Annotated in this window: 22 protein-coding genes and 9 pseudogenes; 18 read left to right on the top strand and 13 right to left on the bottom strand. The window is 60.0% G+C overall.

The features are described 5' to 3' along the window. Nucleotides 1-207, top strand: a pseudogene (locus tag YUU_RS61705) (IS701 family transposase); the annotation flags it as partial. Nucleotides 208-249: 42 nt separating this feature from the next. Here YUU_RS61705 and YUU_RS53215 read toward each other — a convergent pair. Beyond that, nucleotides 250-747 (bottom strand): annotated as a pseudogene (locus YUU_RS53215) (DDE-type integrase/transposase/recombinase); the annotation flags it as partial. A 515-nt stretch (nucleotides 748-1,262) separates the two neighbouring features. On the opposite strand from YUU_RS53215, the pseudogene YUU_RS53210 reads away from it, so the two are divergent. Continuing rightward, nucleotides 1,263-1,703 (top strand): annotated as a pseudogene (locus YUU_RS53210) (diaminopimelate epimerase); the annotation flags it as partial. Nucleotides 1,704-2,636: 933 nt separating this feature from the next. Beyond that, nucleotides 2,637-2,747, top strand: a pseudogene (locus tag YUU_RS61700) (hypothetical protein); the annotation flags it as partial. A gap of 70 nt (nucleotides 2,748-2,817) precedes the next feature. On the opposite strand, the pseudogene YUU_RS57290 reads toward YUU_RS61700, so the two are convergent. From YUU_RS57290 to YUU_RS0138610, 3 genes and pseudogenes are all read right to left on the bottom strand, one after another. Then, a pseudogene (locus tag YUU_RS57290) lies at nucleotides 2,818-3,171 on the bottom strand (transposase); the annotation flags it as partial. Nucleotides 3,172-3,200: 29 nt separating this feature from the next. Continuing rightward, the gene (locus tag YUU_RS53200) at nucleotides 3,201-3,929 is read right to left on the bottom strand and encodes a hypothetical protein (RefSeq protein WP_156944761.1); all 729 of its coding nucleotides are present in this window, start codon (nucleotides 3,927-3,929) and stop codon (nucleotides 3,201-3,203) included. Then, nucleotides 3,902-4,369 carry a DUF4365 domain-containing protein gene (locus YUU_RS0138610; protein ID WP_027527094.1) on the bottom strand — a complete coding sequence of 156 codons (468 nt, stop codon included), beginning with the start codon at nucleotides 4,367-4,369 and terminating at the stop codon, nucleotides 3,902-3,904. The genes YUU_RS53200 and YUU_RS0138610 overlap by 28 nt, the downstream gene beginning before the upstream one ends. Before the next feature lie 328 nt (nucleotides 4,370-4,697). Here YUU_RS0138610 and YUU_RS0138605 point away from each other — a divergent pair, with 328 nt between their 5' ends. Beyond that, nucleotides 4,698-5,471 carry a nodulate formation efficiency C protein gene (locus YUU_RS0138605; protein ID WP_245288235.1) on the top strand — a complete coding sequence of 258 codons (774 nt, stop codon included), beginning with the start codon at nucleotides 4,698-4,700 and terminating at the stop codon, nucleotides 5,469-5,471. 787 nt (nucleotides 5,472-6,258) lie between these two features. Here the strand turns inward: YUU_RS0138605 and YUU_RS53195 are convergent. Next, a pseudogene (locus YUU_RS53195) lies at nucleotides 6,259-7,668 on the bottom strand (trehalose-6-phosphate synthase); the annotation flags it as partial. A 988-nt stretch (nucleotides 7,669-8,656) separates the two neighbouring features. On the opposite strand from YUU_RS53195, the gene YUU_RS0138595 reads away from it, so the two are divergent. Both YUU_RS0138595 and YUU_RS59360 read left to right on the top strand, forming a co-directional pair. Further along, nucleotides 8,657-9,163, top strand: a complete 507-nt coding sequence (locus YUU_RS0138595) for an avidin/streptavidin family protein (protein WP_051390126.1) — start codon at nucleotides 8,657-8,659, stop codon at nucleotides 9,161-9,163. A gap of 441 nt (nucleotides 9,164-9,604) precedes the next feature. Next, nucleotides 9,605-9,904, top strand: a complete 300-nt coding sequence (locus tag YUU_RS59360; protein ID WP_156944760.1) for a hypothetical protein — start codon at nucleotides 9,605-9,607, stop codon at nucleotides 9,902-9,904. 248 nt (nucleotides 9,905-10,152) lie between these two features. Here YUU_RS59360 and YUU_RS53190 read toward each other — a convergent pair whose 3' ends face one another. After that, complete coding sequence (locus YUU_RS53190; RefSeq protein WP_051390121.1) at nucleotides 10,153-11,583, bottom strand: methyl-accepting chemotaxis protein; 1,431 nt, start codon at nucleotides 11,581-11,583, stop codon at nucleotides 10,153-10,155. Nucleotides 11,584-12,476: 893 nt separating this feature from the next. Here YUU_RS53190 and YUU_RS53185 point away from each other — a divergent pair. Next, a complete protein-coding gene (locus YUU_RS53185; protein WP_156944758.1) occupies nucleotides 12,477-12,791 on the top strand; it encodes a hypothetical protein in 315 nt (104 codons plus the stop codon). Nucleotides 12,792-13,184: 393 nt separating this feature from the next. On the opposite strand, the pseudogene YUU_RS57285 reads toward YUU_RS53185, so the two are convergent. Together YUU_RS57285 and xopAD (YUU_RS53175) are read right to left on the bottom strand one after the other, a co-directional pair. Next, nucleotides 13,185-14,114, bottom strand: a pseudogene (locus YUU_RS57285) (ISAzo13 family transposase); the annotation flags it as partial. A 331-nt stretch (nucleotides 14,115-14,445) separates the two neighbouring features. Beyond that, nucleotides 14,446-20,097, bottom strand: coding sequence for a XopAD/skwp family type III secretion system effector (xopAD, locus tag YUU_RS53175; protein WP_371260558.1), 5,652 nt, complete (start codon nucleotides 20,095-20,097; stop codon nucleotides 14,446-14,448). A gap of 2,157 nt (nucleotides 20,098-22,254) precedes the next feature. Between xopAD (YUU_RS53175) and YUU_RS53170 the strand changes: the two genes are divergently transcribed. Then, on the top strand, nucleotides 22,255-22,785 hold the full coding sequence (locus YUU_RS53170) for an inner membrane-spanning protein YciB (RefSeq protein WP_063621803.1): 531 nt from the start codon (nucleotides 22,255-22,257) through the stop codon (nucleotides 22,783-22,785). 1,120 nt (nucleotides 22,786-23,905) lie between these two features. Further along, nucleotides 23,906-30,283 carry a XopAD/skwp family type III secretion system effector gene (gene xopAD / locus YUU_RS0138540; RefSeq protein ID WP_084801755.1) on the top strand — a complete coding sequence of 2,126 codons (6,378 nt, stop codon included), beginning with the start codon at nucleotides 23,906-23,908 and terminating at the stop codon, nucleotides 30,281-30,283. Nucleotides 30,284-30,643: 360 nt separating this feature from the next. Here xopAD (YUU_RS0138540) and YUU_RS57280 read toward each other — a convergent pair. Together YUU_RS57280 and YUU_RS0138535 are read right to left on the bottom strand one after the other, a co-directional pair. After that, a pseudogene (locus tag YUU_RS57280) lies at nucleotides 30,644-30,909 on the bottom strand (ISNCY family transposase); the annotation flags it as partial. 119 nt (nucleotides 30,910-31,028) lie between these two features. Then, nucleotides 31,029-31,715, bottom strand: coding sequence for a hypothetical protein (locus YUU_RS0138535; RefSeq protein WP_156944756.1), 687 nt, complete (start codon nucleotides 31,713-31,715; stop codon nucleotides 31,029-31,031). Nucleotides 31,716-32,543: 828 nt separating this feature from the next. On the opposite strand from YUU_RS0138535, the gene YUU_RS0138530 reads away from it, so the two are divergent. Genes YUU_RS0138530 through YUU_RS0138515 form a run of 4 tightly spaced genes read left to right on the top strand, consistent with a single transcriptional unit; the run spans nucleotide 32,544 to nucleotide 40,709 of the window. Further along, nucleotides 32,544-34,064 (top strand): TIGR02677 family protein, encoded by a 1,521-nt coding sequence (locus tag YUU_RS0138530; protein WP_027527084.1) that lies wholly within the window; start codon nucleotides 32,544-32,546, stop codon nucleotides 34,062-34,064. Next, the gene (locus tag YUU_RS0138525; protein ID WP_084801754.1) at nucleotides 34,061-35,368 is read left to right on the top strand and encodes a TIGR02678 family protein; all 1,308 of its coding nucleotides are present in this window, start codon (nucleotides 34,061-34,063) and stop codon (nucleotides 35,366-35,368) included. The genes YUU_RS0138530 and YUU_RS0138525 overlap by 4 nt, the downstream gene beginning before the upstream one ends. Next, a complete protein-coding gene (locus tag YUU_RS53165) occupies nucleotides 35,365-39,495 on the top strand; it encodes a TIGR02680 family protein (RefSeq protein WP_051390118.1) in 4,131 nt (1,376 codons plus the stop codon). The genes YUU_RS0138525 and YUU_RS53165 overlap by 4 nt, the downstream gene beginning before the upstream one ends. After that, the gene (locus YUU_RS0138515) at nucleotides 39,492-40,709 is read left to right on the top strand and encodes a TIGR02679 family protein (protein ID WP_027527082.1); all 1,218 of its coding nucleotides are present in this window, start codon (nucleotides 39,492-39,494) and stop codon (nucleotides 40,707-40,709) included. Before YUU_RS53165 ends, YUU_RS0138515 begins: the two co-directional genes overlap by 4 nt. Nucleotides 40,710-40,845: 136 nt before the next feature. Here YUU_RS0138515 and YUU_RS59350 read toward each other — a convergent pair whose 3' ends face one another. Both YUU_RS59350 and YUU_RS60560 read right to left on the bottom strand, forming a co-directional pair. Further along, complete coding sequence (locus YUU_RS59350; RefSeq protein WP_305728045.1) at nucleotides 40,846-41,298, bottom strand: tyrosine-type recombinase/integrase; 453 nt, start codon at nucleotides 41,296-41,298, stop codon at nucleotides 40,846-40,848. Further along, nucleotides 41,264-41,575 carry a hypothetical protein gene (locus YUU_RS60560; RefSeq protein ID WP_198031907.1) on the bottom strand — a complete coding sequence of 104 codons (312 nt, stop codon included), beginning with the start codon at nucleotides 41,573-41,575 and terminating at the stop codon, nucleotides 41,264-41,266. Before YUU_RS60560 ends, YUU_RS59350 begins: the two co-directional genes overlap by 35 nt. Nucleotides 41,576-42,273: 698 nt before the next feature. Between YUU_RS60560 and YUU_RS0138505 the strand changes: the two genes are divergently transcribed. From YUU_RS0138505 to YUU_RS59335, 3 genes are all read left to right on the top strand, one after another. Continuing rightward, nucleotides 42,274-42,936, top strand: coding sequence for a hypothetical protein (locus YUU_RS0138505; protein ID WP_027527081.1), 663 nt, complete (start codon nucleotides 42,274-42,276; stop codon nucleotides 42,934-42,936). Between the two features lie 91 nt (nucleotides 42,937-43,027). Continuing rightward, complete coding sequence (locus tag YUU_RS0138500; RefSeq protein ID WP_198031906.1) at nucleotides 43,028-44,824, top strand: DUF4236 domain-containing protein; 1,797 nt, start codon at nucleotides 43,028-43,030, stop codon at nucleotides 44,822-44,824. A gap of 71 nt (nucleotides 44,825-44,895) precedes the next feature. Then, on the top strand, nucleotides 44,896-45,159 hold the full coding sequence (locus tag YUU_RS59335; protein ID WP_156944753.1) for an HNH endonuclease: 264 nt from the start codon (nucleotides 44,896-44,898) through the stop codon (nucleotides 45,157-45,159). A 94-nt stretch (nucleotides 45,160-45,253) separates the two neighbouring features. Here YUU_RS59335 and YUU_RS0138495 read toward each other — a convergent pair whose 3' ends face one another. Then, entirely contained in the window at nucleotides 45,254-45,463 is a 210-nt protein-coding gene (locus YUU_RS0138495; protein WP_027527079.1) for a hypothetical protein, read from the bottom strand. Nucleotides 45,464-46,160: 697 nt separating this feature from the next. Here YUU_RS0138495 and YUU_RS53155 point away from each other — a divergent pair. Next, nucleotides 46,161-46,355: a hypothetical protein gene (locus tag YUU_RS53155; protein ID WP_035664551.1), complete on the top strand. Its 195-nt coding sequence runs from the start codon at nucleotides 46,161-46,163 to the stop codon at nucleotides 46,353-46,355. Between the two features lie 979 nt (nucleotides 46,356-47,334). Beyond that, a pseudogene (locus tag YUU_RS61695) lies at nucleotides 47,335-47,437 on the top strand (integrase); the annotation flags it as partial.

Here is a 47,437-nt window from a genome sequence, read left to right as displayed (position 1 = left end):
TTCGAAGGGAGATCCTGGACGGGCTTACACCGACACGCCTTGATGACCATGATCGCCTACGCCTTCCTCCAATCCCGCCGCCTTAAAGCAGCGGGACGAAAAAAAAAGAATCGCGGGACCACCGCCACAGCCGAGCATGCCGGCCGTCAGGCAAGCCATCCTCGAGCTCTTCGCTCAGCCTCCACCCCGGCGATGCCCGCACTGTGAGAAACTCCTCGTCGACCCAGGCAAAACTAAACTGCCAGAGTAGTGGTAGTATCTGCGCCAAGTCTCCACTTTTTCCTGTGCATCCGCAAGGCTGAGGAACCAATGGGCGTTGAGGCATTCGGCCCGGAAGCGCCCATTGAAGGCTTCGATGAACGCGTTGTCGGTTGGCCTGCCGGGCCGTGAGAAGTCCAGTGTGACGCCGCGCTGATAGGCCCAAAGGTCAAGATCGCGCGACACAAACTCGCTGCCTTGATCGACGCGGATCGTCGCCGGGAATCCCACTTCATTGCAAACCCTTTCCAATACCGCCACGACGTCGGTGCCGCGGAAGGTGAACCGCGGCACCAGCGCCGGCGAGAAGCGGGAGAAGATGTCAATGACCGTGAGAACCCGGAGCTTGCCGCCGGTCGCTAGCTGATCATGCACAAAGTCCATCGCCCAGGTCTCGTTCGATCGCGTCGCCGGCCTGCGATCATCGCGCAGCTTGGCCTTGACCCGGCGCTTGGGCGATTTGTTGCGCAATTGCAGGCCCAATTCGCGCTAGATCCGACGGGTCTTGTTCTGGCCGTGCAGGCCTCCCGGCCCGCGGAATGCGATCGCCTTTCCTAAGAGGACGGCGATTTTTACTTTTCAATCTCGTCCCGCATCAGTTCGAACAGGTTCCGCACGTCGCTTAGCCCCATCTTCTTGTCGCCCTACCGGAAGTACGAATTAAACCCAACTGGTCCGAAGCAATTTCGTCGCGCTTCCGTTCGGAGGTCGCCCGAAAGTAGGCCCGCATGTCCGCCAGAAACGCGCGTGGCACTTCGAGGGGCTTGCGGGCGATCATCATGGTCGAGTCCAATGGTGATCGAATTCTGCTGACCAAGTTCATCAAAGATACCGCCCTTGATCTGATGACTGCGCTACAATTTCACCTAGATATCGCAGATTTCTCTCTCGCTCACCCACGCAAATGAGCGCTTTACGTGGGAAGAACCTGCTAACTGGGATCCGCCGGTGAAAGCGCGGCCAATAGGGAGTTCTCCATGGCAGGTGGGAAAACGGGTACTGCTATGAGCATGCTCGCCAATCGCGCATTTGCCAAGATGAACGGCATCGGCAACGAGATTGTTGTCATCGACATGCGCGATTCCGCTGCCCCGCTGACGTCCGACGATGTGCGCCTGGTGGGGTCTGTGTGCGGCGTTCCCTACGACCAGCTGATGGTGCTTCACAAACCGCGGTTGGCGGGCACCGAAGCCTTCGTCCGCATCTACAATAATGACGGCTCTGAAGCCGGCGCTTGCGGCAACGGCATGCGTTGCGTGGTGCGGCGCATCTTCGAGGAGACCAGCCAGACCGCGGCGACGTTCGAGACGCGCGCCGGCCTCCTCTATTGCTGGCAGGGCCCGGCAACGGATCTCTACACCGTCGACATGGGTACGCCAAAATTCGGCTGGCAGGACATTCCGCTGGCGGAAGAGTTCCGCGACACCCGCCACATCGAATTGCAACAGCTCGTGGTCAAGCGCTTTGAAATTGTCTTATGCAACGTCGTGAAGGTCGCCGAGGGACAATGGATTCCAGCCCCGTGAGATTTGACCGCCCCGCCGAATTTATAAGAACCGGCGGAAAACGCATGTTGCGTAGTGGCGCGCTGTTCGCGGTAGCGTGGCTCCCAGCCTTGTGGGGCGGGGCTTCTAGGGCGTTAGAGGCACACATGTCGTTATCGTGGCCAAGCAGAAATCCTCCGTTCGCTCAGAGCATTGCCGTTCGTGAGCCAATGCAGACATTCGGCGAGCGCGCGGTGCGGAAATTCGCCTGGGTTGTGTCTGTCTCCTCGAACGGCATGGAGATGCTGCGGGCGCGGCTGGATCGCCATCACAAGCAAATGTCTCGATGCTCGGTCGTGCTGCTGTCGAAATGGCATATCGCCCGTCAATGTTTCGAAACGAAGAATGAGACCTTCTGGCTCGTTGCCCCTGGTATCGGGGTCACCATGTTAATGGCCACGATAGTATTTCTGATTGGGAGGTAAGGTCACTTATCTCGGTCCTTTCTGCCGGCGTTGCTTGTGGCACTGCTCTCATCCGCGCCCCGGGAATCATGAGGGCGCGGTCTGATCTGATCGCTTCGGCCCAAAATGCGCTCCGAGCGTTGGATGCAGCTGATCGCGGATCAACGGCGAAGCTGGTAGCGCGCCGCCCACTGCAAACATCTGTGGAAAACCGGGCGACAGGCATCAAAGCGTAAAACCCCATTCGAACTCCGACGTTGAGCGATCGCTCGTGCATCCCGCCCGAGCTATCAGTTTGAAGAGCTGCTATGCGCAAAGTTGTGAAGCTTCCCGCTGCAACGACATCGTCGTTCAACACCACTCGTCCCCCACAAACGTCAAGGGCGCTTCCTCTTTTTCATCACCTCACACAGCGCCTCAAGACGAGCCGATGGCGGCCATCACGGCTCCTGAGCGGACAGCAGCGCAGCACCAGTCGTTGTTGCATTTTGTCGGTCAAGGCGACTGGTCGGACCAGCAAGTGTTGGCCAAGGTCCGTGAGTTAGTGCTGCCGAGCATCGAACGCCACGGAGAGATCGAAGCTTGGATCATCGATAAAACTTGGGGGCAAGGTCATCCGGGGCAATCGCGACGTCGATATGCGGCAGACGGGCCCGAAGCGCACCACGGCTGGCCCGACGCCGTTCAGCGCGCTGGCGTGCGCCTACCGTGTCCTTCCGGTCCTGAGCCGCCTCGTCGCTGGCAATGGCCTGCTCGATGTCTTCGATCGCCAGCTGCAGCTGCTCAGGATCGAGCTTCTCCGAGCGGCGACCGAACTGCGCGCGTTGCAGCTGGCGCAAGAGATTCTGAAGGCGATCCATTTGCGACAGCGCCTGGTCGCGTTCGACGATCGCAGCGTCGCACTTTGCGATCGCCGCGTCGCGCTCCGCGCGTGCCGCCGCAACCAGCGCCTGCAGCGCCTCGATATCGGTCTGAAGCTAATCCGTAGTCTCGCTCACGCCCGATACTCAAGCCGATCTGGTAGGGGCAGTTGCCGGTCCGTCCGCTCATCGATGTATTGCTTGTAGGTGGGGTGATCGAAGAGGTGGAACACAAAAGTATGGTCCTGCCACTGCTCTGGTGCGCCAAAATTCCAAGACAGACCGTTTATCTTTGCGATTTTCCGCGCTGCGTGAGCATCGTTAAACTCCCGGATTGCCAGAAGTTCCCCAACCCATTCGCAGTGTATTTCATCAAGACCACTGGCGATATCGTCAAAGTGGCAGAACGTCCGTGGTAGAAAGTGGGATGCAGCCGAGTTGAAAAGGTTTAGTGCCAGTTTAGTACTTGTATAGAGGTCGAGGTCGAAAGATACAAAGCCGATAACAGGTGGCGAATAGCGTTCGATAAACGTCAGAACCGTCTCGCCGACGTTGCCAATTATAAGGGTAGCGCGTTTTAATTGAGGCTCCAATTTAGCCCTATCCATTTTGTAAAAACCGGCGCGCCAGACGTATGGCAGATCTCGGTAATCGTCAGAGGGTGGCAAGCCAGTTTCCAGATCGAAGCCGTAGAGTCGGAAGCGAACTCCCGTTTCAGCCTCAAGACTCTCGGCGACTTGTTCCATCAGCAGCAGTCCCTTACCGCCAGCGACGCCAAACTCGATAGCGGCGATTTCGGGAATTTGGAGTGCCTTTGCTTGCCTCGCGGCTTGCCTCATTCCGAAAAGATAATTCTGACGCATGTGTAGTCCTCGCCTCTGGGCATGTGCGGTCTTTGTGGCGGCTTCATCCTGCCACCCTGCCACCAAGCACCGTTTCTATTGTACTCAGATCGCCCCATCGGGAGACCTCTTAGTGTTGGTAGGTTCGCCTCCTCGAAGACGACACTGCGCGGATCCGCAAACCACTCCTTGAGCGATTTCCAGTAGGCCTTCCGCGTCTTCAGAGCCACGACGATCAGCAGGACAGGGGCCTTGCCTTTGGTCCAGTATTCGATGTCAGCGTCGGCGCACGCGAATTCGAACGTTTTCTCGATCTCCACCTGCAGGCGTTCGCGCTCGGTGGCCTTGTCCTGGACCTGCTGGAGCAGGTTGCCGACCTCGCCCGTCCCGTCGTCACGCAACTCGATGAAGCCGTCGATCCCGCTTCGACGCCGCCGGTCGGATAGAACATGAAAGTACATGGCAACGATCCGAAATACTTTTGCACTTCGCGTACTTCGTGACCGAGTCTTAATCAAAGCCCAATTAGGCCAAAATCAGTCCGGTGACTGAATCTCCCTCTTCGTCCAAAACTTCGCACTCGCCTGCACTGAACGATTCGGAATATGCGCCCAACCATTCCTGGTAGGTGGCATCGCGGATCTTTTCGGGAATACAGATTGATCCAATGGTGGCCGGAATCGCTCCGGTCGCAGGCTAAACTACGCTGCATTCGGTTTGGCGGGTTCGAGCTGCAGCAGAAGACGAGCTTGACATCGAACTGACGAAGATTAGGGCCAAGGCGCGATGATGAAGAAAAAGACTGAAAGGCGCGTGCTTTGGTTCTGTCTCTGTCTAGTGCTGGCGTACCTGGGGGAACTGGCCGTCACGAGCGGCAGTGCCTGTGCGGACAAGATCACACTTATCGACAACGTCAAGTCAACTTGGCGAGCGCAGGACGGCGAGACTGTCGAGCAAATCATCGCCAATGTCTCGAAGGTGGCGCATTTCGTTCCGAGGAGATGGGGAGTCGCTCAAGCGAATGACGGCAGCGAGTACGTGTTCTTTTCGTGGGTCAAATGTCGGAACCAAAAGGCAGCCGAATATGCCATTACCTGGAAAGTTGCCTCCGATGGAACGCTCAAGGTTGAATCGCCCTATGCAAAGCCGATAGAATTGGGTTGGAAGGCATTCGCACTCTCGCTGATCGCCACCGAAGTCGCAGAAGGCGAACGCGCGGTGAACCTCCGCTTTCTGCATGATCCCGTCAACTTCAACTTTGTGATGACCGCTCAAGGCAGGTTGGGCGATCTTCTGCGGCACGGCCGGTGCACTATCAGCGATCCGGTCGGGCTCGACTACCTGCAAAAGACCGATGACAAAGATGCCGCAAAAAGCAATCTGTGGCGCATTCTGATCATGGTGAACTGCAATATTCCAGGGCCTATCTATCTGACCCGTGGCGGAGTCATCGTTTTCGAGAAGAGCGAAGGACAAACCTGGGAGCCGCGGTCGTTTTTTGCCAAGCGGATCGCCGCCTATCCTCCAGGCTCTTGGTTTGATCATGCGGACCCGGAAGATTAGGAAGCGCTAAAGGGGCCAAGGATATCTTGCAAGATGAACGCACGGACTAGCTTCGCCAGCGCGGGCCCTTGCGGGGGCGCTGATTTAAAATCGCAACCTATCCTGGTGGTGCCTCGCTGGTCCGTCGAGAGCATTGATCCAAGCTCCGATCACGGGGACGCGGCCGAGCCCGAGCGGATGATTGCCGGCTGCCTGCCGGTCCATCGCGCCCCTGGGGTCGCGCCGATGAAGAACTATTTCCGAGCGACCTTCGGTTGCCGTTGGCTGCAGCTGGCGCGACGGCTATCTCGTCACCGCAATGGAGTTAACGAGTCCTCGCGAAGAAGATGCTCAGCAAGAAATCACAACCGATTCCTTCGGCTCGAGATTTGGCCTACCCGTCGACCAGCCAGAGTGCTTAAGCTACGGCCGTTAAACCCATAGGGACGGTTTGCGGTCCAGGCGCCGTTCAGCCGCCCTTAAATCGAGGTATGAGGATAACGTTGATACCCCGCGGATTGTTAGGGGTCATCTCCCTCATCCCTCCAACCAACTGCGCCATGTAGGGATGACCGTGGATGTAAAAATCTGTCGTCGGCAGGACCGGCGTCGGGAAAGCGTCCACTCTATTCAGCACGCCGAGCAGGACATCCGGAGCCGGTTGAGGACGGTGATTCCAGCCCAAGCCGACGATGTGCGTGAAGTCATAATCTAGCCTCCTGGCGCGCACACCGAACGCCGGACGTGACAAATGCGGCGGGTCCAAATGGCTCGCACCGCCGGGTAGTTGAAATTCGGCCTTCCGTTTCGAACCGCTGAGCTGCCGCACATCGCGCGGGCTCTGTCCCCCAAGCTTCTCGGTCCGAATTTTCTCCAGCTCCGCAATGAAGTCCGCGGTCCATTGCGTGATGGGATAGGCTCGAAGCTTCGCCATCATGTCTTGCCAGCGCCAGATGCGGTCGGGCTGCGGCATCTTGATCGCCTTCGAAATCGTCTCGGACATACCTTCGACGTCGTTGGGATCGACGAGCAGTGCGGCATCGAGTTCCTTGGCCGCGCCAGCAAATTTCGACAGAACCAGCACGCCGGGATCGCGGGGATCCTGCGCGGCGACATATTCTTTCGCCACCAGATTCATCCCGTCACGCAGCGGCGTCACCACCCCAACACGTGAGGCGCGGTAGAGACCCGCGAGTACGGCCTGGCTGGCCGGCGTCGTCTCGTAGCGGATCGGTTTCCATCCGTCCGCGCCATGGCGCGCATTGACGTCTTCGACAAGAGACATAACATCGTTCTGATAGTCTCTGTAGCTCGGGATGCTGGATCGTGAGGAAGTGGCGATCTGCAACAGCGAGACACTGCGCGGCTCTTTTCCTAAAAGGCACCCGAAAGCCCGTACGCGATTGTCGAGACCCTTGGTGTAGTCGAGCCGGTCGACACCGACGGCAAGCTTCTCGCGATCGAGACCGTCCAATAGCGACGCGACATCGGCATTCGCGTCCGCGTCTGCAGCGTGCTGTGCAAATTTGTCTGTATCTATGCCTATCGGGAACACTTGGCACCTCGTCACGCCTCGACCAGGTGAGGTTACGACGCCATCTTCGCTGGGCGTGAGCTGGAGATCGGCAAGGACACAGGCAAGGAAATTCTGCCGGTCCTCGTCGGTCTGGAAGCCGATCACATCGTACGCAAGCATCAACTCGGTCAGTTCGCGATGATGCGGCACCAGCTGCACGTTGGGCGCCGGCCATGGCGTGTGCAGGAAGAAGCCGATTGGCCGGTCGACGCTCCGATCACGCAGCTCAGCGCCAAGCGAGAGAAAATGATAATCGTGCACCCAGAACGCGTCGCGGTCCCTGTAGTCGAACAGCGCGTCCGCCATGAAGGCGTTAATTTTGCGATAGCTCTCATAATCGCGATCCGAGAAGGAGATCTTGTCTGTCAGCGAATGTAATGCCGGCCATAGTGCCGAGTTGGCAAAGCCCTCATAATAGCGTCGATAATCCTCAGCAGGCAGATCGACCCTCACGAGCCTACCTCCGCCGAGTTCCGTGACGGACGGATTCTTATTTCGGCCAACCTCCGATAAGCGCGAGGGCCCTACCCAAATTGCTCCGGATTGTTGCACCATGGGAAGTAGCGCCGTCTCAAGCCCTCCTGTCTTGGGTTCATTGGCGTCGCCAGAGGCAACCCGATTAGACACGACAACGAGATTCACAAGTCATCCTTCCCCGTCTGATCTGCGGTTTACCCCGGGCCTTCGATCAACTTGAAGGTGATCGCCGATGTACGGCCTGACAACCCGACTGGACTCGACGGTGTCACGCGTGCGCCGCGGGGCGGTACCAAACACGGCGTGCAGGCTCGAACAACGACGCGCCACCGAGGCCCGCCCTGACCGGCAAGATAAATGTGCTCATTCCGCCGCTCGGTGCACCGACAGCTTCGTTTCGAGAGGGCAGCTTCCAAGGCCAACGAAGCACTGGTTTTTGGAAGACAGAATGGCTTGTACTTTTCGGCGGTAGCCGCACCCACCAAACTTGGTATGTGACACAAAGACGCGTTCGCATAGTGAGACTGAAAGTCCGTCACGCTTGAGAAATATTCGCAGAACGAAATTCGTTTCTCGGCAGGTTTCACGCCCGTTGTTATAAGGCCGCGCACGTTGGGGCTTTTGACCAAATGACGAGAACTCGGAGACGATCAGCCCACCATCTAAGGTTTCTAAGAAGGCCTGCCGGGCCCGCGCCTCGGTCCAAGATGCGCTTCGCTTCCTGTCCGCCTATGTAGAAGTCGATACAGGCGGCCGGGTTGCCGATTGCGCCGGCATAGGTGTGGGCAGGATTGCGTCTCCTTTTGGCGAGCGGCACGTGCATCTCTGCGAGCTTCGCTGGCACACGGCCAGAGAGCTCGGCATTGCCGGACCACAATGGATGATCCTCATGGCCTGGGAGGATCTCGAAGGCGATGGCATCCGGTCCATTGATGGCACGGCAGCTGCAAGAGCACGGCAACACCGGTGCGGCGATGCGGTCTCTCGCTGTTCCGGTTACCGCGGGTCCCCTCCTTCATCGAACTGAGGTCTAAGAGAGCGGCCGTTCACAGCTCTATCTATTAGAGCAATCTAAATATAATACTCGTTTAAATTGCGGGTGGTCACGTTTATAAGCAGCCAGCTCCGCTTCTGGAGCGATATGGAGTCGGCAATGTCTCAAGCAAACTGGAAATTGGCGAAATGGATCGGCGCGGCTTGCCTCGGGCTGCTACTGGCGGGACCGGCGAAGGCGCAACCCCTCTGGACCTGGACCAACCAATACGGCTCGACCCTAGCGGTCAACAGCTACAACCAGAGCACAGGCGCGATTTCCGGCACCTATACCAACAACGCGAGCAATAGCTGCGATGAAGGCGCGCCCCAGGCCATGACAGGCTGGCTCGCCCAGACCAATAACGGCATGGCGATCAGCTTTTCAGTCAACTTCGTAGGCTGCGGCTCGACTACCGTGTGGACCGGACAGCTCAATGCTGCGTCGGGCTTTCAGGGCCTTTGGCTGCTTTCGCTCGCCGAGCCGGTGGTATGGAATGGCATCAGTGCCGGGGCCGACACCTTCACTTTCGCTAGCGGCGACAAGTCGAAATTGTCGTCAGCTGGTGGCGAGGCGGCCAAGGGCGGCGCAGGCGAGAAGCTCTCGAACACGAAGAATCGTAAATGACATAACTAAACTGCGTGACGACGTTTCGAACAACGTCGTCACGCAGTCCATCTTTATTGCATGGCAAAGAGGCCCAGTGCAGTGCGCAACCTTACGGCGCCTCCGAAACCCCCGGCTCTCCATTTCGTCGGCTGCTGGCACACACGTCCCGAAGACGTCGCATCACCGTAGCAAGTCGATACGCGAAACGCCTTGGATTGCGTCCGGCGTTCGCGGCACGCCCTGGCCGGATTCGTCACGGTCATCGTGGACCTGCGTCTCTGCCCGGCTGGATGTTGCCGACCAGGTTCTGGCGGATGACATCTTGACGCCGTATGACCACAAGCATGCGGTGACCTATCTGGCGCATTCTTCACGGGAACGCGCAAGACCTGGGTGCATGCTTGATGGCCGTAGGCTCGCGGCCAGGGACGAAGTGAAGAAGCTGCGCAATGCGAACAGGTGGCCGTTGCGATTAGTGAGGGGAAGCCTTATCGAAGCAGCACGGGAGGCCCCGAAGCTCGGTCACCGATCGGACCATCCGAGATATTTCGGGACACAGCAACGCTTGGCGAGGCGTTGGAGGAATTGAAAGGCCACGGCTATATCGCGGAGGGGGAAATCGAAGAGGTGATCACCGACGAAGGTCGAGTGCTTCGACAGAAGCTGAAAATCAGACCGAGCGAAAGCCTCTTCTCCAAGTTATCAAAGCTAATAAACGTGAAGGTCGATATTTCGACCAAAGATATCTTCAAGCCCTAGATCAGAGGGCGCCATTGCGCGAGGCTCTTCCCATTACACTCAGGGGTGCCATCGTCATCAAACAATGGGAGGAGCTTCATCCATGCCGTGATTTGCGTCGTCCCCCTGTCGGCTGCGGCCCGGAGTTGTTCGGGCGTACGCCAAGTGGCGCGGGTGGAGCAACCGACGATCAGAACTCGCCGTGAGGCGGTAAGGGCGTGGACCTCCAGAAGTTCCATCGCGACCTAACTAAGGTCGGGGAACGCTTTCTACGCCGCCCTCATCTTGAGAACGAGGTCGCTAACGTCACTTTTGAGCCGCGCCGAATGTTGAGAGAGATGCAGCGCGGCATTGACGACCTGGTTCGAGGCCTCTTCAGTCTCTGTGGACGCCCGGGTGACAGTCGCAATTCTTCCGCTTACCTGGTCGACGCTGTCTGAGGCCTGTTGGACGTTCCGGGCAATGAGCGTGGTGGCGGTCCCCTGTTCTTCGACGGCCGAAGCGATGGCCGATGCGATGCCGCTGATCTTGTTGATTGTGACCGAAATGGCTTTGATGGCCTCGACCGCCTCACGAGAGGCGGACTGAACAGATCCGACTTGCACGGCGATTTCGTCCGTCGCTTTGCCGGTCTGACTTGCTAGAGCTTTCACCTCCTGAGCGACGACCGCGAACCCCTTGCCGGCTTCACCCGCCCGGGCCGCTTCTATCGTCGCGTTCAAGGCAAGCAGGTTGGTCTGGCTTGCGATAGCGTTTATCAGATTGACCACGTCGCCGATCTTCTGTGAAGCGGTCGCAAGCTCACTCATGATGCGGTCCACCCGGCCTGCTTCCGTGACTGCGGCCCGTGTGACCGCAGCGGAATCTTCAACCTGGCGACCAATTTCCCGTATGGCGGAAGACAATTCCGTCGCTGCAGAGGACATGGACTGGACGCTTACCGACGCCTGCTCGGAACAGAGTGCAACTGCCTTTGCTTCGCCTTCATTCTGCTCGGCCAAGGACGACAGAGAGCCCGCCGCGTGGTTGAGTTCGGCGGCCTGTGACGAGACCGCTTCGACAACTCCCATGACGCTCCTGTCAAGATCATCGGCCAGCGCATTTATCGTTCGCTTGCGCTCGTCACGCATCTCGACCAGGGCCGAGATGTCCTGCCAGGAACAGATGTTGATCTGCTTGCCCCTGCACGTGGCGGGCACCAGGCCGGCTCTGATCGGAACAGGAGTTCCATCCGTCCGGCGAAGCCACCATTCGAACGTCGCGCTTCCGTTTTTGGCGACGACGGCTGCGGTTTCCGCGAAGCACTGACCGACGCTCTTGCCATTGGGCTGGGGGTCGAGGGAGATGGCGCTCAATTGAAGGCCGACCATATCGCGCCCGCTCTTCAAGCCGAGAATTCGTGCCGCCGCGTCATTCGCGGTCAGGCAGCCCTGCTTGTCGAACACCGCTACCCCGTCCACGATGGTGGAAAAGGCACTGATCGCAAGACGATCCTCGTCCAAAGGGATATTGTCCCTCTTGTTCCAAAATCGTGCCCCGATGACTGCGACCGACGCCATCGCAAGGCCGAGCCAAAAGCCGGAAGATGACGGATCGCGATTGGCGATAGGCACCGCGCCGAGCGCTATCGCGGCAAGAAGCAAGTCCGCGCTCCGGAATAGCATGGTCATGACGTCCTCAATCGCCGGCATGAAGAGCATCCCCCTCTCCGGGACGAAGCTCCAATGGGCCACACGATCAAATTATTACAAATAGATATTAAATAATCGAGAATGTGCGTCGCCGTGGCGACGCCGGCCTTCCCCGCAACCGGGAATCTCGCGACGAAAGGCAAGAGTCAACATCGTCGGTGATGATTCGCCGATGATGGACGATAAGGATTGCTACGAACTGCCCTCAATCGATGCGAGCTATGCCTGCTTCATCAATGATCTTCGACCATTTCACGATCTCAGACCGGATGAGCGTTCGCATCTCCACGGGGGTGCTTCCGCGCGCTTCGCCACCGGTTGCGGTCTCAAGCGCCTTTTTAACGGCGCCTATGCGATCGAACTCGCGCAGCAGGTCTACGCCAGTTCGCTCTGGTTACAAAACGAGACATCGCCGACTTCTGTCACAAAGCTCAGCAGACATTATGTGACGAACTTTTGGATTCACGTGACTAGACTAGTTTGGCGGATATGGATACCGCGGCATCGTATTGCGCGGAAAGCTCGCGGTGATGCTCAATCACATCAAAAATCGAAGCTAATTCAGTCGCCATGGCGCATTTGCCCCAGGCCACATGACATCGGTACCAACCAATCCTGGTAGGTGCTTGCAGCACTTCTCCGCGATACTCCTTGCTCGCACCCTTGAGAATTGAGCCTCTCGGGGGACCAAGTTGGTCAGTCCAAGGACGAAGGCTGGCCACCGAAGTTTGCGGCGTGTGGTAGGGACAGCGCTTTCATGGTCCAACGCGAGCGCCGAGTCATCGCCGCCAACTTAACTGGCAGCGCGAGCGCGGTAGGGAAAGCGTCGATGTGCTTCCCGACGCCGAGTCCTGCTCGCGCTGCCTCCGGTCCACGCGTGCGCCGCGGAGCGGAGCAACACGATGCCGAGATTTATTGCCTCGTGCGATTTGAAAGAGACCAAACCAGACGCGCACGAAAACTTCGTCGTTAATGCTATCGAGCACGGATGGTCTCCATGGATTTTGGACCATAACGATGCGCTGTTTACTCTTCCGAACACTACCTTGCAGGGGTCGTTCGTCGATCTTACGCAAGCGGTCGCTGCTCTCAACGCAACAAGGGCGGAGACGGAAAAAGAGCTTGGGATCAAGGTCATAATGGAACAATGGTTGGTCGCCCGATACGAAGCCCAGCCAGACTTTGACTCCAACGAAAGAGAGCCAGCCAGACTTTGACTCCAAAGGCGGGCTTGGCATAGCGCGAGGCAATTGATCGAGCGGATCAAGACCGAAAAGGGCATAAACATAACGCAGACGGATAATCGCTACTATTGTGCTGTGAAAGGCGGCGTGAGAACTGTTTGTCATAAGTACTCGAAGGAAGCAGTCGCACTCCTCGAGAAAGTTCGAGATGGGAAGACGTATAAAACTCGCCCTCTGATGCATTATTTTCTTGATGATGAACCGTAAAGTTGATCGAGCGCAAGTTTTCTGCTCCGGCCAACCCAACGCCGACACGCTGGTCATTTCATGCGCGTCAACGATTTCGGCAGATCAGGGATCGTCTTCGGGTCGCTGAGTTCGGCAAGCGCGGTTGCGCGTTGAGCCTGCTTGGTCTTTAGGGCTTGTTCAGGAACTATCGCTGCGAACTGAGGTTTGCGGCCTGATGGTGTAGTTCCAGTCGCCGTGGAATTTATGGCGGAGGATGTTGATGGCGTCCATTTCGTCATCAGTGACTTTGATGCCTGCCGGATAGGTGTTGGGGTCGATCTCGGATTGCACCTTTAGGCCTGTATCGGTGGTCGTGGCGGCGATCAGTTGGACGATGGTTTGGTGGCTGCGAGTGGCTTGCCGTGCCAATTCTGTGTGATGAACGAGAACAGGCGATGCTCGATCTTGTTCCATTTGCTGGTGCCGGGCGGCGGATGGCAGACCGTGACGGCAATGCCGAGTTCATTGGCCAGGTTTTGCAGCTCGCGCTTCCAAAGGCGGACGCGGGCACCGTTGCTGCCGCCGCAATCGGCGGTGATCAGAAGTTTTGTCGCGTGCGGATAGCGCGCGCGCCCCATCGTCTGCCACCAGCGGCGAATGGAGTTGACCGCGAAGCTTGCCGTGTCTTTGTCGATGCCGACACTCACCCAGCCGGCATTGTCGGCAATGTTATAGACGCCGTAGGGCGCCGCTCGACCGCGCTCCGGGATGATGAAGTCGTGCACACGCACCGGCTCGGGCTGACCCTTCTGACGGTACTCGCGGCCGCCATTCTTGAAATCGCCGACCAGCTCCTTCTTCTTGGTATCGACCGAGATCGCCGGCTCCCTCCCGCGCGGCCAGGGCTTGCTTCACGTTTCTATTGATGTACCCAAACTGGGCATTGCGGTCGGGATGGTTCGCCCCCCCGCGGATCTTGCGGTTGGCTTGAAGGCTGTACCCCAGATCGCGCAAAAGATCGGCCACCACATTGTGACCAATACGATGGCCAAGCTCACGAAGCCCGGCGGCCAGGTTGCGCAGGCTCTTGGCGGTCCACAGCAGCGGCGCCGTCGGATCGCCGCGCGTCGCTGCATAGCGCAATTTGATCGCCGCATCGTCAATCACCCTGCGATTCTATATGAGCTGCGAGTCACCTTGGGAATCCCCCGAACGGAAAAATCCGATTCGGTAAATGATCAACGGGCCCTAAATGCCGTTTCAGAGAGAATGGTCTCGTCGTCTTGAGCCCCGCCCGCCGCAAGCGGGATATTGGTGCAGCCGCGATAGGTGGCGACCGAATGTGAGGTTGATCAGCTCGGCAAACGAGCCGCGTCATGCAGTCGGGCTTGAATCTGGATACCGATACGTGTGAGAGAGGGAGAATGCTAATGCGTTGTGATTAGTAGCCGGCGGGCCGCTATCCCCTGCGGATTGCCTCTCGTTGATCTTCAGGGCGTTTCTGGTCCGGAGCGCCCTGCTCGCAAAGGTAGGTGTGCAGCGCCCGCACGCATGCATCTGCGTTCTTGTTGTCCCGCTTCTCGCGCGGAACGACGGTGAGATCGGCTTGGCGATAGTGGGGCGTGCGCTGCGCGACGAGTTCCTCGAAGCGCAGCTTCTTGATGGCCGACGTGTTGGAGCTCTCGGCGACGTCGCTATCCTCCGCCTTGTCGATGCGCAGCAACGGACGGCTGGTGTCCTTTGCAAGGCGCTTCCATATCTCATCTCGGTTGGTGTCGAGCCAGATCGACACCGCCTTGTCCTGGATGAGGCGCCGCGTTTCCTCGCGCTCGAACGCCCCGCCGCCGGTTGCCAGGACAACGTTCCCTTTCTCGACGCACTGCGCGATCGCGCTTGCCTCGCTGTCCCTGAACCACTGCGGGCCTTTGGCATCGAAAATCTTCGATATCGACATGTCGGTGGCCTGCTCGATCTGTCTGTCGGAATCGATGAAGGGCAGCCCCAGTCGTCTTGCGAGATACCGGCCGATGGTGGATTTGCCGGCGCCGGGCAGGCCGACGAGCACGATGGGCCGCGCACCGAGAGCAGCGACAATCTCTTTTGCAATGCCCGACCTCTCTGGCCTTCTTTTTTGTTCTTCGGCAGCGCGCAGTCCAAAGGCTGCGCTGGCGGCGCCTCTGAGACCCGCTTCACCGCCCCAATGGGGGATGTTCCTGGCGCCATCGGGGATGGCGACCTCCTTGCAGACGGCTCGCACGCTCTGAGTGAGCGCCTGCGCCTTACCTTGCTCCAGCGCATCGCCGCTCGCTTGCTTGCGAAGCTTATCCAGCTGCTTGTAGGTATCGTGATTGTCAATCTTGGCCTGGTAGCTGTCTGGCGTGTGGAACTCCACCTCGAAGCGGTAATCCTCCGGGGTGGCGAGCACGGTTTTGATGCCGACAAAGGTCGGATTGCGCATCCTGAACCAGTTGGTCGTGCTGACCTCGGCGTAGCCCCGCTCCTCGAACGCCAGCATGGCCGTCTTGAAGGCGCGGGTAAAATCCATGTCAGGGACTTCGAAGACATGGCGGACGGCGTTGCCGATCAGCTGTGCGACGCTGCCGGATGGGACGCTCATGCCGGTGAGCTGATCCCTGATGGAGCTCTCTGATCTCAACCTGCGATCGAGATGGGGCATATTCACCTGGACGGTTGCTTTCCTGAGGATTCCAACAACCCAGAGTGTCGTTGCGGTGATTTTCTCCTCTTTGGCCTGAGCGCGGTCAGCCTCCATTTGGGCGCGCTCCGAGGCCTCGGAGCGGGTCAGCGTGACGGTCACGGCGGAATCCTCAGCGGCAGGCTGTCGGCCAGAGGAGGCGGGCAGAATCTGCTTCTCCACCGCAAGCTTGATCGAGGCTTCCATGATTGAAGCCGCCAGCGTGGGATTGTCCTTCAGATCCTCCAAGGTCGCATCGGCATCGAACCTGCCCTGGTTGAGGGTCGCCGCCAGTCCCTTGCTGTAGGGCACGGACTGCAGACCTGGCGTCCGTTGCAGGAGCCGCTGAAGCGTTTGGCCCTTCTTCATGAAGATGCGAGCACCCGTGTCTGATTTATAGGCGTCGGTCCCGACTTTGATGCCGAGGCTCAGGAGGTTGGTTGCGCTTTGTAGGAGGTCGTCCGCGTTGTAACCATCCGGGCGGGGATCGATGCGCGCAGGATAATGGTCGAGCAAGGCCTGGACTCTATGGCGTGGGTCAGGCGTTGCCGGATAGGTTTCCGCCAGCTCCGGGAAAAGCTCAGAGAGCGCTGGGCTCAGCGTCAGCGTTGGGTCGCTCTCGCTTTCAACGCCCTCGGACAGGACCTGCTGATCCGCGCTCGCGGCCCACGCCTCGAGGTCGGAAATGAGCAGCTCGGCGACTTCGCCGGCGACCGGATGGTCTGCAGCCTCGATCTCGTCCCTCGCCCGCTCGAGCTTGTCCTGGATATCCTGGCCGCGCACCTGGTCCTGGTTCAACAGGGCCCAGATATCCCGCTTGAGCTCGTCGTGAATGCCCTCGAAAGTCCCAAACACGGCACGTTCGGCAAACCAGTGTCGGGCATCATGCGATTGGGCCAAAAAGTCTCGCTGCAGGCAGCTATAGATTTCCAAGACATCCTGTGTCGCAGCGAGGATCTGGCTGGCGCGACTGAAGTGGTAGCTCTCGCCCTCAATTGCCGGGGTATGCGACTTTGGCGGCTTGAGCGAGCGAAGTCCGCGCGCATGCACGACCTGATCGAACTGCCGGACATGCTCATAAAGCTGCGGCCGGTCGGCGATGACAATGGCGGTGTCCCCGTCGAAGTCACCGTCAAGCTTCTTCTGTTCACCGATCGGAACGGCCACCAACGAGCCCGGGGCGAACAGCTCGGTCGCCTGGAGGATGCCGACGCAGTCGACCGGCGTGTCCTCCGCTACGCGGTCCTTGCGCTTGGTCCAGTTCGAATGGGACTTGACGTCCTCGGCAGACATGACCAGGCCGTGGCCGGCGTGGTTGGCCGGCCACATCTCGTCCGGCACCACGATCAGAATGCCTTTGGCAAAAAACGTCGGATCGTCAGCTGACAAGTGCTCGGCTGACTTTTGGGCGACGTTAAAACTGTATTGCATGGCCACGCACTGATCCAGGAACGCGGCAGTCGAATCGCCATCAACCGCCGACCTCACTCGCTCGGCTTCGAACGGGCGCAAGTTGGGCTTGTCATAGGGGGACCGCCCGAGCAGCACGCCACTCGTTCCCGTCAAGGTGTCGCTTTTGAGCGTCGGCACATGAAGGCAGCCATCATCGGACGGTACGGCGACTGCGCCGGGACCGTCGATGTGTCCGGCCGTCACGGTGCGAAACAGCTCTTCAGACGTCAGCTTTTCCTCTTGCCTGTGTTCAAGCCAATTCATGGCCTTCTCGCGCGCCTCATCCGCCACCTGCGCGCTGCGCGGATAATGGTGCAGCGCGGAGGCCGGCAGCGATGATCGCCTTCCCTCACCGAAGGCATGCATCCGATCGGCACCTTCCCGATGGCCGGCCCGGCGAACCGCTGGCATACGCTCGGCCAGCGAGGCCTTGATGAAGCCACAGCCGTCATGGGGGCGCAGGGCAATCGGGCCTTGCGGCCCAATCAGCTGGAAGGGATGCTCCTCGGTGGCAGCGCGGTCCGGCAGCAGCAACAGGTTGAAGGTGCCCTCCAGCGCATAGTCGTGAGGCCCGAGATCTTTGATCGCCGGTGGTGCTGCAAACCCCCTGCGCTGAGTGTAATAATAGGCCTCTTTGAAAGGCGCCCAGGCGCGTGACAGCTGCTCGAACGCCGTGCCGGGTGCGGTGTCGGCATAGGGAATGGCCAGCAGCTTCCCTCCGGAAGACGCGGCTGGCTGCTCGCCTGGCGCGCGGGCGGCGATCTGCGACACGGTCGGTTTGGGTGGTTTTAACTTGCTGCCGCCGAACAGGTCCATACGGTATGGAACCCCCTCGACAGTGACCGTGCGCGCCAGCATGAAGGCGCTCGGCCTTGCCGGCAGTTGCACCGCGACCACCGGCAACGCCCCCGAGGTCAGGCGATGAAAAATCGAATACCGTGTCTCGGGCTCCGTGGCCACTCGCCGTCCCTGCAGGTCCACCACCGGCAACTGCATCAGTCCCGCTTCCCCCTGCGGCGGCCTCGGCTCGTGATCCATGGTTCGCAACACCTGATGGACGTCGAAGATGGACGCAGAATGTTGCGCCTTGATCCTTTCCGCATCCTGCACCATCAGCGCGTCGAGCACATCGACCGGGCTTTCCGCCTCGATCTGCGCGATCAGATTCCAGCTCATATTGGACAGATCGCTTTGGATGAGGTCGCGCGCGCCGGCCAGGATCTGCCTGGTCCCGCGCCGCAGCTCTTGCTGCCTCATCCACAAATCGGACCTCTTGCCCTCGACATACGGCCGTCGGTACAGAGTCTCCAGACTCGCACGCGCCTTGAGCACCTGATAGATCGACAGCGCGGGGCAGCGGGTCGCCAGTGGTCCACGGGTCCGCTCCGCATCGCTTGCTGCCAGATGCGCCTCGATCTTCTGCTCCACGACTGATTGCAGATCGTTCAGCAAGCCCAGAGCCTGTCTGCGGTGCCAGCGCAGCGGCTTCTGCGAGCTGCGGGCCAGCGGCAGCAGAGCTACGCACAGATTGCCTACGGTTTCGAGGTTGTTCTCGGTGGCAAAACCGGGGTGACGACGCAACTCCTCGAGCCGACCCAGGCCTGTGGGCGCGAGCGAACCGAGTTCGTCGAATAGCCTGGCCTTACCCAGCACCTTGAAAATGGTCGCGATGCTCAGAACATTGGCCTGCTCCAGGCGATCCGTCGCATAGTGAAGGTGGTGCGCCAGCTGATGGAGCCGATCGTTCAGCAGAGCGGTCTGTGTGATCTGTCCAGTGTCCTCCGCCCTCATGACACTTCGCCCGAGGGCATTGGCAATCATGCTGAGCTCAGGCGTTGTGAAAACACCGAAGCGCCGGCCTCTCGTACCGAGATTGCGCGCGATGTCTACTACTGCCTGGTGGCACGCCGCCTCGTCCGGCCACCTGCTAATGCCGTTCACCAGGTTCGTCAGTTCCTGCGAATTGAAATCGGAGAGCTGGTTGAGAGGCACCGCACCGGCGATGGCGACGACGGCCTCGCGGCAGGCCGCCTCGTCCGACCATTTGCTGAAACCGTTCACCAGGTTCGCCAGGTGCTGCTGAGTAAAATCGGAGAGGTCGCGGCAACTGATCTCACCGGCGATGGCGACGGTGGCCTCGCGACAGTCCGTCGCTTCCGGCCATTTGCTGAAACCATTGACCAGGCTTGCCAGGTGCTGCGGAGTAAAATCGGAGAGCGGGCGACGACGTACCTCACCGGCGATGGCGATTGCGGCCTCGCGACAGGTCGCCGCTTCCGGCCACTTGCTGAAGCCGTTCACCAGGTTCGCCAGGTGCTGCGGTGTAAAATCGAGGAGCCCGCGGCGACGGATCTCACTCGCGATTGCGACGATGGCCTCGCCACAATCCGCCGCTTCCGGCCATTTGCTGAAACCGTTCACCAGGTTCGCCAGGTNCTGCGGTGTAAAATCGAGGAGCCCGCGGCGACGGATCTCACTCGCGATTGCGACGATGGCCTCGCCACAATCGGCCGCTTCCGGCCATTTGCTGAAACCGTTCACCATGATCGCCAGGTCCTGCGATGTAAAATCGGAGAGCTGACGGCGACGGATCTCACCAGCGATTGCAACTGTGGCATCGCCACAGTCCGCCGCTTGCGGCCACTTGCTGAAACCGTTCACCAGGTTCGCCAGGTGCTGCGGTGTAAAATTCGCCAGGTGCTGCGGTGTAGAATCGGAGACGTGGCGAGGGATCGCACCCGCGATTGCGATTGTGGCGTCGCGACAGGTCGCCTCTTCCGGCCACTTGCTGAAGCCGTTCGCCAGTAATGCCAGACCTTGACTTTCGGCTTTCTGAAGTATCCCGCTTTCATCGCGACAAAATTCTGCGATTTTGACCGTTCCGTCGCGGCATTCCGTTGCCCGGGGATGCCGACCAAACGATGATGCGAAAAGGGAAAAGGCCCGAGGGTCGACCTGCGTCAAGAGCGCCTTGTCAAGCCGCGATACCTGAGCCGCTAGGGCTCGACAAGCTCTTATGCCGGCCTGACCTCCCGCGTCCCGGCTCACCGCGTTGCAAGTCGTGGCGTACCCCCATGACGATCGGATATTTTCTTCCAACTGCGCCACAAACCGAGCATCAAAATGGCCAGCTGCGGTTTGCAGAAATTCTGAAAGGTCCTTCCCCTTCAGCTCCCCGTTGTGATGCACCACTTTACGTGAGAAAATACCGATGTTGCGAGCTCTGGCGATTTCTCTTAGCGCCGCATTCAGTTTATCTGAACGCCTAAAATGCCTTTCCGATATTGCGGCTTGGACGTTCTGCACAGTCGCATGGTTGATACGCGGCCTTTCTGGTACATCACTTGGGTCGGAGACGGATTGGCGATGTGCCGGCAGCGCGACTCTTTGCGAACTTTCGGCCGCTCGATGGGCGTGCCACCGACCGCCATCCGAACGCGACAGACTTGCTTCCCGATTTGGCGCGCCTCTGTAAGATCCATGTTGCGATTCCGAGCCGTCACGCGGGATTGGCTGCGCAGGCACATCGCCCATGCGCCACCTTCCTAGCCTGCCACTTCGCTCGGGCACGGATTGCGTATCCGGCGGAAGCGCCGCTCTTTGCGAGCTTTCGGCCGTTCGATCGGCGCGCCACGGCTCGCCATCCGAGGGCAAGGAGTCCGCCTCGCCACGTGGTGCGCCACTGTCAGGTCGACAGGGTCGCTGCGAGCCTGAACCCTGGACGACCTGCGATGGCACATCGTGCACGCGCCCTCCTTCTGGTCCGCCACGCCGATTGGAGACGGATTGCGTGTGCTGCGGGCGCGCGCTTGTTTGCGAGCTTCCGGCCGCCGGATCGTCACGCCAGAGCTCCTCATCGGAACGCGACGAACTGGATTCCGGCAAGGAGCGGAAACGACGACGGCTTCCACCCATTGCGCCCTGCAGCGCAGCGCGAAGGATACGATGCGCGCCGATAGGGGGACCGGCAAACCGGTCCGCACCGCTGGCGGGTTGCGCGATACGCGATCTGGAAGCGCCTGAATCCTGAAGCTCAGAGCGAATCCGCTCCACAGCAGAATCGAATGATCGGGTCTCTTCGCCGGGGGCACGCGCCGCTCCTGCGCGAGAGCCGTCGGCGTCCCCACCTTCGTTGGCGCGTTCCGAACCGAGCGAATTCCCGCGCTCGTCAATGCCCCTCATAATCCAACTCCCGATTTAGAGGGACTGGGCTGCCTGCTCTCACGACTTCGAAAGTCATGCCGGCTCGGCCACCTATATCGGTCTTGTCTGACGTAGAGCTGACCGAATGGGAGCGCCGCGTCGAGCACCGAGCCGAGCATTACCCTCCTTCTGCCCGTCGATTCCAATCTTTGGTCCATCAGCTCACGACAATCCATTCGACTAGACGCCTGGCTGCTCGATCCGTCAGAGCCCTGGTCACACAGCAGACGAAAGCTCCAGATCCCTAGCTTAGCTACTTTCCGGCGCAAAATTCGGTCCGGTGAGCCTTGGAATAGAATCGGCCGGTGGGCTGAAAACCGCAAGGTCGGACGGAATTGCAAGTTGACGTTGGTTGCTGCTGATTCATTCTTGCGGATGAAACGCAAGCAAGCTCTCCGGGCCCGGCGGCTTGCCGATGACGTCCTCTACTGGCATTTTGTGCCTGCTCTGTAGAGATAATTTGGATCACCACCATTCAATCCGAGCGTTTCGCGACAGAAACCAGGCTAGAGGAATTTCGGGGGAGCGCCCGTCAGGAATCTTTGGCAGCGAGCCAGAACGAGCTGACAACAAGCTGACGTAAATAAACGCGCATTAATAGACCTCTACATCATCGGGCGACTTGGAGATGCCGCCTTGAACGAAGCAAGCGGCGTGCCGAACCGAGGCTGCGGCTACCGCAAGCATGCCATGAGAGGATAGCCTTCGAAGGGGCTTGATGCTCACGCAGCGTCAAATTGTACATTCTGCGCCTTAGCGTTTCCCGAGCACGTAAAAAGGGTCGAGGATGGTAGTCAACGCAGGCGATGGAGAAGACCAACCGCATACGGTGCTCAACTTCGCCACCGAACCCGGCCCGCTGATCGTCTTCTATGCTGTGAACGCAAATTCCGCCTTTTCGCTGCTACCGCCACATTCATGGTCGTGACCGTCTTGACAGGGATCGCATCCCTCGTGGTGAAGGGCCGCATGCTGATCACCAGCGTCAGCGTGCTAGCGTTCGGTACGCTGACGTTGGCTTTGCATGAGGATACGTTCATCAAGGTCGAGGCAACCATCGTCAGCGGACTGCTTTCGACGATTCTCGGTGGCGGACTTTTGTTCGGCCGCTCCTTCATGGTGGTGACATTGGATCGCATCCTCAATCTGAGCCCGCAGGGCTGGCGTGTCCTTACCTTTCGCTGGGTGATCTTCTTCGCAGGCATGACGATCTTGAACGAGGTCATCTGGCGAACCCAGACCACGGATGCCTGGGTGGCCTTCAGGACGTTTGGCGTGACGATGTTGCCCCTGCTCTTCGGTTTCGCTCTGATGCCGCTGACCAAGAGCTACGATGCCGCGGCTGTCGCGTTCCGCCCAATCATCTTTTGTCCAAGTCCACCAGCGCCTGCCCGAGTCGGAGTTCGGGATAGATGTCGAGGGCGGGCCAGTCGAATAAGAGACGATTGACGCGGCGAACGTTGCAATTGAGCGGCATCCCGTTTCGGCATGATCCAGAGCTGATCGGATCTGGTTCGAACAAGGGGATGCGCCGGACCTTAAAATCGCAAGCATCGACATCTCCTTCCAGGCAAAGTTCTCACCCTGCGCGTTCCTTCGGCGTTGTCCATGATGAACGGCCATTCGCAGATATGAGGCCCGTCAATGCTTGCAATTCGCGGCAGTGTTGCTGGCTACATGGACCAGTGTAGCGCCGGTGCGGCTATCGAGGATCCCGAGATCGAACGAGACGACAGTGGCGATGATGACGCACTCGCAGCGTGTCCCTCTGATCGATATGAAGCAGTCGGCTACACCGAGACAAAGCGCTGGTTCGAAGGATCCGGAGTTATGGAAGACGACTTCCAGACGTCGACGAGGAATTTGCCGCACACCCAGCGGAGAACGAGAGCGATTTCGTTCAAGCCGAGCCCATCTTAAGCAATCGTCGGCGTGATATTCCTTGTTTGGTCTGGATGGTGAACTTCTATGTGTCTCTTAAGTGGGGCAGGAATACGCGTGAAGTGCGGGTTGCATACCCTATTCCAAAGCGAAGGAGAGGAGCGTGGAGTCTAATAGAGGTGGCTTCTTTCCGGACCATGGAGATTGGAGCAGATGGTACACGGAGCAGATGGCAACGGAGCGCTCCGCGAACGTGCATGCTGAACAATCGAACTTTGAAGAGCAGCTGAGTGGGTTGCGAGTCAGTTCCGCTGATGCTGCCCCCGCAGAGGCTAATTCGCCTGATGCGCCCCCCGCAGAGCGGCATCGGAGTATCCGGCGCACTGGCGTCGGCGGCTCGATGCGGATGCCGCCAGGGTCCAACCTGCAGGACAATTGGGTCGGCGATCCGCGATTAAGCGTAGATGTTCCTCGGGCTCACCGTGGCTCGGCTGCCAGGCCCTCGCAGTCTGATTTGCGCGGCGGGCTGTTCGACAGCGCGCGCTACACCGCGCCATCAGAAGCGCCCCCTGCGGCGCGGACGAAGGATAACAAAAGCCGTGGACTGTTTTCGCGTGTTAAGTCAAAGCTCGGCAAAGCTTTCGGGTCGGGGCGTCGCGGAGAGTCGTCCGCTGGCTCGGCGTCCGATATGATCTCTTCGGAAATTCGCATCGATTTCGTCAAGCGCAACCGTGGTGAGGCGGAAGAGAGCCTTGAAGATTTCAGGGAAACTACGCGCCGCACGTCCGCGGCGGAGCGGGAGGTCACCACGCATGAGCCCGTCCATCACGGCAGCACCGCGTCCCGCATGTCGCAGGTTGCGCGAAAAGCCCCAGCAGACGCCGGGCCAACGACGGAACAGCTGACGGAATGCGAGCGAGGTCTGCGCCGTCATGAGATCGAGCAACTCCGTCAGCTGCGTCGGTATCAACGGGAGCAGCTGCGCCTTGCTGCGCAACCCGACCTGCCGCAAGAACATCACGTGCGGCATCCTCAAGCGTGCATAGAGATGGCCCGCGATAACGTGTTGGCAGAGCGCAATGGGTACGGCTCGGCTCTACCATTTCTCGACGGCGGTGCGACGCCAGGGAAGAATGCGGGATGGCTTGACAGGTACTTCCAGATGCTGAGCCGCTCCGCCGCTTCTCCACAAAGCGATCAGTACCGACGGGATCTGGAACGCTGCACGGATTTGGCCGCACACTACTTGGTCAAGACCGACTGGTTCGTAGATGCCCCGCTGCAACACCTCGTGCGCCTGGGCAGCCAGCTTAGCAAGCACCCGCGGAGAACCACGTGCATGCAAGCCGTAGCTTGGATCGCCGGTGAGGTGCTGGAACACGACAGCCTGCCGGAGTTGAGTGGCAAGAACCTGGCGTTGCTTGCGAACGCTTTCTCGAAGAACACCAGCAGCGATCGCTGCGAGCAGGCCGTGGCTCGCCTGGCACGCGTGCTGCTGCGTGAGCGGCTGGACCGAGACCTGACGGCACAAGGGGGCAGCCTCGTGCTCAACGCGATGAGCAAGTGGTCAGGCAATTCAGATTGCCACCGCGCTGTCGAACATCTCGCCGAGCGAATCGCACACGATGCAGACTTGACCTGGGAGATGGGGGGGCAAGCGCTCGCCAACTCGCTCAACGCACTGAGCAAGTGGCCCGACAGTCCCGCCTGTCAGAACGCCTGTGAAGGTCTGGCTGAACGAATCGCAAGTGATGCGGGCCTGGTGCGGGACATGGACGCACAAAATGTCACCAACTCGCTCAACGCGCTGAGCAAGTGGCCCGGCAGCCCCGCTTGCCGAATTGCCGGCGAGCGCTTGGGCGAACGGATCGCGAGCGACGATGCGTTGCTGCAGGAGATGAACGCCGAAGCGGTTGCCAGCGCGTTCAACGCCCTGAGCAAGTGGCGGGATAGTCCCGTCTTGCAGCTGACTTCCAGTTTCATGGCCGAGCGAATCGCCAATGATGCGCCCCTGCTCGAGGACATGGACGAACGCCATCTTGCCAACTTGCTCAACGCCCTGAGCAAGTTGCCCGAGAACCGTTCGTGCAAGAAGGCAGGCAGGCGCCTGGCCGAACGGATCACGCGCGACGACGCGTTGCTGCAGGAGATGAACGCGCGAGATGTCGCCCACTCACTCAACGCGCTCAGCAAGTGGCCCGACAGCCGGATCTGCCGGGACGCGGCCCAATGCCTGGCCAAGCGAATCGCAGGCGAGGCGTCCTTGGTCGATGATACGGACGCACAACATGTCGCCAACATGCTCAACGCCCTGAGCAAGTGGCCCGCCAACGAAGTCTGCCTGGATGCAACCGGACGCCTGGCCGAACGGGTCGTGAGCGAGGACACGTTGCTGCAGGGGATGAACGCGCAAGAAGTCGCCATGTCGCTCAACGCACTGCGCGGGTCGGCCCACGCGCCGGACTGGCGCTGGGCGTCGATTGCTCTGGCTGATCGAGCGGGTGGGACTGACCTTCCGTGGCGCGATTTCAACATGGCCGCGCTGGCGCAGGTCAGCAACGGCTTGTCGCAGCTGTCCCACTCAGCAGTGGATGCGGACGACGAGGCGGAGGTTCAAGCGCTGGCGCGCGCGAAGCTTCAGGGGCTGGCCGCGCACCTCGATCTGCATCGGGATCACTTCGAGACGGCGCAGGCCCAGGACATCGCCATGATCTTCAAGGCGATGGTCATTGAACAACTGCAACGCGACATGCGGCCGCTCGCCGTGCCGGCCTTGAACAGGGTGGCAAACCTGTGCCGCGAAACGGACTTGCGCGAGACGGACCTTGAATCGGTGGGTAACCTGTGCCTGGGCCTGCTGCCCCTGGCACGCAGCCAGGAACTCTCGCGCCATCACCGCCTGGCACTGTCTGTCTTCGATCAGATGCAGCCGATCGTCGCGCGCAAGATCGATCGTTTTCTGCAGGGACAGCAAACCGATGACCCAGCCACTGTTGCGAGCGCTGCGCCCGACGGCGAGCAGCACTCCACACGCTGCCCGGCACTGACCTTCTATCAGGTGCTCAAGACCTATGCAGTGGTGAGCAGGCAGTGGAAGCCGCGCAATGTCGAGGGGCAACGTTCGGCCGTGCGAGCTCACCGTGAGGAGCTGACCGCCTGGGTCACAGAGACGCTCGAGCGCACACGCGAGGCCATCGAGTCGGACCTCGGGCAAATGAGCTGGAACCTGATCGCGCAGATCGAAGCCGGCGATGAAGTGCTGAATGCGCTGGACCTGCACATGCTCTCGCACTTCGAGCAGCTCAGGCGAATCCATGAGCCCACCGAGTTCAGCGTGCAGGACGTGCATCAAAGCATGCGAACGCGGCCCGGGCGACCCCAGGCGCCGGCCCCTGGCGCAGGGGACACCAGGCACGTCGTGGTGGACATGCAGGGAAAGATGCTGAAAAGCAACATGGAGGACGAGAGCAAGCCGTACTCGCTGTTTGCGCGCCTGACCGGTCTGCCCCTGGTGGAGGTGCAACTGCCCGGTTCGCTGTCCGCGTTCATGCTGGCGCGCACCTTCGATTTCCTGGGCGAGCCGTGGCGCTTCGATCTGTTCGGCGGCAGCCGTTTGAGCCGAGGCGGCCAGCAACGGGCGTCCGGTATCCTGTCCGGCGACAGGGCGGCGGCGTCGATGCTGCCGGCGGTTCGCTATGCCGACACGGCCCCCGGCAGCGCTCTGATGCAGCTTGCCGCAAAACTCGCACCGCAGCGCGAGGACTGGTCGCGGATGCAACGTGCGCTGCTGGAGATGGTGCCGAGCGACCACGTGGTCGAGGGCACGCTGCGCATGGGCTTCATCGACGATGTGCCAGGGCCGCAGCACCCGTTCAAGCTGGCCGGACCAGGCGGCCAGTACATCGCCCTGTGCCCCAATGACGGCTGCGGCTTCCTCAAGTTCGAGGTGGCCATGCGCATTCCCGCGGTCCGCAAGCACTACGAGGCGTGGGTGGCAGTGCGCAGAGGCAATGCCGACGAAGAGCAACGCAAGCTCGTGGCCGAAGAGAGCGAGCTCAAGAGGCTGGCACCGCAGGCACTGCAGCACTTCCCATACGACGTGGAAGCTATCGCGGAAGCGCATCAAGCAATGCAGCACCGCCTGCACAACCTGGCCCGGCAGCAAGGAACTTCTGCTGCCGGACAGGCGGGCCTCGGCATCGATTCGGTAATGCTCTATGACCTGACCGTCAGCGGCGGCTATGCTGGTCAGAAGATACGTGCCGTGCCGTCCGCCGACAACAATTTGCATCTGCCGAGCCAGCGCAGCGCCGCCTTCGACGGGGCAGGCGGCGCGCTGCTGCTCGGCAAGCCGCCGTACGACAAGGAGAACCTGCTGCCGGTGCCCGAGCACCGAGTCGCCACCACAGCCCAGGGGGATGCAACAGCTCACTTCCTATCGAGGTGCTTTGCCATCCAGTACAGCTACACCGGCTTCAACGACCACTCGGGCGAGGATGCCGAGATGCTGCACAGCAAGGGCATGCTCATCATCCCACCCAAGGGGTGCTGGTCGCCCGCGCACGAGAACATGGACCTGGTGTGCTCGAAGGAGGACCTGAAGACCTTGTCGCGCTGGACCGACGGGCGCGACCGCGCTGCCACCGCGAGCGACATGCTCAGCACCGGCAGCCTGCGCGTCAAGGAGATCGTGCAGCCCGGTCGGCTGGGAGCGTTGCCGATCGATGAACTGCGCAAGCGCAACATGGATTGTGACGGCGATGATGCCTTCGTGTATGCGGGCTACCCGAAGCTGGCGACGCTGATCGAGCGCGTGATGGACGAGCGCGCCGCGCGGCGCGGCCAGCCCCGTTCCTTCAAGCCGCCGAAGACGGCCACGCCAGCATTCGACGCTGACAGTGGGCACTACCGACCGGGGCGTGCGTCCGAGATCTTGGCCGAGCAGCGCGGACGCAAGCTGATGGGCACGGCCAGCACTCTGGCAACGCGCTTCCTGTCGCAGCCCGGCGACCTGCGCGAGGCGATGGCGCACAGCATGATGTTCGGCACGTACGATGGCGTCGAACGGTCGCTGCGAAACAGCCTGACCTCCGTTCTCGAGAGCGCACAGCCCGACCCGCAGGCGCTGCATCCATTGGCGATGCAGGCGTACCAGGCGATCGGCCGCGCGCACATGCCCGAGGCGCGCGAGGCGGCCATGCTGCTGTATGGGGAGGTCTTGCGGCGTTACCAGGCCTCGGGGCAGCCCATGGCATCGGGGCCTGCCGAAGTTTCCGCAGCGCTGGCCCAACGATTCCCGGACTTGGCACAAGCCTACGTCGAGGCCATCGACACTCCGGCACGCATCCACGCCATCCTGGACAACTACCCGGTGTGCCGGCTGTCGCACGAGCAGTTCCCCGATGGGCAGCCCGGGTTGGTCCCCGGTGAGCCGGAGCTGACGATGCGCAACCTCTTCACCATCGCAATCAAGGTCGGCACCGACGCGCTGAAGTCCGATACCGGCACGGCGTTATTCTCCAAGGTGATCGAGGCATGCGAACGCCAGGAAACCAGGTTCCCTGATCGTGTACGCAATGTGCCTCACGGCAAGGAGACGGCCCGTGCGATGCGCCTCAACCGCTTCGATCCCGACCAGGCCAAGTCTGTGTTGCAACGCATGCCAACCATGGCTGCAGGCGTCATGCATAACGCCGTGCAATTGCTTGAGCAAGCAGGCATGCTGACCCCGCCGCCAGCACCTGTTGAGCGGCTTGGCAAAACATCTCGAGCACAGGTCGCGCAAGCCGCAGGAGCATTGTTCGAACGTGCGCAGCAGATGGAACGCGAAATCACGCCAATGCTGAAGCAGGTCGTGTCCACCTTTCGGGCTGATCTCGCCGGCCTGAAACACCGGCAGAAATCCAAGGGCTCGCTGCGCGCAAAACTCGATTCGCTGATGGCAGCCAGGAACAAGACCCTCGAAGAGGCCGTTGCTGCTGTCAACGATGCCCTGCGCTACAGCGTGGTGCTTGCGCCGCAGGACTTCACCGAGGGGTGCCGCCGTATTCTCGCGACGCTGGACCAGCTGGGGCATGCCAGGACGGCGCTAACCAACCACTTCAACAAGAGGAACGAAGCGTTCAGCGCGGTGAGCGTCACCCTCCGCAGCCCGGCTTGTGCACCGTGGGAGATCCAGTTCCACACGGCCGAGACCTTTGAGCTGAAGGAGCGCTATCACGATGTTTACAAGCGCGCTCAGGAGATGCTCCTGCAGGGCGCACCGCTCGCGCTACGACGCAAGGTCACGCACGAGGCTTGGCTAGCCGTCCGCAACATCTCGATACCGCCTGGATGCGACGAGATCGATGATTGGCAGGAGCATAGCTACGCACACGGCGCTGAATCGTGGAACGCGCCTGGTTACCAAACCGGCGACATGCGACCGACTGGCGCGCAGGGCTGGGGTGGCACCAGCCATGCCGAAAGCACGGGACCATCAGAGATGCCCATCGGTTATGGGGAGCGTCATTTCGACGAAAGCGATCCGTGGCAGCACGCCAGCACTTCCGGCTACGACGAGCACAGCGCCGCCGGATTCGGCGTACCGTTCGCCGCACATCACCAGGCGCCGGCACAGGCACTCGCGGGGGCATCGCTGGCTGACTTGCCTGTTGGACCGTTGGGGTACACGCTCGAAGCGCTTTTGGGGCTCGTCAATGCCGACGTGGGGCAGGCCAGCGGCCAAGGACTGAATTGCCTGCTGGACACGGTTCTTCAATTTGCCCACAACACGAGGCGTCAGGACTACGAAACGCGGCAGACTCGGCAGCTTCAGCAACAGGCTCAGCTGTTGCGGAACAACCTGGTTCAAGTCCGCGCGGTCGATCCGCATGGCTACATCGACCTTTACAGCGCTGCAGGTGTCGGGGTCATGCTGGCCAACCATTTTGGCCTGCGCATTCAAGCCATCGAGGCAAATGCGAGTGGCAGGCTGACCGTGCATCCTGTCCTGGGCCAAGAAGGTCGACTGGTGCACATTCTGCACACGCCGGGGCATTTCCAGCCGTTGTGGCCTCGGCACTAAAAAGCCTACTTGACGGCGGCTGCAGTTTTGCTGGGCCTTCTGGCTGTGATTGCTCTGGGTGCGCCGGATATGATCCAACGGCTGCCGCGGGCTCGCCCCGTCAGTACGCCCGATCCGCCGCAGCGCTGACCCGGGTATCAAAGAGCCATCCTCCTCCGATTCAACGTCGATATTCTGCGCTGCGCCTGCTGTGCGGCGCGGCAATCAAAGTGAGAGTGCGTATTTGCCTCACGTAGTGATGCTCCCGAGTACGCTCGGTTGCCTTCTTTATTTTTGCTCCCGGTTTGGGTGAGGAGGAGGCCGGGTGCGGAGTTGGCCAGGGTTTCGGAGCGCCCGGCCTCCTCCGCTGGTTCCTGGCTATCACTGGGGTATTGTGACCTCGTACGACGACGACGTCTTCTCCGAGGGGACGAATAGCAATGCGTTTGCTTGCTCGCTGCGCCAAGATTTCACGCGGCGCTGAAGCGTTCGAAGAAGCTTGTTCGGATGGCTCCGGGATATTCAACCTGCAACCGAGAGAACATTTCACTACCGGTCCGCCAGGGCTCGGCCTCAAACCATTTTCGCAAATCCGGCGTTACTCGGGTGAGCGGGTCGGGACGCCGCCGCCCTCTTGTCGTTTCAAGTTGCCCCTGGGCCCGCTTCACGCCTGCGGAGATCTCATACGAGAACTCCTGATGTAATGCGCTCTAAATTCTTGCACCAACCAATCGAGCGCCGGCTCAATGCGTCGCACGACAAAGACTCAGTCGCCAAGACAATCATGCGTCGCGCTATCGAACAAGCGGGGTCGATCAATTCCGCGACTGGCCTTAGTTTGAAGCCGCGGCTTGGGCCAGATCACACCCCCAGGTACCGCACTCGCAAGCACCGTCATGACCTCCAGTCTGAACAACCAATCTTCAATCTCCTCTTCCGCTCTTTTTATCTCGTCGAAGAGCGACAAGTTCTTGTCAAATTCTATTCCCTCCTTGCGCAGGTTCAACAAGGCGCCGGCCGCGGCCCACCAAGCCAGCCGATCGCGAGGAAGCGACATGGCCTCCTGCAGGCCGGCCATATCGCCGCGTCGAATCCCTTCGGCAACGTAGGCGCCAAAAGTAGTTGCGCGCTCCCAGTCCTCGCGACCTTCGTCGGCAACCTCACCAATGAGCGCCCGGACCGGCCTGAGCTGTTCGAAATCCACATACGGCAACAGCGCCTTCAACAGCAACCAACGCCCGTAGTCTTTGATGCGTGGTGCATCCCTCAAGCACCGTCGAACCAACCGCTTCGCTTCGGAGCCACTTAGCGCAGCGATCAGAACATACTCGTACTTGGCGAGAGCAGCATCATCTGAAGAATTTGTCCCGTACGGGAGCGGAACGGCTCCTAACGAGAAATCGAGCAACTCATCGAGTGCCTGCCCCTGAAATAGCGGAGCGAGAACGGTCAAGCGGATGGCTCGCGTATCGGCGTCGCCAACGCTTATTGCAGAGCGCAACGCTCTGGCGGGGGATACGGCACCTATCCTGACTGCAAGTGCCCAAGCGCTCGGCGGGAGGTCCCGGACCTGACTTACTAGAGCGCTGCGCCACAAAAGGGACCAAACGGTGGGCGCTAGAGCTGGTATGAGCCCGACATCATCTGCAACCTTCAGGTTCGCCTCGTGGGCCGCGCTCCACGCTTCATCGATGTCGCGAGCGTAGTTTCCCGGATCAAGCGCATGACCGCCTGACTGTCGTGCAATCCAATCGGGATCTACGACGAGATCGGCGACTGCTTGATGAGCACCAGCCAGGCGCAGGTGTCTCGTTAGGTTGGCACGAGCGTATTCGACCCGGCCCTGATTTCACAGGATTCGGCGACCCCGGCAGGGTTTTAAGGCTGATCACTAGTCTACCGATGAGTGGTTAAGTGTTTCCGGTCACATCCCTGGACGGAGCGTGGCCACCCTGCCGCGGGCAGGAACATGCATCTTCGATGGTAACAGAACATAACAGGAACATTATATTCATTGGTCGTCTTTGGTCAAGAACCAGCAGCCGCGATCGCGCTGGCCAAATGCCACTTGCGGGGTGCGGCTCAAATGACTCCTGGGAGATCGGCGCAAACAACCATGGGTAGCCGTCGCCAACAGAACGTCCGTGCCAAACCATGGCATCACCGAACGGGCAAACGTTCGGCCTCCTGTGTTTAGCGGTCGTCTACAGCCGATTTGCTTTGACGGACGCCGCTCACCAGGCCACCATTGCGAGGTATTTCAAGTGGTTATGGGGCATGTATGAGCGGTCAATTCGAGATCGCCACGCATCAGGACCTTTTCCGTCACGTCACCGCTGATAATGCGGCGCTGTACCGGTGCGTCCTGGATGTGTGCGCAGCAGCAGAGCGTCAACTGCTGCTTTACGTCCGGCCTTCCGAGATTCTCGCGCAAGCAAAGTGGCTGGGCGAGCCGCCGACCGCGTCCGAACTGGACGCCATCCTCGACAAGCTGACCGAGTGGGGCAATCTCGACTGCCAGGCCGACAATTCGCGCGTTACCTCGTTGAGCGGGTTCTATCGCCGCCGTATGCTCTACCGGCTTTCGAAGGGCGGCGTCTCCGTCGAGATGGCGCTCAGCGCCTTCGCGAGGGAAATGCAGCGCCGCGGCGAACTGCAGACGGTCGCGCTTGAAGACATCGGCAAGAGCCTCCTCACGCTGATCCAACTCGGCCGAAGCAACGATCCTGACGTCGCCAAGATCTACGAGACCCTCAACGGTCTGATGACCGTGTTCAACAACATGGCCGAGACCGCGCGAGCTTTCATGGCCGGCGTCCTCCGCGGTGTCGATTTGCAGGACGGCGACGTGGATGCTGTGCTGAACTACAAGCAGCGTCTCATCGAGTACATTCGCCAATTCGTTGGCGACTTGGTCAGCCGAAGCGGCGCGATTTCCGAAGACATCAATGCCCTTCAGTTGCGTATCGACGCGATGCTCCAGTCGGTGGCCCGCCGCCAGGCACGCAACGCCCCTCCGGGCGAAGAGCTGGCGGCCCACGAAGCGGAACTGAAGATGTGGGACGAGCGGTGGCAGGGCCTGCGCATGTGGTTCGTCGGCGGGTCGAACGGCGAGCGGTCCCAGAGCGAACAGCTCAGAAGTCGCGCCCGCGCCGCGATTCCGCAACTGCTTGCAGCAATCATCGCGATCAACGAACGCCGAAGCGGCCGCAGCGACCGCTCGGCCGACTTCAAGAGCCTTGCTCACTGGTTCCTCGACTGCGACGGCGACGAAGACGCTCACCGACTTGCGCGAGCCGCGTTTGCGCTCAACCCAGCGCGTCACTACGCCGAAAACACCGCCGCTGCTGACGTTACCGGTGTCATTCCGTGGCATAAGGCGCCGTCCATCGTCGTTCCGCTGCGGCTCCGCGAGACCGGCTACAGCATGCCCCGCGGACGGCTCCCGCACGTTCATGATCGAAGCGCCGGACGCAAGAAGCTCGAAGCGCAGGTCGGTGAAGAGCATGCGCAGATCGAGGCAGCCAGACAAAAATTTGCAACAGGGTGTCCCCTGCTCCTCTCGGAGCTCTGGCGTCTAAGCTCGCATGAGTTCCGATTTTTCCTCGATCTCTTGGGCGAAGCCATCGCGACCAAGGCCGCCGGCAACGATGGCGTCACCGAGATCCAGTCCAACGACGGTCTTTATCTCATCCGGCTTGAACCGCTCGACGCGGACACGAAAGCCGAAATCGTCACCGAAGACGGCGTGTTTTGCGGCCGCGACCACCGCATCACCATCACACCGACGGATGCCGCATGAGCGCCGCCTCGTCCACGCGGAGTGAAGCACCCGTTCAGACCGGCCGCCCTGGTGGACGCGAGATCCTGCGCCAGCAGGAGACGCAGGAGCACGCCGAGCGCAGGGAGGCCGTTCGCGCGCTCCTGATGCGCCCGTTACTGACGCCCACAACCGCGGAAGCAAGAGAGGCTCTCCGTTTGGTGCGACGTCACTCCGCGTACCTCAGGGAGTGGTTCGCCCGCGAGGCAGGATGGCCGCTGCGAGTAGAGCGCGACTACGCCAGACTGTGGAAACGTCCGAGCGATACAAGCGATCCAACGCGAGGATGGGCAAGTTTCAACCGCAGGCGCTACGCGATCTTCTGTCTGGTGTGCGCGGTGCTCGCGCGGAGCGACCCACAGATCACCCTTTCCGCCCTGGGTGACCAAATCCTGTCCCTTTCAAAGGATACCGATCTCCTCAGCCGCGGTTTCATTCTCGACATGGCAGACATCCACGACCGACGCAACCTTGCATCGGCCTGCGTCGCGCTCGGCGAACTCGGCGTACTCAATGCCATCGATGGAGACGCCGAGTCGTTCGTCAAGTCCGGGCAGTCGGAAGATCGGTCCCGCGACGTCCTCTACGATGTTAATCGCGGGCCGCTTGCGAGCATTCTTGCATGCGTTCGTGGGCCATCCACGTGGCCTGAGAACGATGCACCGAGGACAACCATCGATCGGATCTCGGCCATCACGGCAGAAATTCAGCCAGAGACCGACGAGGCCCGCCGCGATGTCAGCCGGCACCGTATCTCGAGGCGCCTTCTCGACGATCCCGTTGTGTACGACGGCACAGTTGACGAGGCCGACATGCAGTACTTCATCAATCAGCGCGGCGCGATGGCCAACCGCCTCGCGCTTGGCACCGGCCTTGTCGTCGAACTCCGTTCCGAGGGCCTTGCACTTTGCGATCCGGACGGCAACTGCAGCGACGTCGCGATGCCGGCAGACGGCACCGATGCTCACGTCACGCTCCTTGTGGCAGACCACCTGGCACATGCCGGCGGCGGCGTTCCCGATCGCCTGCGAATCGAAAGGTTCGTGGCCGAATCGGCCGAGCGGTACGGCCGATATTGGCGGCGCAGCGCCCAGGGCGAAGCCGGCGCCCGGGAGCTGACGGCGATTGCCATCCACCGTCTCAGTCAACTCAAGCTCATCACCATCGAAGGCGACAGCATCGGGGTTCTGCCGGCGCTTTCTCGCTACAAACTGGGCGACCCGGATATCAAGCATCGCGATGACAACGATCGGCTGCCCGACGTTTCCGAGGAGGCCGACGAATGAACTCCGTTCTTCCTTTCAACCCACAAAGCACCGGTCCCGTCCTGCCGCTTCCCGGCAAAAAGCGCTGGCAGCCTTTGCGGACCGGCGTCGTGGAGATATTTTTCTATGACGTGGAGGAATTCTGGTTCATCGACGGACACATCGTGTATCGGGGCAACAACGGTGCCGGCAAGTCCAAGCTTTTGGCACTCACGCTACCATTCCTCTTCGATGCCAATCTGAGCCCGTTCCGCGTCGAGCCGGATGGCGATCGAACCAAGAAGATGGCGTGGAATCTCCTCATGGGGAGGCACAAGCGCCGCGTCGGATATGTATGGGTCGAGTTCGGGCGCGTCGACGAGGAAGACAACAACCAGTTCGTCACGCTTGCGCGCGGACTGGAAGCGGTCGAAGACCGCGCGAACGTGGAAAGCTGGTTCTTCATCATCGACGGAAGCCGTGTCGGTCAGGATTGCTCGTTCATCACGCCTGAAAGAGCCGTGCTTCGCCGAACGCAGCTGAAGGATGAGCTGTCCAACAAAGGCGGACACTTCTTCGACCGCGCCGACGACTACCGCCGTGCCGTGGACCAAAGACTTTTCCAACTTGGAGAGGAACGTTACCGCATCCTGGTCGACACCCTCATTCAGCTTCGCCATCCGCAGCTCACAAAGACCCCCGACGAGACGCGTCTTTCCAACGCCCTGACTGCCGCCCTACCTCCGGTCGCGGCCGAAATGATCGACACCATCGCGGAAGCCATGAGCCGCCTTGAAGAGGATCGCAGCCAGCTCAAATCCTATGAACTGGCCCACGCCGCGATCGGAAAATTCGAGCGAACCTACCGCCGCTACGCAGGCGCGCGGATTCGTACGTTTGCGCGCGAGGTCCGTACCGCAAGAACCAAGTTCGAAGAAGCAAGCGCGGAGGTGAACAAAGCCGCCGCGCAATTGGCCTCTGCGCTTCATGAATCGACAGCGGCCGAAACCGCCAACATCGCCGCGAAACGCGAAGCCGAGGCGGCGGATGCGGCATACAAGGGCATCCTTCAACATCCCGACGGCCTCAAGGCGGCAGATCTTGCGACCAAACGGAACCTGGCGGAAGAGGCCGAGGGGCGGTTGACTGCAGCCGAGAAACGCTCCGCAACGGCGGCTGCAGATCTGACGACGGAGTCCGAACGCCAGCAAACGGCGGGGGCCGACCTTGACCGGGCGATGGAAACGCTTGCCGTCAATCGAAGCAAGGCGCTCGATCTCGCCAGATCCGTCGGCATGGTCGCACAGTTTGAGCATGCGAAGTCCTACTCCATGTGGCCGAACGAACTTGTGCGCAATGGGCAGACCTCTCTCCAATCCGAGCGTGGTAATCTACTGATCGCGATCAGGGGCCGCAGAAGCAGCATCGATGCTGTTGTCGAGCTGCTTCGCGAAGTCGACAACAAGATTTCGGCGCTGGCGAACGCGGAGCGCGATGAGAATGCGGCCCGTGGTCTGCTTGACGAAGCCGGCAAGGCTCTTGTTGCCGCCGAGAATGCGCTGAACGGTGAGATCGACGCTCTCGGTGCGGCGTGGCGCCGCCATCTCGGCGGCTGCGGACATCTCATGGCAATAGCGACCGAGGACGCCGTGGATGCCCTCGTCGAATGGGCTCACTCGCTCGAAGGCGAAAACCCTGCCGCGCGCGAGCTCATAGCCGAGTGCCGACTTGCATACAAACGGCTGACCGGCGCGCTGGCCACGCTGAGACATCAGAAGGCTGCGGTACGCGCTGAACTGGAATCCGCGGCAAAGCAGATCGCGGATCTGCAAACCGGCTCATTCGAGCGTCCTCACATCCCGTACACACGCAACGCCGATCGCAAGGACCGCCCGGGCCAAGCCTTGTGGCAGGCCGTCGACTTTGTATCGGAGGCCGACGACGGCGTTCGGGCTGGCCTCGAAGCCGCACTTGAGGCATCCGGACTTCTCGACGCTTGGATCCTCCCCGACGGCAGGATGTTCATCGGCGAGACCGAGCATGACGTGTCGCTTGTTTCGAGGCCCTTGGTCACCGGCAGGACCCTCGCCGACTGGCTTGTTCACTGTAGCGAGCCGTCGCTCCAGGATGCCGTCGAGACTTTTCTGTGCGCAGTCTCCTGTACCGACACCGACGACGGCGCCGAGATGTGGGTATCGCCGGCCGGCCACTTCCGCCTCGGCGCACTCTCGGGCACATGGGAGAAATCCCGCGCCACGTACATTGGCCATTCCGCTCGGGAGAGAGCCAGACTGAAAAAGATCGAAACGCTTGAGGCCACCGCGGCCGCTCTGGGCGAGCAACTTGCCGATCTCGAAACCGCCATCACGAGCAATGCCGCCACGACGGAGGCCATCGAACAGGTCGAGAGGACCTGCCCGCCGGACACCAATCTCCGCAAGTCGCACGACACCGTGCGCTCGGCAACCAACGATCTACACCGGGCCACTGAAAACGTCGGAGCAAGGGCAAACGGTACAGCGGTCGCACGACAGGCTCTGAAAGCGTGCAGTGAGTCCGCCGAGCAGGCGGCGCTCGACACCGCTCTTCCGTGCGACAAGCGGGCTCTCGAACAGGCCCGGATTACCTGCGATAGCCTCAGCGAAGCCCACCTCGTGGTCGTCGAACATTGCTCGAATTCCATCCGCTCCGCGCAGAACCTTCAAGACACTAGCGAGCGTGCGGAAACCGCCCGGAGCCGCCATCATGCCGCAGTAGAAGACGTCAAAGCCGCGGCGATATCGGCGACATCCGCGCGCGCCGTATACGATGCTCTCAAGGAAAGTGTGGGAGCAACCTCCGAACAGTGGGAACGCCGCCTCATTGACGCGCAAAAGCGTCTCGATGATGCCAAGGCCGACGTGGACAGCACGGACGGGCGCCGACTCTCGGCGGTGGCCGTCCATACCCAGGCCGTCGGTGCGCACGAAACTGCGACCCAAGCTTTGGCGACGCGCGTAGAGGAGCGGCAGCGAGCGGCAAGCAATCTGCAAACGCTCGCAGCAACAGGCCTGATGGCCGCCGGCGCCCCCAACGTAGCGTTCCCCGACACCGGCCGGACATGGACGGTCGACGAGACGCGGGGGCTTGCCGCAGAACTGAATCAGGCGCTCAGCGACATCCGCGATAACGAGTGGGACAGCCTGCAGTCCAAAATCTACAGTGAGTTCGTCGATCTCCAGAATGCACTCGCTCAACTAGGATACGTCCCCTACAGTAACAATGTCGACGGATTCGGCCTAGTGGTCACCATCGCCGTCCAGAACAAGACCGGACTGTCTCCCGCCGAGGTCCTTGCCCAGGTCGACACCGAGATCACGCAGCGCCGAACCCTTCTCACCGAAAGCGAGACGAAGATTCTGGAGGACCACCTCCAATCGGAGATGTCCGTCCAAATCCGCAATCTCATTCAGGAGGCCGAACAATATGTCGAAAGGGTCAACGCAGAGATCGAGAAACGCCCGACCTCAACGGGCACCTATTTCCGCCTAAGGTGGATCCCGCTCACTGAAGCGCAAGGTGCTCCCGCCGATCTGGAGGACGCCCGCAAACGTCTCCTCAAGACGAACGCGGATCTGTGGACCGAAAATGACAGGCAAGCCATCGGGGCCATGCTGCAGCGACGCATCGAAGAAGAGCGGCTGAAGGCCGAAGAGTCTGGCGGCAGCAGTCTCCGCGAGCAGCTCTCCGCCGCCCTCGACTATCGCCAGTGGCACCGCTTCGTCGTCGAGCGCAATGCAATGGGCAGGTGGATTTCCATTTCTCAGCCTGCCTCCGGCGGCGAACGTGCGTTGGGTCTCACCATTCCCATGTTCGCAGCCGTCGCAAGCTTCTACGGCGACGAGCACAGCACCCGGCCGCGCCTTGTCCTGTTGGATGAAGCGTACGCCGGCATCGACGACGGCGTCCGGGCGCACTGCATGGGCCTAATCCACGAGTTCGATCTGGACTTCGTTATCACGAGCGAACGCGAATGGGCCTGCTACAAGACGCTGCCGGGCGTCGCGATCTGCCAACTCCAGAGACACGACAAGTTCGACGCAATTCACGTCTCCCGCTGGCGATGGAACGGAAAGACGCGTTCAAGGATGGAAGAACCGGCGCGGCTGATGTTGAACCGTAGCGCATGACGTCGGCCATAGACCAACGCCTGGTCCGGCTCCTCGGCGGCGCGGAGCTTTCCGATCTGCGCGCGCGGCTGCGCAGGCGCTACGAGCTCGGACCGGCCGACGGCAAACTCCCATCGATCCAGGTAGGCAAGCTGAATGAAGCGGAACGCGCCGCACTCGCGTCCCTGGTCGGCCGCAAAGGCGGCGTGGCGGCTTCAATCTCCATCGACGTCAGCGCAGTCGACCGAGCGCTCTCCGACGCCGGTATCGCACCATCCCTTCGAACTGCGCTCGAACTTCTTGACGGTCCGATCATCCACCGCGAAACTGAATTGAATAGGATTCGCGACAGTTGGGCGGCCGTTCTGGCCGGCTGCTCGCACGCCGATCTGATTGCCTATTTGGCCTCGCCGCTCAACTTTGGCGTCCTGAAGCGCTTATCAGGCAATCAACCGGAATCCGCGTCCCTTATCTGCGGACAAACCGAAGACATCCTCAGACGGCTTCCCGCTGCGGGAGTACCGCGCGCTCAAATCGCGGCGGAGCATCTCGGAGACGCTCATGGACTGGACAGCGCCCGCCCGGTCGCCACTCTCACGCTGGCCGTCCTTCGAAGCCGCTCCTCGACCGACACAGGCGATGACCGCGATACATGGGCTGCGGTCGGCATCCTGGTGAACGAACTCGCCAGGCCTGCCCTGTTCTTGAATGTGCCGTGCAGCGGATCGCCAGTCTCGCCAGGAGAACCACAATACGCATCACTGCGGCTTCTCGCACGGCGGCCGCCGGAATGGACGGTGGCGAGCAGATCCATTTTGGTGTGCGAGAATCCGAATCTCGTCGCAATCCTCGCCGACCAACTCGGGACCGCCTGCCCTCCCGTCGTTTGCGTCGACGGCCATCTCGGTGCCGCTCAGCGGACCATTCTCAAACAACTCAAGGAATCGGGGGCAGACCTGCGATATCATGGCGACTACGATTGGCCAGGGATTACGATCGCCAACTACGTGATTGCGAAATACGGCGCCGTACCGTGGCATTTCTCAGCGGCGAACTACGTTGCCGCCGCCAAAAGTGCTCCACAGCGCGCAATGCCACTCAGCGGACGGCCCGTCATCGCTTCATGGGATGCAGATCTCACCACGGCCATGATTAAGACCGGAATCAAGATCGAGGAGGAGGCCATCGCCGAGCGGATCATTGACCTTTTGAGCAAAGAGTCGCTACACGCCTGACCAAATCCGAGAACGCACTCATGTTCGGACGATCGACTGCGAGTACGTCGACGATGGAGAGATTTTGTCGGTTCGCCCCCCAAGGGAGACTTCCGCGCGCCTGCCTGCCACGACGAATCATGCTCGTCGTGCAGTATCAGGCCGCGAGAGCCCCGAGCACGTTCGCCCGCTCAAGAGTCTTTCGAAGGGTTTCATCCGAAACGTGGGTGTAGATTTCCGTGATCGCAATGCTCGAGTGTCCCAATAATTTCTGAACGACTCTGATGTCCACTCCATTTTCGATGAGAAGGGTCGCAGCGGTGTGACGCAACATATGGGGGGTTACGCGGCGCTTTATGCCGGCTTGCCTGCCAACGAGCCGCAGCTTCGAGCGAACGGAATGTGGTTTAAGCGCTGTTCCCCATCGGTTGACAAAGAGAGGTCCTGGCTGCCCGAGTAGCCGCGAGTATACCAACTTCGTCAACTGCCGGCGCAAGTTAGAATCAGCAACATAAACCAACCGATCGCGCGATCCCTTGCCACGAATACGCAGTGCCGACCCATCTTGCCAAACGTCACTCGTCCACAATTTTACAAAGTTCGCCAACACGAATGCCCGCGGCAACCAACGGCCGAAGTTCAATTCCGCGCGAAAGTGTCAGCTTCTGCCCGATATCCTTTCCAGTGAGTTGGCTCGATGAGAGAAGCTGACCCGCCTCGTCACGCGACAGTGCGCGCGGAAGGCGCCTTCGGCGAGGAAGTTTTAAACGCCATCCCGGAAATGGATCGGCTGAGACTTGCTCATCTTCGAGATAGCGGAAAAAGGAGCGCAGGCAAGCAATGCGCCGCCGAACAGTGCTTGCCGACAAGCCGTGCGAGGCGGTCATATCCTCAAGATAGTCGCGTAACGTCTCCGTTGTAATCGGTGCACTCGGAAGAACCAAGAGTGTAGAGCGGAAATGGATGTCGCCAACTGTCGCCGAAAAGCCCTTACATTCATCTGAGAAGAACGAAAGTGTCGGCCCGAGCGAGCCAACCGGCTGAGGGCAGCTTCGAGGCATTCGTTGAAGGCGAAACGGTTCGGCAACTGGGTGAGGGGATCCCGCCGGACCCTCCTTTCGGCCTCCTCACGAACTCCCGGACCACTTCGTATCCTTCGCACGTCTGAGGGACTGCGCAAGCTGACATGGAACACATGGTTTACTACAACGCATGGTCTACTGCGTCAGCCCGGCCAGCGATCAGCCCGATTGGGAGGAATGTCATTCGGCATGCCCTTGCGTTCGTATCGTGCGTTTCTTGGGGTGAACCCGCAGCATTGCTTCGTTCTATCCGATATGGCGCGGGAAAACGGCGAGATGTCAGGCGGCCCACGATCGGCATAAGCTGCGTCATCCTGCCGATCTCATCGATAGAGAAAGTCGTCGGCGCAGGCGGCCGTACCCTGCCGGTCGCTAATGGCTTCTGTCACGGCCTAAGACGGCGCCAGTCCCTACCTCCAATGGAGGAGGCGGGGTACTCCGTTCGTCACCTTCACAATCTCGGAGCGAACTGCAAGCGTGGAGAACTTTGAAGGGGAAGCGCGATGCGAAAGACTTACGTACCAACGGCAGGCGTACAAAGTTGGCAAGCGCTCCTCGCTGATCCCATTAAGCATTGGCGCATAGGCTATTCTGCACGAACGGTCGCGAATTCTTGGGAAGCCGCAGAGGGATTGCCGCCAGAAATCGCTGCGCTATTCGGCTCGGACAGCGAGCTGCTGATTGCAATCCCCGAGCACAAGGTCCCGCTCGACGATGCTGGCAGAGAAAGCCAGACGGATGTGTTCGCTCTGATAAAGGCAAACAATCGCACCATCGCCGTCGCAGTCGAGGGCAAGGTCGATGAGTCCTTCGGACCTACTATCAAAGATTGGTACCTGGACCCGTCTCCCGGAAAGCAGCAGCGGCTCGCGTTCCTTTGTGATTTGATCGGCGCGAGATGCCCACCTCCGGATGAGGCCCACTATCAACTATTTCACCGCACGGCGTCCGCTATCCTAGAGGCTGAGCGATTTAAGACCGACGATGCGGCGATGATTGTACATTCATTCTCGCCCGACGGGAAATGGTTTGATGCCTATGCTGCATTTCTCGATCTCCTTGGTTTAATCGCAGACCATCAGCCACTGGTGAGCAAGAGGCTGCCAAGTGGACGCACCGTTCATTTCGGTTGGGCTACGGGTGATCCTCGGTTTCTAACGGCCTAGGCCAAAGGCCTCACAATGGGGCTGCTCGTTGCCGCGACCTATACGCGCGATGAACGTGCAGAAGACGACTTCTATGTTTCTGGAGCGTGGCATGGGATTTTTCAGGTTTCGCCAGAGCTTTAAGATCATCCAAGGCGTTCGCTTAAACTTGAGCGGCAGTGGAGCCAGCGTCTCACTCGGGGTTAGAGATGCCCATTTCACCATCGGCCCGCATGGCACGAGAACCACGGTCGGACTGCCCGGATCGGGAATTTCGTGGACAGCATATCAAGCTTACTCGTCCGCCAACCGCACATCACTTCCCAATGGCGCGTTGCCAAACCCGGGGCCGAACGAAGCGACGAGCTTAGACCGGAGCGCCACTGTCATTTCTAGTGCGCCAATTGAGCAATTGGTAGCCAGCTCCACTATCGATATTGCGGAAGCGCTGAACGCAAGCAGATCAAGGTGGCAACTATATAAAGCACTCATCGGCGTGCTGGTGGCGCTATTCGCGGTCGGCGCACTCTCGATCGTCAGTTCGCCCCCAGTTGCATCGCCAATAGCGGTTCTGGTCACGGCAGGCGCCGCGATTATTCTGGGCGCGATCGCGGTTCACGGCCTACAATCAAACACGATTTCGCTCCACTACGATCTTTCTAGTGATGCGGCGGAGCATTTCGAGGCTTTAGGACGGGCATTCGGCGCTTTGTCTGCGTGCAGCCGCATTTGGAGAATTCCGTTGGAGAGGGCGGAAGCAGATTGGAAGAGAAATGCCGGTGTTTCAAAAACCGTGGAGCGAAAGCTAATTTCACTAAGGAGAGCCACCCCGTCGCTCGTCAAATGCAATGTCGAGTTTCTGCAAGTGACCCTCGGAAATCAGACTATATATTTTACGCCAGACGCCATTCTTGTGATTGCGGGAGCTAGAGTAGCTGCATTCCGCTACAATGACGTTGAGATAGTCTCTAGGGCGACCCGCTTCATTGAGGACGGCGCCGCGCCGAGTGATGCTCATGTGGTCGCCGAAACGTGGCGTTTCGTAAATCGAAATGGCGGACCAGATCGCAGGTTTAGCAACAACCGCAAGCTCCCCATCTGTCTATATGGTGAAATCGACTTCAAGTCGGCCAGCGGATTGAACGAACGCATACATTGCACGCGCGTCGATGCTTCTGAGGGATTTGCGTCGGCCGTCATCGCGATGCGTGCTGACTACCCTGCCGCTTCCGTCACGCCCGATAATTCTCATACGCCGCCTTTGACTTTCGCGCCTCAGCAAGCTCGCGGCGCTGCCACCGTAGAGGTTGGTGAAGCATACGCACACGAGACGGAAGCCGCCCGTGCTTTTGCGATGAACCATGGAAAGCTGTGGGAGTTCTTGCTTGTGGAGGAGTTGCTTAGGTCGAAACTACAGCCATTAGAGATCGAGTGCGATAAGTTGGCGAGCATTGTTCCGAGGAAGCTCTTCACGGGCCGCGAGTTCTTCCGTTGGGTTGGTAGTGAGTGCAGTGAACTCTCTTCCGCGATAGCAAGTATCAAAGCATGCATCGACAAGGACTTGATGGATGCGCTCGGTCAGCCTGGAATGAATGGGAATGCAATCGCGATACTTAGCGCGGTGAACTCGCTGTTTCACAATTGTCGGCGATTTTTGGAGTTTGAAACGGACCTATGTGCTGCTGAGGTGCCTTCGGCCTTCTACGAACTAAAAGACTCGTTTCGTGGCATTGCTGCGAGCATGGTTCGCGTGATCGACGATCTTTACCTTCAATGGAGTCGAAATACAGAGGCGCTCAGGAATGGCGCTCAAAAGTTCGAGCTTAAGATCACCTTCGACGCTCTGCCCCAGCTCAAGCCAGCTCTGGCGGAATTTGAAAGGATCAGGAAGAGGCCGGAACTGTATTAGGGCTCCACGCAGCCTTGCGTTTGGTCGACGTACGTTTTGCATTCCCAGAGCATCGAGGACAGGAGGGTTGCTTGGCAACAAAAGAGCAGTTTCGCGACGAAATCCGGAAGCACCTGCGCGAGGCCGAACTGCGCGGCTCTCGATCATTGGATTTGAATTCAGGGACACTCCATCGACAGCTAGGTGGCTATCCGGGATCCAACCATCAGATGCCTTCATGCTGCCGAGCTATGTACGATGAGCAGATCGCCTCTGAGGACAAGATCGTCACAAGACCCAAGAAGGGCTTCGGCGCATCGTTGACGATCCGATACTCTCTGCCCAGAAGACGCTAGTAAAAGGCAGCGATCCTACCGGCGTCACATCACACACAGCGACAGCAGCGACAGCAGCGGCAGCGGCAGCAGCGGCAGCAGCGGCAGCGATCTTTTAGAATATGGTCTCACCAACCGGGGGCATCCCAGTTACACCGTCGGTGTCGTGGTCGAGATGGATATCCCTTCGCCTCGCCTCCTCCGGCGGCTCGTCAATATCAGCTTCTTCCTTGAGATGGATTATGGCCTGCTTCAGCGCCTCGCGGATCGCGAAGCGAGAGATCCTTACGTCATGGTCTGATTGCCAGGCCCCAAACACTTTCATGTGCAGCCCTTAGGAGTGCCAAAACTTCCACACGCTAAAGATGACGCTGGACAAAGCAACAATCCACCCCATCCCCACAACGGGTTGACGACGAGTCGCAACGTGGGCCATCTAGGCCGTCAGCAGCCCGCCACGGTTGGGACCATAATCTTTCCTGAACTCAGCACTTCGCTTGGCGATCTCGACCAAATCCGAATCGGACACCTCAACCTCCTGTCATGTCCAACGCCTGCCTGGACCTTGCTGGCCCACGTTAAATCCGCAACGCACTGTCGAGGCTAAGGCCTAAATCGGCCCGTCAACCGCAACAACGCACCACGACTTGCCTTCAGGATAAGGCCGGACAGTTGGTTTATCGTTTACAAACCCCTATTTTCCGAATTCTCCAGCGAATTCATCTGCTTGGGTCTATAAGGCCGATGTCCGACAGAGGGATCTAATCAGTGCTTTGCCCGACGGAGCAGAATTCGGCTTTTTCGCATTCTTATTGTTTGGGTGGGTTTGGCTGGATAAGGCTAGCCGCCACCGCCGAAGCGGCTCGCGTGAAGAACTGGCGCCGTGATGTGGCCGCGGCGGGCCTTTGCGTGGTAGATACACTATCAGCGTCGGTCATTTGAAAAGCCTTTGAAGTGATCGATGTTAGAGCCGGAGCGAGGTGCCCGCATTGCCCCGGTTTGCTTTCATGATATCATGAGATATGCGCAAATCTCGTGATATCACGAAATCAGCAAAGAAGAGACCTTCCGAAGCCGGCGAGGCGGTGCTGGTGCGGCTGCAGCCAGAACTGGCAAAGCCGCTGGATGATTGGCGCCGAGTTCAGGACGACCTTCCCGGACGGCCTGAGGCGATCCGGCGGCTCGTCGATATCGGGCTGAAGGCGAAGGCGAAATAAGCTCTGGGGACGGACCATGAAGCCGCTAATCGGACTTGTCGCGCTACTGCTTACGACCAGCGCGTTCGCTCAAACTGCTCCGCCGAGAGCCGCTAAAAGGCAGCCAGTTCAGGCAAAGCAGCAAGCCCCGATGGGTTGCAAGTTGGTTGGCACGGTCAGGGGCACTAAGCTATGGGCGGGCGACTGTACTGCTGCGCCGGAAGCTCCGCTGCCCGCCTCGCCGGCTGAACCGCCCAGTGACGCCCCCGCAGAGAAGCAGTAGATCGGCATCGTCTGCTCGCAGGTGCAACCCATTGTGGTGGGGATACCCAAAGATGGTTTCCCGGTTGCCATTTTTTCCCGATATGGTGGCGTTGCGCTCGGATGGGCGCTCTAAGAGCGGGCGGCTCCGGCGTCGCCCCCGCCGTCTGCTTTGCACGCGCTGTTAAGGTGGCTGGCGGCGAGGACCGTCAACGGATTTGCCAGAACGCCGCTTGATTGGTCTGGCTATTGTAGCCGGATTGTTTCTATACGCGGTCGTTTCCGCGCTTTGGATGGTTGGCTAGGAGGTAACGCGCGGATGTCCGATCGAGAAATCGAGCATGAAACCGCCGTGAAGCAACTCCTACGGAAGGCAGCCAGGCGAAGGCGTCCAAGTCAGCTCTACTCAATCGTCCCGCATGGCCAAGAGACTGATGCAAACCGTGAGTTCGCATCGCATCGCGAGCCGAACGGCCTCGTATGGTTTTTCTTATTCTTGCCAGCGTTTGTGATTGCCTACGCAATTTGTGTGAAGATGGGCGCGATTTAAGATGACTTCACGCCCGCACCTCAACAGGGAGCTCTTCAATTGCCTAAAGCGGGATGGGGTTAGGTTGAATCGATTTGGGATTGAACGAAGCCGCTGTCGCGGCATGTAGGGAGCCATAGCAAGGATTGCCTCCTGTCTGAGAGGATTGCGGGTTTTCAAAGCCCAACCCTTCAGACAGGAGGTTTTCCGATGGCTGAGATCAGCCCACTTCGCCGCCGCATGATCGAGGACATGACGGTCCGCAATCTGTCACCGGCGACGCAGCAATCCTACCTCAACGCCGTAGCGAAGT

Origin of the sequence: Bradyrhizobium sp. Ec3.3 (genome assembly GCF_000472925.1) — a bacterium.
GTDB lineage: Bacteria > Pseudomonadota > Alphaproteobacteria > Rhizobiales > Xanthobacteraceae > Bradyrhizobium.
This window is presented reverse-complemented; position numbering and strand designations above follow the sequence as displayed.

Coding starts and splice junctions, on each gene's coding strand:
- YUU_RS0138505 (WP_027527081.1), top strand. CDS start 42,274: ATGCGAAAGACTTACGTACCAACGGCAGGCGTACAAAGTTGGCAAGCG.
- YUU_RS60560 (WP_198031907.1), bottom strand. CDS start 41,575: ATGACCGCCTCGCACGGCTTGTCGGCAAGCACTGTTCGGCGGCGCATT.
- YUU_RS0138610 (WP_027527094.1), bottom strand. CDS start 4,369: ATGTACTTTCATGTTCTATCCGACCGGCGGCGTCGAAGCGGGATCGAC.
- YUU_RS53165 (WP_051390118.1), top strand. CDS start 35,365: ATGAACTCCGTTCTTCCTTTCAACCCACAAAGCACCGGTCCCGTCCTG.
- YUU_RS53190 (WP_051390121.1), bottom strand. CDS start 11,583: ATGCTCTTCATGCCGGCGATTGAGGACGTCATGACCATGCTATTCCGG.
- YUU_RS0138495 (WP_027527079.1), bottom strand. CDS start 45,463: ATGAAAGTGTTTGGGGCCTGGCAATCAGACCATGACGTAAGGATCTCT.
- YUU_RS53170 (WP_063621803.1), top strand. CDS start 22,255: ATGGTCGTGACCGTCTTGACAGGGATCGCATCCCTCGTGGTGAAGGGC.
- YUU_RS0138525 (WP_084801754.1), top strand. CDS start 34,061: ATGAGCGCCGCCTCGTCCACGCGGAGTGAAGCACCCGTTCAGACCGGC.
- YUU_RS0138515 (WP_027527082.1), top strand. CDS start 39,492: ATGACGTCGGCCATAGACCAACGCCTGGTCCGGCTCCTCGGCGGCGCG.
- YUU_RS0138530 (WP_027527084.1), top strand. CDS start 32,544: ATGAGCGGTCAATTCGAGATCGCCACGCATCAGGACCTTTTCCGTCAC.
- YUU_RS53185 (WP_156944758.1), top strand. CDS start 12,477: ATGCCGAGATTTATTGCCTCGTGCGATTTGAAAGAGACCAAACCAGAC.
- YUU_RS0138500 (WP_198031906.1), top strand. CDS start 43,028: ATGGGATTTTTCAGGTTTCGCCAGAGCTTTAAGATCATCCAAGGCGTT.
- YUU_RS0138605 (WP_245288235.1), top strand. CDS start 4,698: ATGAAGAAAAAGACTGAAAGGCGCGTGCTTTGGTTCTGTCTCTGTCTA.
- YUU_RS0138595 (WP_051390126.1), top strand. CDS start 8,657: ATGTCTCAAGCAAACTGGAAATTGGCGAAATGGATCGGCGCGGCTTGC.
- YUU_RS53155 (WP_035664551.1), top strand. CDS start 46,161: ATGCGCAAATCTCGTGATATCACGAAATCAGCAAAGAAGAGACCTTCC.
- xopAD (WP_084801755.1), top strand. CDS start 23,906: ATGATCTCTTCGGAAATTCGCATCGATTTCGTCAAGCGCAACCGTGGT.
- YUU_RS53200 (WP_156944761.1), bottom strand. CDS start 3,929: ATGCGTCAGAATTATCTTTTCGGAATGAGGCAAGCCGCGAGGCAAGCA.